Source organism: Acidisoma sp. L85, assembly GCF_009765865.1.
Lineage (GTDB): Bacteria > Pseudomonadota > Alphaproteobacteria > Acetobacterales > Acetobacteraceae > Acidisoma.
In genome coordinates, this window is sequence record NZ_LMUQ01000024.1 from 31,175 (window position 1) to 88,845 (window position 57,671).

A 57,671-nucleotide genomic window follows, 5' to 3' on the forward strand; every position below is an offset into this window, starting at 1 on the left:
GTAGACGCCGACACCCACGACAATCGCGCCGCCCTGGAACAGATACTGCACACCGACGCTCAGACCCGTCGTCAGCACAAGCTGCTGAAGCTGGGTCAGAAAGAGCGCCGCGATCACGGTGGCCGCGAGATTCCCCTTGCCGCCGAAAAGCGATGTCCCACCCAAAACCACGGCCGCGATCGACGGCATGAGGTAGCTGTCGCCCTGGAATGCGCTCGGCAGGGACATCAGCCCCGCAAGAAGAACGCCGCCCATCGCATAGAGAACACTCGCTCCGGCATAGGCCAGGATCTGGTATCGGCCGGAGACCACCCCTGCTGCGCGCGCAGCACGCGGACTGGCGCCAACCGCCTCGAACCTGCGGCCAAAGACCGTCTTCTTGACAATGAAGATCACCAGGCAGGCGACAATGACGGCGACATAGGCCAGCGTCGTCACGCCGAAAATCTTGGAATTCGCGAAATGCGACAGAAGATCCGGCACAGCGACGGGCGTGCCGCCCGAGATTTCCACGTCGAGGCCATAGAGGAGAGCGTTCATGCCGATCGTCGCGACGATCGGCGCGACGCGGGCGCGGCTGACAAGAAGGCCGTTGATCGCCCCGGACACCAAGGCGGCGCCAATCACATAGACGATCGCCAGGCCGAAGGCCGAGCTGTTCGGTCCGCCCTGGCTGTTCGAGTAGTAGGAAATGATGACGCCGCTGAGTGAGACGACACCCGGCACCGAGAGATCGATGCCGCCTTGCTGAATGACGAGAGTCTGGCCGAGTGCCACGAGCGCCAGGATCGCGGCGAAGGGCAGCATGCCGCTCAGCGCGCTCCGGCTGAGGCTTTCCGGTTCGACGATGCCGCTCAGCACAAACAGCAAAATAGTCGCGAGGAGGATACCGCGGCTGGAGCGGAAGAGCTCGCCCCTGCTCCGCGAGCGTGCAACCTTGGTGGTTGCCGGCGCGACGTCCTCGTCGCTCGTCATGTCGACTTACCGGCCGGCGCGTTCCGCAGCCTCACGGGCCCACCCCCTGTAGAGTCGTCCATCCCATGCGCCTCCCCTCCAAGCACATTTGTCTGCCGATGCGACAAACCGACAAGTTTCTCAAGCCCTCGCCTGTGGAACGGAGCCTCATCAGTTCAGCCTGACGCAGCTGCTCCATAGCTACCTCCTATGGATGATCTGCCCGGGCCGCGATCTCCATAATGCAGCCTGCGCCATGGGATCGCTACTATCGTTGGAGATGAAGCCGGACCAGGACGCCACGGCGATGCGCGGATATCCTGACTGACCATGTTTCCAAAGAGCCACCGGCCTCAACGGCCGTTCGAGAATGGTCCGCCATGCCTGCCCGCCTCTTTCCCAAGCCATCCATCCAACATTCCGGAGGACGATCGCTCGCCGAAATGGACCCCGCGGACCAAGGCCAATTATTATCCATCCGGTTTCATTTCCAGTACCGGTTCTTGTTCACAAGATACACGCGCCGGGACTTATGTAAACCTTCCCGTGCGTCATCAGATGCTTTTGCCGCCTGCGCCGCGACTTCGTGATCCCATCAACAACTGCTCGAGCGATAAGTCTGGCAAATCGTCGTAGTGGCATCGAAGCTCCGTCAGAAGGGGTAAGGGTTGCAAGGATGCTACCCGCAATGCCATCTCGCCTGCGCCGCTGCACCGCCTCGCCGCGCGCGAAGCCGATATCGTGCCTCGGTGATTGAGCGGGCTTGGCAGAGTGGTTATGCAGTGGTCTTCCCGACCACAGGTATCGGTTTTCGATTCCGGTGGCCCGCTCCATCGACAACAGGAGATCTTGCAGCCGGCGTAAGCGGCTCGCTCTCCAGTTACAGGCCGTTACTTCCGCGCAGCACATTCGACACGATGTTCAGTTTTATTGCTTCGAGCGGCCAGAGGAAATCCCAACGCCCACCCGATCCTTTGGCCGCGCTACCATACTTGGCCGCGTGCACTGGCCACGCCGTTTGACCAAGACAACTCGTTGTAGCAACAAATTTCACTGGCATGTCGCGGCATGTGGTAGCGCCGCCGCTGCTTACCTTCAGGGTAGCAGGGCATCGATCGTTCGGGATTATTCCGTAATCACTAGAGCCGAGCCGCGCCAAGCGCTGAGCTGGCGTAAGTTGACGGAAGTTTCGATGCTCCGATTTCGGAACGAATTGCGAAACTGCCATGATAGATCTAGGGGACGGGCGTCGTGAAGGAAGCCGAGCGTTTGACTACGATACCTGGGCAAGACAATTTTGTTTTGACACTCTGGCCCCGAGGCCGTGCGGATTCGCCCACGCTGCCCGTCTACCTCGCGATTGATTCTCAGCAGGCCGAGGATCTTTCTTCGCTGCTGCAAGGCTGGCTGCAAAACCAGCGCGCGGCCACTCGGCGATTGGACGATTCCTCGAGTCATGCTCCGCGTTTTGATCCGATCGCGCTGCCTCCCGCGCTGACATTTCTATCGCGCGCCCCGCTCCGCTCCGAGACAAAGACGGCGATCGACGCCTAAAACCATTCGATCGTGGCGAGGAGAGCATGATCCGATGATCATGCTCTCGGGAACCGACGGAAGCGCGGCGGCAGAGGTGCTGCCGCCGTTCCGCGGCATCTACCTTAATGACCAGACGTCGGCCCGAGTCTTCTGCTTAGGCGGTGCTAGGGCTCTCCCTCTTCCAATGCATGATGGACGTTGCGAGCTTGGCCATCTGGATGACCAACCTTTGCGCGCCGCCGCGCTCAGTCGAATTCATGCCTATTTCGAACACAGATCCATGGATAGCTTCAGGTCAGCAAACAGAAAAAGAGTTTGCCCCAATGAAGATCATGCTCGCCTTCGCCGTATTGATGATCGCTTTCGGTCTCTGGTCCGTCACCACCCTCCCGATGAGCAACGTCGTGATATGGCTCCTCGCCATCGCCGGCTTCTTCGGCATGCTCGCCCTCGGGCTCATGTGCGTCGAGTATATCGAATGGCGCGCCGCCCATAACGGGCCCGCCCATCGGCCGTCATCCTACCGATGGCATGTCAGCCTATGAACCACGCGTAAGGCGGGGACGCCTCGCCCGGCCTTATCCTACAGGGGTCCGGCGCAAAGCGTCGCCGGGGCCCGGCGGGGCCCGGACTTACCCGCACCACTCGCGGATCCGTGAGGGCAAAAGCTCGCCGGCGAGGTTGGTTGCCGCCCGTGGCGAACCCAAAGCCGCATAATGTGACCTCCAGCGTGCCGCTACAGTCCGAACCTATTGGACACGCATCTTTGCGGCGTGCTTCAGTCTCCTCAAAAGACTAATGTCACTAGAACAAAAGCTGCGGGGAGTCGTGAGATGGGTTTGCGAGACGTCATTGAGACCGTCCACCAGCGCGCGCGAGCGCATGAGGCAACCCAGGCCAGCCTCTCCGAGCGGCGGGAGACAGAGACCGAGACCTATGATGACCTGTTCCGCCGCCTCGACGATTGGCTGAAGCCTCTGGTGGCAGAAGGCAAGATCCAGACCTCCCGCGAGGCCGTGAGGGTGGTTGACGCAAAACTCGGTGAGCTGAAGGTTTGTACCCTGTCGGTGCATCCGTGCCCGAACGTGGGTGTGGGCGTATCCATCACGCCCACCGGCGCGCCTTCGATTACCATCAGAAACGAGATCAAGATGCGCCGCACGGACAACGCGTCGCGCCCTGACCCCTTCTTCATTTACAAGCTCGCCTCTGATGGCGAAGAGGGACCTTGGCGCATCACTCGGCGCACCCACAATCCGGGCAAACCCAAGCCGCTGGTTCTCGAGACGTTTGAAGAAGCCATCTGCACGCTATTTCTAGGCTAGCAGCCACGACTTTGGTCGGATTTGCGGGATAGGCACCCCGTCCGTTTCTTGAGTCCAGACTCTAGGCGGCAACCGCCGAGAGACCGGCGGAAGCGCATGGTCGCAGCCACGGCCTAGTGTTTTCCATTTCCTCTGCACCCGCGAAAGCATAGAGCACGCAAGGCCGCCGTCTGGCTCGGCGGCGACCGGTCACCAGCCGGAGAGTGCGTCACAAGCGCGGCCGATCGAGCTGCCAGGTCAGGTGCGAGCGCACCGCCGGCCATTCCGACGGGACGATGCTGTAGACACAGGTATCGCGCAACGTGCCATCCTTCGCGCGCTGATGGCAGCGAAGAACACCATCCAGCCGGGCCCCAAGCCGCTCGATAGCCCGCCGGCTTTGTTGATTGAGGAAATGGGTCCGGAACTCAACGGCCAGGCAATCCAGAGTGTCAAAGGCATGGGTCAGCAGCAGGAGCTTCGCCTCGGTGTTGAGGCCGGTCTTCTGAACGCTCTGAGCGGTCCAGGTCGAGCCGATCTCCACGCGCGGCCCCACGGTATCAACGTTCATATATGTGGTCATGCCGGCGACGCGGTTACGCGACCGGTCGATCACCGTGAAGGGCAGCATCGTCCCCAGCGCCTGAAGGGCGAGGCGGCGACGGATTTCGCCAGTCATCTCCTCCGGGCTCGGCGCGCTCGTGTACCAGAGCCGCCACAGCTCACCGTCGCGCACGGCATTCTGCAACCCATCGTGATGATCCTCCGACAGGGGAACCAGCTCGACGTAGCGGCCAGCGAGGCTGACTGGCGCGAGGGGTTCAGGCGGTGTCTTGGTCATCCCGGTCAGGCTCCTGCGCGGCGCGGATAAAGGTGCAGCCGGCGAAGGGACTATCGCAAACTGGTCCGGCTACCTAGTACCGGCCGACCTCCTGGATTGGCAGTCGCCCATGACGAAGATGCGGGACCTCGGTAAAGATTCAGACGCTACCTAGCGGCCAATCCGCCGTAGGATGCAGGGCGCGGAAGGGAGGAGACTGATGTGTCGCTTTGCTGAGCTTTTCGGCCTGGTATCCGGCAACTGCGGTCACCCGAACCTGACCGTGGATATCCTGGTCGCGCTCATAGCCTGCGCCGTATTGGTGGAAATCCCATCGCTCTTGCCCCGTCGCGGCAAGCGGTAGGCCGTGGGCAAGGCCCGTTCCGCTAAGACGCCGCCGCCGTTCCCACGTAGAAATTAGACCTACCGTTGAGATGGGCGGTCGCGGAACCCGGGGCACCCACGTCATCGTTGGATGAGCACGCGGCGAGAGCGGCGAGCAGCAGTCCCAGAAGCATTATCTTCATCGAATCATGCCTAGGGGTGGACCCTCTCGGCCGAGCAACGGAACAGACGCCCGCCAAGTCATTGAAGGAAAATGCCGACACTCGGAATTGAACCGAGGACCTACTGATTACGAATCAGTTGCTCTACCCCTGAGCTATGTCGGCGCCGGAGGCGGGTCGTGTATCGTGATCGGAGGGAGGGCGCAACTGCCGGAGATGGGTTAGGATCGCAGGCCCGCCAGCGGCGCGGGGCGTCAGCGGGAGGTTGTGATGGGCTATGCCGAGGATGGCGTCTGGAACACCGGATGGTACGATACTAAGGCCACGGGCGGCCGCTTCCAGCGCACCACCACGCAATTTCGCAACTGGATCACGCCAGACGGAGCCCCAGGTCCAAGCGGCGATGGTGGCTTCGCGGCGGAAGCCGGGCGCTATCACCTCTATGTCTCGCTCGCCTGCCCCTGGGCACATCGCACCCTGATCTATCGCGTGCTGAAGGGCCTCACGGGGCAGATCTCGGTCAGCGTCACCAACTGGGTCATGGCCGAGGCAGGCTGGACCTTCGTGCCCGCCGCAGGCGTGATCGCCGATCCTCTGGGCGCCGAGACCGTTTTCGAAATCTATCGCCGCGCCGTGCCGCGCTACTCCGGGCGGGTCACCGTGCCGGTTCTGTGGGACAAGCAGCGCGAAACCATCGTCAATAATGAGAGCAGCGAGATCATCCGCATGCTCGGCGCCGCCTTCGATGGCATCGGCGCCCGGCCGGGTGACTACTACCCGTCGGCCTTGCGGGAAGAGATCGACGCCCTCAACGCCCGCATCTACGACACCGTCAACAACGGCGTATACAAAGCCGGCTTCGCGACGACCCAGGCGGCTTATGAGGAGGCGGTGTTCCCGCTGTTCGAGACGCTCGATTGGCTCGAAGCGCGTCTCTCGGCGCGCAGCTACCTCTGCGGCGAGCAGGTGACGGAGGCCGATTGGCGGCTGCTGACCACCCTGCTGCGCTTCGACGCCGTCTATGTCGGGCATTTCAAGTGCAACCTGCGGCGGCTCGTCGATTATCCGCAGCTATGGGACTACACGCGTGCCCTCTACCAGACCCCCGGCGTGGCGGAGACAGTCAACTTCCGCCACATCAAAGGCCACTACTATCAGAGCCACGGGACGATCAATCCAACCGGCATCGTCCCCGCCGGACCGCTGCTCGACTTCACCGGGCCGACCGCGCGGCGCAGTCCTTTGACCTGAGCGGGCGGGCACCGCATCGCTCAGCCGCGTTCCACCAGCTCACGCAGCACAGTCTCCAGGGCCGTCTCGCCCTTTCTGGACTCGGCGGCGCCGCCCTCGAAGGCGATCCAGCCTTCGTTGAAGCCGTCGAGCATCTGAATGCGAGGCATCGGATTCTCGGCACCTTGGGATCGGAACAATGTCTCCCAACCATCACGGGGCACGAGTTCCATCCGTATCGGGCGCCCGAGGATCTTGGTGAAAGCGGCGGCGATATCCTGCGCGGCATAGCGTCGCGAGGCTTCAAGCTCGACCACACGCCGGCCCGTCCAATCCTCTTGCAACAGAGCCGCCGCGACACGCCCGATATCCGCCGTCGCGATCATGGGTACCGCATGGTCGAGCGGCTGCAGGAAACTCGGCACAACCCCCTTGTCACGCGCGGGCGCGACATCCCAGGCGGAATTCTCCATGAACCAGGCGGCGCGCAGGAAGGCGATCGGCAACGGCAGATCACCCAGTGCCTTCTCCATGATCCCGAGTTGGGAGAGCAGGTTCGGCCGCGTCACCTGAGCGCCGACCGTGGAAAGGCAGACCACCCGAGGCGGCCGGGCGGCGAGAAGGCCGGCGTGGAGCGTGGCGCTGATCGCCCGGACCTCGGGGAAGCCTTCCGCAGGGTCGAACAACGACGGGATCATCACGAACACGCCTTCAACCTCCGTGAAGGCGGCAGTCAGCGCGCGGACATCGCTGATCTCGGCAAGCGACACCTTACAGCCTTGCTCACTCCAGGCGCGCCCCTTGTCGGCGTCGCGCACAACGGCGCGCACGCCCTTGCCTTGGGCCAGCAATTCGCGCGCAACCGCACCGCCGACCTGGCCGGTGATTCCCATAACTGCATACATCGTCTTCTCCATTTCCTGAGGCGCGCCCGAGCCGGTTCGATGAGCGGAGGATTGCGACGGCTCTCCGGCAATGCGGGCCATCGCTCAACCTCCGCGCCGAGTTCCGCGGAACCTGCCCGTTCGACCCAAATCCGTCATGGCACGCGAAGGCGTGCCATCCACGCCTTGCCTTCGTCACGCGAGCATAGGCGTTGATGCTCGGCCTTCGCCGAGCATGACGTCGGTGGGTTGAGCACGGTTCAAGCCGGTCTTGCGGCTCAGTGTCGCAGGGTTGTGCCACCAATCCGGTTTTGACCTAAGTGCGCTTCCGTCACATCATTGCTGACGAAACCGCACGGATCGACCATGGCTTTCGATGGCCGGCTTCTCGCTGGGGTGAGCGTCCTGTCCGCCGTCATCGAAGGCGGCAGCTTCGTGCGCGCCGGCCTGGCTTTGGGCCTCTCCCCCTCGGGCGTCAGCCGCGCGATTGCCCGGCTGGAAGGCCGCGTCGGCATACGCTTGCTCGACCGCACGACGCGCTCCGTCACGCTGACGGATGAAGGCCGCCGCTTCTACGAGGAGGTCAGCCCCCTGCTCGCAGGTATCGAGGAGGCGGCGACAGTCGCCTCTGGATCCTCCGTCATCGCCAGAGGCAGGTTACGGGTGGATATCGACCCCTTCTTCGCCCGGCTGATGCTCGCGGGTCATCTCGGTGAGTTTCTCGAGCGCCATCCGGAGCTGTCCCTGGAACTGACCACCCGCGAACACCTAGGCGACCTGGTCGCGGACGGCATCGACCTGACCATGCGCTTCGGGGAGCCTCAGCCTTCCTCCTCCATCGCGCGCAAGCTGATCGAGACGCGGATCCTAACGGTCGCCGCGCCGAGCTACCTCTCACGCCACGGACGGCCGAAGCACCCAAGCGATCTCACCGCCCATGCCTGCATCCAGTTCCGCGACCCCGTGACGCAGCAGCCCTTCGCCTGGGAATTCCATCGGGGCCGCGAAGTTCTGCCCGTGAAAACGACGGGCCGGCTACTGGTCGCCGACGTCGGGACCATGCTCGGCGAATGCCTCGCCGGCGCCGGGGTGGCGCAGGTCATGGCGCTTGGCGTCCAGGATTTGCTGGATGAGGGCCGGCTGGTCGAGCTGTTCCCGGACTGGCCGGGCGAGCTGTTCCCGCTCTACGCGCTCCACCCGTCCCGGCATCACCCGCCGGCGAAGGTGCGGGCCTTCATCGAATTCGTGTTGCAGGCGCTCCGTTAGCCGCTAAGGCGCCCCTCCACAGGGTCCGCAGCCCCGCTCGGCCGGATCTGTAGTGCGTAAGGATGATATTTCTCCGCCGCTTATCCCCTTAAGAGCGGTCATCACGCGCTCGCCCTCAATTGCTATCCTTTGGACATCGACCACCACGTTCCTCCGGAGCTTCGCGGGGGGCCAACATCGATCACGAGATCACGTCCCTCAGCTGGGAGCTGACCAGAATGTCTCTAACCGACAACGATATTCTCGCGCAACTGACCGAAATCTTCCGCGACGTCTTTGACGATCAGACGCTCGTTCCGGAGATGGACATGACGGCGGATGATATTCCCGAATGGGATTCGATGTCCCAGGTGACCTTGGCCGTTGAGGTCGAGCACCACTTCAAGGTGAAGTTCAAATCGGCCGAGATGGAAGAGCTCCGCAGCGTTCGTGACCTGGTCGAATTGATCAAGTCGCGCGCGACCGCGGCAGCCGCTTAACACCCGCGAGCGAGCGGCAGCGCATCATGCTGTTTAATTCCTATACCTTCCTGTTCGCCTTCTTGCCGGTGGCGCTGCTGGGGTTCTACCTCGTCAGTCGCCTGGGCCGGCGAGCGGCGGCCGGATGGCTGATCCTCGCATCCTTCACCTTTTACGGCTGGTGGAACCCGCAGTTCGTTATCCTGCTTGTGCTGTCCATCGTCCTCAACTACGCGGCTTCCGAATTGATCGCCGCCTGCAAGAGCCGGCCAACACTTCAGGCAAGCTGTCTAACCGTCGCTATCGCGGCGAATGTCGGTGCGCTAGTCTATTACAAGTACCTTGCGGTGATGGTTCACGCGCTGACCGGCCTGGGCGTGATACACGCCGCCACGCCGGATATTGTCCTGCCGCTCGGTATATCGTTCTTCACCTTCACGCAGATCGGCTATCTGGTCGATCGCAAGCAGGATCTGGTCAAGGACCGTGGCGTCCTCGACTACGTTTTGTTCGTCACCTTCTTTCCGCATCTAATCGCCGGCCCGATCCTGCATAACCGCGAGATCATGCCGCAATTCTCGGATACCGCGACCTATCGCTTCTCCGGTGAAAACCTGGCTGTCGGGCTCTCGATCTTCGTCATCGGTCTGGCCAAGAAGTGCCTGCTCGCCGATCCAATTTCGACCTCGATCGGGCCGGGATTCAGCAACGTCGCCCATCTGCCGGCGCTCGCCGCTTGGAACGTCGCGCTGTCCTATTCGCTGCAACTCTACTTCGACTTTTCTGGCTATTCCGACATGGCCATCGGCCTAGCGCGGATGTTCAACATTCGCTTTCCGCTCAACTTCAATTCGCCCTACAAGGCGACCTCGATCATCGACCTTTGGCAGCGCTGGCATATCACTCTCTCGCGCTACCTCGCGCTCTATCTGTACAGTCCGATTTCTCTGGCGGTGGCCCGGTGGCGCAGTAAGCGCGGAATGGGGATCAACCGCGAGGCCCAGTCGAAGCTCGGCGGGTTCGCCGCGATGGTGATGTTCCCGACCATGGTCACCATGGGCCTTGCAGGCATGTGGCATGGCGCCGGCGTTACCTTCCTGATCTTCGGCCTGCTGCATGGATCCTATCTGACCATCAACCACGCCTATCGCATCTTCTGGCCCCACACGAAGAAAGCGGCTGACGAGCGCAGGCTGGTTCGCGGCTTCAATATCCTGCTCACCTACGGTGCGGTGGTGCTTTCACTGATCTTCTTCCGTGCGCCTTCGGTACAAGCCGCAGGACAATTGATCAGCGGCATGATCGGGCTGCACGGCGTCGAGAGCCTGACCTTCCCGGCGCCTTTCCTCGGGCTGCTCGGCCATGTCGGCGCGATCCTGCAAAACCATGGCGTGATCGTGGGTGTTTCCCGGATCGACTTCATGGGGCAGGCGCTGCACTTCGCCTGGCTGATCCTGCTCTTCGTCATCATCTGGGGCATGCCGAATACGCAGCAGATCATGCGTCGCTTCACGCCGGCACTCGGCCGCATCCAGCCGGGGCCATTCGACGCCTATTCCTGGCGGCCGAGCCGCGGCTGGGCCGTGGCGATCGGGGTTGTCGCCTCGATCGGCGTGCTCGCCATCGGCGGCACCGGCGAATTTCTCTACTTCCAGTTCTAGCAACAAATCAGTCGAATGACGGTTAGTAAGGACGGCGGCCGATGATGGATGGGACGCGCGGCGCATCGATGAGCGGAAAGGGCCGCTTAGCGTCGGCAACTATGGCTTCCGGCTATGCCGGTGGCGGCTCGGCTCAGAGTGGCGCCGAGTCACCGGCGGAAAGCCGTTCGGCTACCCGCGCCGCGAAGCGCGTGAGCGCGGTTTCTGCCCGCAGCTTCCTCGTATGGTCCGCGCTGAGCTTCGTCGCATCCTTTGGCCTCATCTGGCTCTATGTCGCGACGATGCCGATGGCCTTCCTCACCGAGGACTATGCGGTTTGGGTCGCCAAGCGAGCGATGCTGAACGAATGCCGGCTCGGCGATGTCTCGGTGTTTGGCGACAGCCGCGCCATGGCCGGCATGGACCCGAGCAAAATGCCGATGCCGGTGGCAAATCTCGCGCTATCCGGAACAAGTCCGATTGAGACCTATTTCGCCGTTTCACGCGCGCTGCGCTGCCCTACGCCGCCCAAGCTAGTGGTGATTTCCCATAGCTCGCCGAAATTCATGGACGACTCGAGCTATTGGGATTTCAGCGCCCGCACCGGCTTTCTGAATTATACCCAGATGCGCGCCGTCGACGCCGACGCGGCGCGGCTGCACGATAATCAAATCGCCCGCCAGCGCCGCAGCGACGGCCTCGCTTTGGCCCTGCGCGACCGGCTTTTCGCGCTGCGCTTCCCGCCCTTCTATTTCGACAGCCTGGTGAACGGCTATTTCGCCTCGCGCTGGGGCCACAATCGCGGCATCGCGCGTGACATCCAGCAAAACGACGGCCACGGGCTTTTCGGCAAGGATCCCGGCACCTCGGCGATCGCCATCGAAGGCGAACCGGGCTTCGCGCGGAATTATGCGATTTCGCCGCTCATCGACTCGTACTTCTCACGGACCCTCGCACTTCTCGCCGCGCACCACATTCCTGTGGTGGTTCTGACGATGCCGATCAACCAGGCGACCTTCGACAAGACATCGCCGAAGCTGAAGGACCAGCTGACCGCCTATTTCCAGGCCAAAGCCAAGGAATTTCCCGCCGTCCACGTGGTCGGACCCGCCATTCCCTGCTGGCCTGATCAATATTACGGCGATGCATGGCACCTCAACGCCAGCGGAGCCGCCGCCTATAGCGCGGAATTGGGCCCATGGTTGCAGGACATCGCAGCCGGGGGATCGCCTAAGGCACTGCCGAATCACTGCAAACTACCGGGATAGTTGGGGCGAGCCGGCGGTTTGCACTCGGCCAAAGGCAGGAACCGCCGCCTCGCTATCACCCGAACGGCGAGCGTTACAAGCTCCCATCTGATCCCTAGGCTACGTCTATTCCGACTTGGTTCGCTGCAAGACGATCGCAGACCCGTAACACTTATGGATGATGGCAGGACCCCTTGGATTTTCTTCCCGACAACCATCCTGACGCAACCTTGCCCATGCGAGGATCCAAAATGCAGGCGATCACTTTCGGCGATTGCTTCGGCTGGCTCCATGACGGTTCCGCGTCATCCGGCAGCGATATCGGTGTGGTACTCTGCACCGGGTTGGGGCGAGATTCCGCCACCGCTCATCGGTCCTTCCGGCTCCTGGCCGATCGCCTCTGTGCCGACGGCTATCCGACGGTCCGTTTCGACTATCCAGGCACCGGCGACTCCTGCGAAATCGCAACAGCCGATTCCTGGGCCGCTTGGGAGAACGGCGTAAACCTCGCCGCCGACACGCTGCGCGCAACCACGAATGTCCAGCGGATCGTGCTGGTTGGCTTGCGGGCCGGGGCAATGCTCGCGACGCTGACCGCGGCCGCGAGAGAGGATGTCGCGGGGCTGGTGTTGCTCGAGCCCGTGCTGCGCGGCAAATCCTATGTGGCGCAACTCACAGTCGAGGCGCGGCTCCGTAGCAAAGGTGTTGCTGACACCAGCGACAGCCTCGATTTGGACGGGTTGCCGCTCACGCGGGAAACCCTCGATCGCATCACGCAGGTTGATCTGCGACAGGTGGCACTACCGTCTGTTCGTGCAATTTCAGTATTCAGCCGTGCGCCGAGCGCACTCCTCACGGCCTGCGTGGAGACTTGGCAAAATCAGGGCGCCTTAGTCGCCTGCTCAGACTTCGAAGGTCTGGACGCTTTGCTCCGTCCGACCCATTTCGCGGACGAACCTCTCGCTGATTTCACGCCGCTCCTGTCGTGGCTGACGGCCACTTTGCCTGCCCAAAAGGCACTTCCGTTCACCTCTAAGTCACCCGAGGCGACGCCGCTGCGTCCCGATGGATGTGTCGAGACCGTGCTGCGGTTCGGCGGCAATGCCACTCTGGTCGGGATTCTTTGCGAACCCGACGGAGCGAAAACTCATTTCGCGGTTGTCATCGGCAATACCGGCGGCGACCCCCATCACGGCTTCGCCCGCTTCTCAGTTGAACTGGCCCGCAGCCTCGCCGCAGAAGGAATCGCGTCGTTGCGGTTCGACTTCCCCGGCCTCGGCGATAGCAGCAACGCTCAAGACGACGGCGCCGAGGATGTGACTCATGCCTTTGAGGCCGATCGCAGCGCGGATTTCGCGGCGGCCATCACAAAACTGCAACAGCTCGGCTTTCAGCGCTTCGCCGTCAAAGGGCTTTGCTCCGGCGCCTATCACGCATTTCACGCCGCCGTGACGGACGAGCGAATCGATACGCTGCTGACCATCAATCTGCCCTGGTTCAGCCTGCGTCTCGATCGACCGCGGCCAGCAAGCTTCACGCGGCGCGCCATGACCACGCTTTCCGAGCGTCAGGCGAAAACCCTCATGCTCTATTCCGAGGGCGATGCCGGTCTGAAACCGCTCGAAGCGCATTTCGGCACGGACGCTGCTGGCCTGACGGAATTTCCGGGCGCCGAGACATCGACTGTCGCGGGCATCGACCACGACCTGACCGGAAGCGCGATGCGGCAATTGGTCGCGCGCCGCCTGATCGATTTTCTGCAAGATCGGCGCCGGCCGCACCAATCTATCCATTCTGAGTCCGCCGCCTCTCTGGCGCCGGCACATGCATTGACCTCGTGAGGAGGATTTCAAACAATGACCGTGCGTTCAGTCATTTTGGAGCAAATCACCCGGGTCGGGGAGCAGCAGAGACGCCAGCTCGCGCCGCTGACAGACAGCCTGCCGCTGCTGGATTCGGGCCTCGATTCGCTATGCCTCGCCATCATCGTCGCCGGACTGGATGACGAGCTTGGCCTCGACCCTCTTTCGGCGAGTGACGATGTCGAATTCCCCGTCACACTCGGCGAATTCATCAAGCTCTACGAAAATGCTGCAGCCTAGCCGCCGGTCCCTCTGGGATCTGGTAGCGCCCGAGGCGGCATCGCCGACGCGCTTCCTCGCCGATCCGCAAACGCGGATCTTGGTTCGGGACCTCGCTGACAGCACGACTCTCAGCGCGAAGCCTGAAACGCTGCGTGGTCTCTCGGTCATGATTTCGACCGACCGCCAGTTGTTGACGGCGCTTGCGCTGATCGAGCTCGACGGCATCGCACGGCGTATCGTTCTCTGCACGCCCGATCTGTCGCCCGCCTTTGTGCAATCGGCGATGATCGACGGGGAAGTCGATGTCGTCGTCACGGATGGCGGCGGCCCGACCCGGGAGGTTGACCACACCCTCAAGACGATCCGTATCGGCACAAGACTTCGTGAAACCCATGTGACGGCCGATCGCAGCGTCGATACGGAGTGGATACTTTTCACCTCCGGCACCACCGGCCGCCCGAAGCTCGCCATGCATACGCTCACCAGCCTTGTGGGTCCGCTGGTCGATAATCCTGCAGCCGGCCGCATTCCGGTCTGGAGCACTTTCTACGACATTCGTCGCTATGGCGGCCTGCAAATCATGCTGCGCGCCTTGGCCGGTGGTGGTTCGCAGGTTTTCTCCAGCGCCGCCGAGCCCGTCGCCGATTTCCTCAAACGCGCTGGCGAATGCGGCGTCACTCATATTTCCGGCACGCCATCGCACTGGCGGCGGGCTTTGATGAGCGGCGCGACCGCGAGCATGGCACCGGATTACGTGCGACTTTCAGGCGAGGCCTGCGACCAGGCGATTCTCGACAGCCTGCAGCGCGCCTATCCACACGCCAATGTCGCCCACGCCTTTGCGTCAACCGAGGCCGGCGTCGCTTTCGATGTGCGTGATGGCAAGGCCGGCTTCCCGGCAGCGCTCATCGATGCTAAGGGCTCCGGCGTCGAGATGCGGGTCGAGGATGGTTCACTCCGCATCCGATCCTCCCGCACGGCAGCCCGCTATCTCGGCGATGTCGCGCCTGCCCTCTCGAACGAGGTCGGCTTCATCGACACCGGGGATCTGCTCGAACTGCGCGGCGATCGCTATTATTTCATCGGGCGCCGCGAGGGAATCATCAATGTCGGCGGACAGAAGGTGCATCCTGAGGCTGTTGAAGCAGTCATCAACGAGCACCCTGCCGTCAGCGTATCCCGCGTCTCGGCACGGAAAAACCCGATAACGGGCGCGGTCGTCGTTGCCGAAATCGTGCTGAAACCCACAGCTACTCCGGCAAACGCGGAGTTCCAAGCGATCGTCGAGGAGATCCGCAAGCTGTGCCACGACCGGCTGGACCCGCATCAGGTTCCGGTGACATTCCGCGAGGTTCCGTCAATCGAGGTCGCCGCCTCTGGCAAATTGGTCCGACCTCGTGCGTAGCGTCCTGGTCACGGGCGGGAGTCGCGGGCTCGGGCTCGGAATAGCCCGCACCCTCGCCGCTTCCGGCTTTCAGGTCATCGCCATCGCGCGAACCGAAACCGAGCAGTTGACGACCGCAATGGCGGAAGTCGCGGGCGCGGGCCGGGGCACATTGTATTTCCACGCCTGCGATCTCACGGACCTCGCCGGCTTGCCGGCGATGGTGAAAGCCGTGCGAGCCGCCCATGGCCCCATCTATGGCCTGGTCAATAACGCCGGCATCGGTACGCCTGGCGTTCTGGCGAATATGAAAGACGCCGATATCGAGCGGCTGGTGACGCTGAATACCACCGCGCCGATGATGCTGACCAAATACGTCATTCGCACAATGCTCGCCGCGGGCGATGGCCGTATTGTGAATATTTCCTCTGTTGTCGGACTCACTGGATATTCTGGCCTTTCCGTCTATAGCGCGACGAAGGCCGCTCTGCTCGGCTTCACACGGTCACTCGCCAGGGAAGCCGGAAAACTCGGCATAACCGTCAATGCCGTCGCGCCGGGATTCGTCGATACCGAGATGACTCACGGGGTTGGGGAGCCCGAGCGAGAGAAGATCATGCGCCGCAGCGCCCTCCAGCGGATGCCCGAAGTCTCGGACATCGCGAACATGGTCGACTACCTGCTCAGTGACAAAGCCAGAAATATCACTGGAACTGTCATGACTGTGGACGCCGGCAATACCGCTTAATCGGCATTTATGACGCGGCTCCACCCTTTCGGATGAATTGCTTTCAATTCAAGTAACGTGGTCTTTTGTGTCTGTCGCCGTTGGTAGTCAAGCTTGACAAAACGGGCGCCCGAAGACCACTGCAAGCAGGATCCCATTTCCAATGCGGAACGAGACTCTCGCCCTTCACGCAGGCTTCGATATGGACCCGGCGACGAACGCGATCGCCGTGCCGATCTACCAGACCGTCGCCTATGGCTTCGATGACGCCGACCACGCCGCTGCGCTCTTCAACCTCGAAGTGCCCGGCTATCGCTACAGCCGAATCGGCAACCCGACCAATTCCGTGCTCGAACAGCGTGTCGCCGCGCTGGAGGGCGGCCTGGAGGCGCTCGTTGTGAGCACTGGCCAAGCCGCACTCCATTACGCCGTTGCGAATCTGGCGACGCCGGGCACCAACCTGGTTTCCGTGCCGCAGCTCTATGGCACGACCCATTCGATGTTCGCGCATTACCTGCCGGATATCGGCATCACCGTCCGCTTCGCCGAGAGCGACCGCCCCGAGGACATCGAGAAGCTCATCGATGGCCAGACCCGCGCGGTTTATTGCGAGAGTGTCGGCAATCCGGCCGGCAATATCTCGGACATTGGCGCTCTCGCCGAAGTCGCCCACCGCCACGGCGTCCCGCTGATGGTCGACAACACCGTCGCGACGCCGATCCTGCTGCGGCCCATCGAGCATGGCGCCGATATCGTGATCCATTCGCTCACCAAGTTCATGGGTGGGCATGGCACCACGCTCGGTGGCGCGATCGTCGATAGCGGCAAGTTTCCCTGGGCTGACCATCCAGAGCGCTTTCCGATGTTCAGCAAGGCGGACGCCTCCTACCACGGCCTGGTCTACACAAAGCATTTCGGCGCCGCCGCCTATATCGCGCGCTGCCGCAGCGTTCATCTCCGCACCACGGGCGCGGCACTTTCCCCGTTCAACGCCTTCCTGCTTCTCCAGGGCATCGAGACCGTCGCCGTCCGCGTCGATCGACACGTCGAGAACACCAAGCGCGTTGCCCAATTCCTGCGTGACGATCCGCGGGTTGGCTGGGTCAATTACGCCGGCTTCTCCGACAGCCGCTATCACAGCCTGGTCGAGAAGTATCTCGGCGGCCGCGCCTGCTCGCTGCTGACCTTCGGAGTCAAAGGCGGGTTCAGCGCCGGCGTGCGGTTCTATGATGGCCTGCAGATGATTAAGCGGGTCGTCAATCTCGGCGACTCGAAGTCCCTGGCTTGCCATCCTGCTTCCACGACGCATCGCCAGATGTCGGCGGAAGAGCAGCGCAAGGCGGGCGTAACACCCGAAACGATCCGTCTCAGTATCGGCATTGAGCATGTCGATGACATCATCGCCGATCTCGATCAGGCGCTCGCGACAGCCGTTGGCGAAATCTACCTTCCTGACGCCCCGCAGGGCCGGGTGCGCATCCCCGAGGTGGTACGATGAATTGGCTCGGTGAACAGAATCTCGCGACCGATCGCCGATCGAGCGACCGGCCAATCGTAATCGGACTCGTCAACAACACGTCCGACCGCGCGCTGAAGGTGACGGAAACGCAGTTTCTCCGGCTGCTGCTTGCCGCCGCGCCGGATGTTCCCCTGCACCTGAAGCTTTTCACCTTTCCGGAGATCCCGCGAGCCACTCCCCCGCGTGGCTGCATGGATGACGCCTATGCCGATCTGGCGGCGCTGTACGACACCAATGTCGATGCGTTGATCGTGACCGGGATGGAGCCGCAAACGTCGCGGCTCGATCACGAGCCGATGTGGGCGAGCTTCAAGAAGCTCGTGGACTGGGCCGAGGACCGGTCGCTCCCGGTGATGTGGTCCTGCCTCGCCGCTCATGCGGCCGTGCTCCATCTCGATGGTGTGGAGAGAGTGCAAGCCGGCACAAAGGTCTCCGGCGTTTTCGACTGCGAGGTCGCCTCGACCGAGCATCCGCTGATGGCGGGGATCAGCCCGCGCTGGGCGATCCCGCATTCACGCCAGTTTGGTGTTCCCGAGGAATCCCTGGTCGTGAGCGGCTACCGCGTTCTTTCGCGCTGCCCCGAAGTTGGGGTCGATGCATTCGTGAAGGACGGTCTGCCCTTCCTGTTCCTTCAGGGCCATCCGGAATATGACGCGGACACTCTCCTCCGTGAATATACCCGCGATGCGCGCCGCTACCTCATCGGTGAGCGGGACCTGTATCCTTCCGTGCCCTCGCATTACTTTGGTGCGGAAATCGACAGCGAACTCGCGCGTATCCGGCAGCGCGCGCTCGATGGTCAGCGCGATCTTGCTCTGCTGCAAGAAATCACGAATTTGGCGAAGGCCGCTCCTCATTCGGGCTCATGGCAGGCTCCGGCCACCCGCCTCTATGAGAATTGGCTGAACACGGCTGTCCGCCGGGATCACGCCTGCCACCTGAAGCAACTTCTCGGCGATGTCGCCGGCGGGAAGATCCTCGTGCCCGACAACGAAACCGCGACCGTGCGCTGAGCCAATGAGCACTGACTCCATGCAAATCGCCGCGCCCGCGCCGTTGTTCGCCGACCCCGGCGATCGCAAGGTGTGGGAAGATTTCCTGACGAAGGCACTGGCCGAGTCCCTTCAGCGGATCCCCGCGGGAAACGTCAGCCCGGATCTGGACTTCGGCAGGTTTCGCGACAGCCTCAAGTCATTCGACTTCGAGACCCCGCGTTCATTGTCCGAGCTGCTGCCCTGGGTCATCGAGCAGCTTGAGCATGGCATCGTCCATCTCAACCACCCGCGCTATTTCGGCCTCTTCAATCCGCAGCCTTCCTTCGCAGCGGAATGCGCGGAGCGAATCGTCTCCGCCTTCAACCCGCAGCTTGCCAGCGCCACCACATCGCCGGTTCCGGTCGAGATTGAAGCCCACGTCATCCGCGCAATCGCGGCGCGTGTTGGCTTGGCGCCTGGTGCCGGCGGCCACTTCACTTCGGGCGGTTCGGAGGCGAATTTCACGTCGCTGATCTGCGCGCTCACGGAAGCCAATCCTCTTTTCGCCACCGAAGGCGTCCGCGCTTATGCCGGGCCGCCGATGCTGTATGTTTCCGAAGACGCGCATCTCGCCTGGGTAAAAATCGCGCATCTGGCGGGTATCGGCCGCTCCTCGCTCCGTCTCGTGGCGACAGATCGCGATGGCCGCATGGACATGCAGGCACTCGCCGACACCATCCGCGCCGATAAGGCTGAGGGCCGGATTCCCGTGATGATCGTCGCCACCGCTGGCACGACGGGCGCGGGGATGATCGATCCGATCACCGCTTCCGCCGAGATTGCCCGGGCCAATGGCGCCTGGTTCCACGTCGATGCCGCCTGGGGCGGCGCGCTGATCGCTTCCGAAAAGCTGCGCCATCTGCTCGCCGGCATCGAAAGTGCCGACTCGGTCACGATCGATGCGCATAAGTGGTTCGCGACGACCATGGCCTGCGGCATGTTCATTACCAGCCGACCCGAGGTTATGTCGGACGCCTTCCACGTCGCAGTCACCTTCATGCCATCGACGACGCGAACGCTGGATCCTTACCTCAACACGGTCCAATGGTCGCGCCGCTTCCTTGGCCTTCGCCTCTTCCTCTCTCTGGCCTCGGTTGGCTGGGACGGTTACGGCGAACATGTCGAGCGTTCGGTCGCTTTGACCAACCTCCTCAAGCGGGAACTCGTAGCGCAGGGATGGACCTCCGCGAACGACTCACCGCTCGGGGTGCTATGCGTCGATCCGCCGCCGGGCTTCCCGTCCGCGCGTGCGATCACGCGAGAAATCGTCGCGTCACAATCCGCCTGGGTGTCCAGCACTTCGTTCCGCGGGCGTGATGTCGTGCGTATGTGTGTCACGAATGGTCAGACGATGCCTGAAGACGTCCTGGCCTTGGCTCGCTTACTCCAAAAGTTCAAGCAGCCGGCGACCGCAGATTCCTAGTATATTTCATCATCGTTTGGAGCATCTCACCATGACCGTTCTTGAAACCTACAAATTCCGCAAAGTCATCGATGACATCGGAAATCTGCGCTGGACCTCGCTGACGTCCGAGGACATGACGGCCGTCGCCTGGGCCTATTACTACTTCTCGATCCAGTTCCGCGAGAACCTGCAGATCGCTCGCAGCCTCTATCCGAATGACGAGAAGCTGATCCAGCTCGAGCAGGAAGAGTGCGACACTGACAACCTGTCGCCCTGGCCCGGCGTCGTCATGCACGGCGAAAAGGTCAACCACGACGAGTATATGCGCCGCACCCTCGATCTTCTCCCGATCGAGCGCAGCAAGGCCGTTTACTTCGCCAATGTCGGCGCGGCCTATCTGGAAGAAGTCCAGAAGCTCGACAACACCTCGCGCGCGGCTTCCATCGCGAGCTATGAGGACGGCGGTCTCGAGACCGTTTTCCGCGCGATCCTGCAGTACAGCAACTGGGACAACGCTCTCCTGCGGTCCTTCGAGCACTTCCTGGCCGAGCATGTCCGTTTCGACAGCGACCCGGAGCAGGGCCATGGCGCGCTGAGCCGGCACATCAAGCTCGACGACCGCGTGCTGCCGCTTTGGGAAGCCTTCAAGATGCTGCTCGTGACCTGCGTTCCGAGACTGTCGTCCTGAGGCCAGGCTCGCCTCGAGCACCGGTCGCGGCTCATTGTTCGGTTCAGAAAGCTATCTGAGCCGGAGAATGGGCCGCCGGGGCTCCCATAAGGGGATATACCCGCGTGACTGAGGATGCCAAGGCTTCCCGTTCTGCGCTCGAGGATTGGAGCCGCGCGCTTCAATACAGGAAGCAGATCGAGATCAGCGGCCATACAACGCTATTGTCGGCGCTCGGTGATCTGGTCGCCACGAAAGGCGAGAACCTTGCGCTGATCGGGGAAGATGGCGCGCTGACCTATCGCGCGCTGGTTGATTTGTCCCATCGCTATGCGCGCTGGGGATTGGAGCAAGGGCTGGAGCCAGGCGCCACCGTCTGCCTCCTCATGCCGAATTGCCCCGACTATGTGGCGATCTGGCTCGGTCTGTCGCAGATCGGCTGTGCCGTCGCGCTCATCAACACGAACCTCACGGGCGATGCGCTCGCGCATTGCATCCGCCTGGCAAATGCCCAGCAGATTATTGTTGCGAGCTTAATGCTGCCCCGCGTCACCGCGCTTTCCGCGAAACTGCCTGAGGGCATGGACATCTGGCTCCACGGCGAAAGTGACGAGATCCGTTATCCTCGGATTGACCTTGATGTCGCGACCGGCAGCTGCGATCCCTCCGAGACGCCGCGTGCGCGTTTGCCCAAGGCTCATGACCGTGCGTTGCTGATAAATACTTCCGGCACCACGGGCCTGCCCAAGGCGGCGTTTGTCAGCCACGCCAGAATACTCGAATGGAGCTACTGGTTCGCCGGTCTGATGGACGCACGGCCCGAAGACCGGCTGTATAATTGCCTGCCGATGTATCACAGCGTTGGCGGTGTCGTCGCGATCGGCTCGATGCTGACGCAGGGCGCTTCGATCGTGATCCGCACCCGCTTTTCCGCCAGCCGATTCTGGGACGATGTGGTCGATCATGGCTGCACGGTATTCCAGTATATCGGCGAGCTTTGCCGTTACCTGGTTCAGACCCCCGAGCATCCCCGCGAGCGCGCTCACAAACTGCGACTGTGCTGCGGCAATGGTCTTCAGGGCGAGGTCTGGGAGCGTTTCCAGGCGCGCTTCGCCGTGCCCCGCATCCTCGAATTCTACGCGGCGACCGAAGGCAATGTTTCGCTGTACAATTGCGAGGGCAAGCCCGGCGCGATCGGCCGCATCCCGAGTTTCCTGCGGCACAGCTTTCCTGTGGCGCTCGTCAAGATCGATGTCGAGACGGGCGAGCCTTTGCGTGACGAGGCCGGATTCTGCATCCGCTGCGCGGCCGACGAACCCGGCGAGGCTCTCGGGAAACTTCTGTCCGACAGTTCCTCGCCCGCCCGCCGTTTCGATGGCTACACAGACGAGTCGGCTTCAGCTCGCAAGATTTTACGCGATGTCTTCGCGCCGGGGGATCGCTGGTTTCGCACCGGCGATATGATGCGCAAAGACGAGGCCGGCTTTTTCTACTTCGTCGACCGGCTGGGGGACACGTTCCGCTGGAAAGGCGAAAACGTCTCGACCACGGAAGTCGCCGCCGTCATCGGCTCGTGCCATGGCGTGACCGACGCGGTCGTCTACGGCGTGGCGATACCGGGTGTAGAGGGCCGCGTCGGCATGGCCGCCATTGCCGCCGACAAGCGCTTCAACCTCGAAACTCTCAGAACCCATATGCATGCGAGCTTGCCGGACTACGCCCGGCCGCTTTTCGTGCGCCTCACGGACGGCATCGAGATCACCGGCACCTTCAAGACGACGAAGGGTTCGCTTTCCCGCGAGGGTCTGTCGAATGCTGCTCCGGAGTCGGCGGTGTGGTTCGATGACCGGACGCGACAGGCGTTCGTAAAATGCGACCAACCGCTGCTGCGCAAAATCTGCGACGGTGAATTGCGGCTGTAGTAGCTGCTTACTCACGACTAATTCCGAGAGCACTCGTCATGCTCGGCGAGGCCGGGCATCTACGCCTGCCGTCACCGCCAGAAGCAAGGCGTGAATCCCCGGGCTTCGCCGAGGATGACGTCGGGGAATTGTTACGAAGTGCGGCGGGTTAGATCGAGCTAAGCGACAATCCGGTCCACTAGCGCGCAGACTTCCCGCCTGAACCGAGACCGCGAGAAACGCAGAGAATTGGCGCGGCAAGCGTCACTTGTGATCGCCGAACCGATCGCCTCGAACTCCTCAATCGCCGCCGTAACAGACGCCGCATCCTGACGGTCGAACAAAACACCCGTGGGCGGTCCCTCTCCTTCACTCACGACGATGTCGGTCACACCGCCGCGCCGGAAAGCAATTACCGGCGTGCCACAGGCCTGCGCCTCGACCATCGTGATGCCGAAATCCTCCTCGGCCGCGAAAACCGCGGCTTTCGCGGCCTGCATCAGAGCGACAAGATCCTTCTTGGGGATCGCCCCCCGGAACTCGATATTTTTCGCCCCGCGCGCCGCCGCGCGCACGCTCGCCGCCTCTGGTCCGTCACCAACGACGATCAGGCGACGACCAGGCTGCTGCCTGAAGCTTTCCACCACCACTTCCGCACGCTTGTAAGGCACGAAGCGGCAGGCGAGGAGATAGAAATCCTCCTTACCGGCACCCGGCCTGAAACCGTCAACATTGACTGGCGGAAAAATCACGGTGGCCTCGCGCCGGTAGTTCTTCTCGATGCGGCGAGAAATATAAGCAGAATTGGCGATGAAATGATCGACGTGCTGGGCGCTCGCCATATCCCACTGCCGCAGCCGCGCGAAAAGCCAGCGCGCGTAGAGCGCCTTGAGCCCCCAGCGCAGCCGCGCTTGCCTCAGATACTGGTGCTGCAAATCCCAGATATAGCGCATCGGGGAATGGACATAGCTGATATGGATCTGATCCGGCCCAGTGATCACGCCTTTAGCGACGGCATGGCTGCTGGAGATGATGAGATCAAAGCCCGTGAGATCGAACTGCTCGATCGCAAGCGGCATCAGCCCGAGATATTTGCGGAACTGCTTCCGCGCCTGCGGAAGGCGCTGGATGAAGGTCGTATGGACCTTGCGGCCCTGTAGAAAGGCGCGGTCTTCCGTCTTCATGAAGTCGACAACCGCGAACACCTCGGCGGTGGGGAAACAGAGCAGGAGCTGCTCCAACACGCTCTCGGAGCCCGCAAAGGTTTCCAGCCACTCATGGACGATTGCCACGCGCATCCCGATGGTCGCTTGGGACGTCGCGCGCGGTGTCATCACCGGCGACCAGGCCGGGCCGAAATCACCGAAATCCAGATCAAGGCCAGCGTCGAGCTCCCAGTCCTCAGGGGCGTGATGGCCCTCGACTGTGCGGCATTTGGGAGCGTTAGTGAAGCCGGCAGGCGCCTGCTCTCCGACGTACGACATTCATATTCCCCGCGGCAGTCGCGATGATCTCGCGGCGCCGGATGTTAGATTTAGTTCCTGTTAGTTGCGCTGTGACGCCGCCTTTTCGAGGTATGTGACCCCAGCGCCACGCTTCGATTTGGCTAATGGGCAGATTTTCCCCGTCTTCAAGGTCACGGACCCACGGTTGCAGGGCAGGTAACCCCGGGGATCGGCCTCCATCAGGCGCCTTCACTGGGCTTGTCGGTCCAAGGGATAGCAATGTCCTCCTTTGGGCGAACTTTCCTTTTGGGGCCTGAGGCATGCAAAGTGTTGATCGAACAGCGGCAGCTTCGGTTTTGACACTGGTGTGTCTTCTACATCCGCCGCCGGACGAGCTTTCAATAACGTGATGGGACCGCCAATGACCGCCTGGACGCAAGCGTGATGCAGTTGATCATCGAGACCGCCGCTTTCCGGCAAGTCGAACGCGCCCACACGTCTATACAGATCTGCAAGCTATTTGCCGCTTCTGGCTCTACGTCATTGGAACAGCCCGCGCATCTACGCCTCATGGCTAGCTTGCCGCGTACACATCTTCGTGTGACTTCGGCAAATCGACACAGTAACGACAGGAGAACGTCATGGGGTCAGTAGTGGAGGCACTCGCAAATAGCGCCCGCCCTCTGAGCGCCTCGAACAAAGGGCTGAACACCATGAGAGTCGCACTCGTACACGAGTGGCTCACGACCTATGCTGGCTCCGAGAAAGTGCTCGAGGTCATGCTGTCGGAGTTTCCGAACGCCGACCTCTATACGCTGATCGACCGCCTGCCGGAGCAGCATCGCGCTGGCTTCAGCGGCAGGAAGATCAACACGACCTTCCTGCAGAAGGTGCCCTTCGTTCAGCACTTCTACCGGTGGCTCCTGCCGTTCATGCCGATGGCCATCGAGCAGCTCGATATGTCCGGTTATGACGTCGTGATCAGCAACAGCCATGCGGTTGCCAAAGGCATCATCACGGGCCCGGACCAGCTGCATATCTGCTATTGCTACACGCCGATGCGCTATGCCTGGGACCTTCAGGCGCAGTACCTCAAAGAATCGAACATGGAGCGCGGCGTACGCAGCATCCTGTCGCGATATCTCCTGCACAAGATCCGGATGTGGGATTATCGCTCGGCGCAGAGCGTCGACCACTTCATCGCCTGCTCCAACTATATCGGGCGGCGCATCAAGAAGGCGTATAATCGCGATTCCGTCACGATCTATCCGAACGTCGACACCGAGAAATTCGTTCCCGGCCAGGCGAAGGAAGATTTCTACCTAACCTCCTCGCGCATGGTCCCCTACAAAAAGATCCACCTGATCGTGGAAGCCTTCTCGAAGATGCCGGACCGCAAGCTGGTGGTGATCGGCACCGGGCCGCAGTTCAAGCGGATCAAGGCGCTGGCCGGTCCGAACGTGACCATCATGGGCTACCAGCCCTTCTCCGTCCTGCTCGACCATATGCAGCGGGCACGGGCCTTTATCTTCGCGGCCGAGGAGGATTTCGGCATCACGCCGATCGAGGCCCAGGCCTGCGGCACGCCCGTCATCGCCTACGGCCGTGGCGGTGCCGTCGAGACAGTGGCGAACGGCGTCAGCGGCCTGCTGTTCCACGAGCAGAGCGCCGAAGCCATCGCGGCGGCGGTTGTTCAGTTCGAGAAGGCCGAAGGCCAGTTCGATCCCGAGCGGGTCCGCGCGCATGCCCTGCGCTTCTCCACCGAACGCTTCCGTTCGGAATTCACCCGCTTCGTGCGCTCCCGCTGGGAGACCCACGCGAGCAAGCTCCACCGCGGTGGTGTGAGACCCCACATGGTAAATGAGGATGCAGCCTGATGCCCCCTGACACGATGGCCGAACTGACCTCGGAAACCCAGATCGCGTCGCAGCGAACGAAATCCGCCCTGATCACCGGAATTTCCGGCCAGGATGGCGCCTACCTGGCGAAGTTCCTGCTGGGCAAGGGCTATACCGTTCACGGCACCTATCGGCGGACGAGCTCGGTGAATTTCTGGCGCCTGGAAGAGCTCGGGATCCTCAACCACCCCAGGCTCATCCTGTCGGTCAACGATGTGACCGATCCGGTGTCCTGCATCCGCATGCTGGAAGCCGCCCGCCCCAGCGAGGTCTATAACCTCGCCGCGCAGAGCTTCGTCGGCGCGTCCTTCGACCAGCCGGAGACCACGGCGCAGATCACCGGCCTCGGCGCGCTCCACCTTCTCGAAGCGATCCGCACCGTTGATCCGACCATCCGCTACTACCAGGCGTCGACCGCCGAGATGTTCGGCCTGGTGCAGTCTATTCCGCAGTCGGAGGCGACGCCCTTCTATCCGCGCAGCCCCTATGCGGTCGCCAAGCTCTATGCCCATTGGATCACGGTGAACTATCGCGAATCCTATAATATCTTCGGTAGCTGCGGCATCCTCTTCAATCACGAGTCGCCGCTGCGTGGCCTCGAATTCGTGACCCGCAAGATCACCGATGGCGTGGCGGCACTGGCGGTTGGCGGCGAAACACCGATCCGACTCGGCAACATCAATGCCGAACGCGATTGGGGCTATGCGGAGGAATATGTCGAAGGGATGTGGCGGATGCTGCAAGCCGAGGAAGCCGACACCTTCGTCTTCGCCACCAACAAGACGAACACTGTGCGTGACTTCGCTACATGGGCGTTCCAGGCGGCCGATATCGAGGTCGTTTGGCAGGGCAGCGGTGTCAATGAGCGTGGCACCTGCCGCCGCACCAACCGCCTGCTGGTCGAGATCACGCCGGAGTTCTATCGCCCGGCCGAAGTCGAGTTCCTCATCGGCGATCCGTCCAAAGCCCTTGCCAAGATCGGCTGGGCGCCGGTCATGCCCGTGCGGGAGCTGTGCCAGAAGATGGTGGACGCCGATCTCCTGCGGCATCGCCGGAAGCACGCCACCGCCCGCGCTTTATCCGAGGCGCTGACGCTCGCGTAGGCGGCCTGGCCAAAGGGGGCAGCGGCGGTCCTCCGCCCCTGCCCTCGGCGCGGCCCGGACCGGCTCAGATCATCGCATCTGAGCCGGTTTTCTTTTGCCTGACGGGCGCGGGGGCGGCTTCAGCCACCGCCGGTTGCGGTCAGGCCTTCGCCCATGGCATCAGCCCGCCAGGAATTGAGCGGCGACCGCCACCCAGATGTATGAGCTTTTGACCGTGATCACCGGTGTCGGGGATTCCGCCGCGATGCTGCCGGCCGGGGCTGGCTTGATGCTGTGGCTCGTGATCAACGGCATGAGACGCGACGCGGTCTTACTGTTTGCCGTGCTGGGCGCTGGCGCCGCCGTGGTCCTGGCGACCAAGCTTGCCTTCCTGGGCTGGGGCCTCGGCATCCCCGCCTTGCGGTTCGCCGGCATCAGCGGCCACGCGATGCTCGCCTGCTCCATCATGCCGATTGCCGCCTATTTCATCAGCCGGCGTGCTGGTGTCCGCACGCGGATCGCCGCCGCGCTGCTGGGCTTCGCGGTCGGTGTGGCGATCGGTATTTCGCGGGTCGCGCTCTCGGCGCATTCATGGTCGGAGATCGTCGCCGGCTGCGCTCTAGGCGGCCTTGTGGCGCTGGTTTATTTGCGCTTCGCGTGGCTACCGCTCCGTGCGGCCTTCAACTGGTGGCCGATCATTGGCGCTGGAGCGACTGTGCTGATCGCGGCGCTAGCCGGGGTGCGCGCGCCCTCGGAACATCTGATCGTCCAGATGGCGCTGCATCTGTCGCGCCATGACGAGCCTTACGCTCGGCCAGGCCCGGTGGGCGCGGCGGCCTCGGGGAGTTGATCCCGGGTCGCACCGCGGCCCAGTCGGCCGGTAGCTAGTCTCCCTCGTCATGCTCGGCGAAGGCGGGCCGCCCGCGGCCGAACATCCCCGCCTTCTTCGTATCGCTAGCAAAGCGTGGATCCTCGGCCTTCGGCGAGGATGACGATCGTTAACGTCAGTGGTTCAGACAAGCTTTAGGGAAGTCGCCACCGCCCTCAATTACGCCCGTAGGTATCCTCGATGCGGATGATATCATCCTCGCCAAGATACGCCCCCGACTGCACCTCGATCAGCGCCAGGGGGATGCGGCCGCGATTTTCCAACCGATGCACGCAGCCGAGCGGCAGGTAGATGCTCTCGTTTTCGCGGATCAGGACCTCCTCGTGGTCCCGCGTCACCACGGCGGTGCCATTCACCACCACCCAGTGCTCGGCACGATGAAAGTGCTTCTGCAGGGATAGCTTGTGGCCGGGCTCCACCACGATCCGCTTGACCTGGAAGCGGTCGCCCTGGATCAGGCTCTCGTAGAATCCCCAGGGGCGGTAGCAGCGGTTATGCGACACCGCCTCCGGACGGCCCGCCTTCTTCAGTCGGTCGACGATCTTCTTCACGTCCTGGGCGCGGTTCTTGTGCATCGCGAGCACCGCGTCCTTCGTGACGACCACGACGGCGTCTTCAAGACCGACAACCGCCGTCACGATACCGTCACTCCGCACGTAGCAGTTATCCGCGGTTTCGAGCATGACATCACCGACCGTGACGTTGCCGCGCTCATCCTTCTCGCCCAGCTCCCAAAGCGCGCGCCAGCCGCCGACATCGGACCAGCCGAAATCCGCCGGCACCACCGCCGCGACGCTGGTGTGCTCGGCCACCGCATGATCGACGCTGATATTCGGGCATTCCGCGAAAGTCGCGGGATCGAGCCGCGTGAAGTTGAGATCCTCGCTGCCGGCGTCCATCGCGCGGCGAACCGTCTCCAGCACGCCCGGCGCATGCTCCGTCATTTCGGCCAGCATCGTCTTCGCCATGAAGACGAACATGCCGGCGTTCCACAGGTGCTTGCCCGAAGCGATGAGCTTCGCGGCGACCGCCGCATCCGGCTTCTCGAGGAACGCGCTCACGCCATAAGCGCCCGGCGCCTCTTCGATCTCCTCGCCGCGCTCGATATAGCCGTAGCCCGTCTCGGGCGCGGAGGGCTGCATGCCGAACAACACGATGCGCCCGGCGCGAGCGGCCGCTTCCGCGACATCGATCGCCGCGGCCAGGGTCTCGGTGCGCTGCATGGCGGAATCGGCGGACATCACCCACAGCACGGCCGAAGGATCATCCTTGGCGACCAACAGTGCCGCGGTCGCGATAGCGGGCGCCGTGTTACGGCCGGTCGGCTCCAGAACGATACGTGCATCCTCGATCCCAGCGGCACGCAGCTGCTCGGCGACCACGAAGCGATGCTCGTGATTGCAGATGACGATCGGCGGCGCGAAGCGGACATCCGTGGCGCGCAAAGCGCTCGACTGCAGCAGGGTCCGATCGGAAACGAGCGGCCAGAACTGCTTCGGAAAACTCTCACGCGAGACCGGCCAAAGCCGGGTGCCCGAACCGCCTGAAAGGATGACGGGGACGATCAGCGCGGCGCCGCTTTCGAGGCGTTCAGTCGACCGCACGATGGGGGAAAGAGATGTCATGAATGCTCCACGCGAAATGCGTTGAAAATTAGGAAAGTTAGTGAGCGCCGCTGCGCCCAAGAACGGCTGGAAGAGTCTTCAGCAGCACCGCGATATCGAGCCAAACGGTCCAGTTATTCACGTACCAGACGTCGAGCTGCACGCGCCGGGCATAGGAAGTGTTGCTGCGGCCGCTCACCTGCCAAAGGCCGGTGAGGCCAGGGCGAGTGCCGTAATAATGGGCGATGTCGTCGCCATAGAACCGCGCCTCGCTCTCCACGATGGGGCGCGGCCCCACGAGGCTCATCTGGCGCAGAAGAACGTTGATGAGCTGGGGCAGCTCATCCAGGCTGGTCTTGCGCAGGAACTTGCCGATGCGCGTAACGCGCGGATCGTTCCGCAGCTTGCGCGTGGCTTCCCACTCGGCCGCCAAGGCGGGGTCGGCGGCAACGGCTTCGGCAAGCACCCGCTCGCCATCCACCACCATCGTGCGGAATTTCAGGCAGGGAAAAGACCTGCCACCCGCCCCAAGTCGACGATGAGCGAAGAAGACCGGCCCGCCATCCAGCTTGTTCAGCAAGATGACCACGAGGAAGACCGGGCTCGCGAGAAGCAGCATGACGGCGGCAGCCGATACGTCGATCGTGGCCTTGACCGCTTGGGATAGGCGCCGGGATAGCCCGTGGCGAACCGAAAGCATGACGGCGTCGTGGCTGAAGAAGCGCGTCGCCTCCCAGGCGAAGGCCGGAAAAGCATGGGGCTCCGGCGCAATCGCGAAAGGCACCCGCTCGCGAAGCGCGCAGCCGATGACCTGGCGTTGCAGTTCCTTGTCGCCGTCGAGCGCCAGAAGGAGGCGATCGGCGCGATACCGCTCGACCAGCGGCCAGAGCTTGGGGCCGTTCGTGACCGCCATGACGGAGGCGGGGTCGACCCGGCCGACAACCTCGTAGCCGAGTCCTGGGTCAGAGGCCAAAGCCGCCTCGGCGGCCAGCGCGCTTGCTCCGTCGCCGATCAGAACGATCGACAAGGTCCAGGCGCCGGTCTGCGTCAAAGCGCTCTTGGCGAGCGAATTGGCAACGATCGCGAAGACCGGGAAAAGCCCGAAGATCACGATGGTGGGCGCCCGGCTGATGATATCCCGGTCGAGCGCGCCCAGGACCACTTCGGCCGAAATGGCCCAAAAGGTCGTCGAGAGGATCAGCTTCATCTCGGTCCAGAACGGGATCCGCTCGCTGTAGCGGCCCTTGAAAGCAAGGTAGCCGGTCGTTACGACGTAGAGGATCAGGACGTCGCGTAGCGCCCAAACCCCATTCGGCTGCGCCTGCATGGCCAGCGCGCTGGACAGAAAAGCGCCGCAGCAGGCCACCACGATGACCGAGAGGATGATCGCGATACTATCCGCTGCGAACAGCGAAACGGTGCAGGAGATGGGCGAGGAGCGCGGCCGGTCCGAAGCAAGAACACCGCTTTGCGTCAACGCCAATTCTTCAAGCACTTGTTGACTCTTCAATACTGTCAACGACCTCTCCTCAAGACCACATTTGCGGCGGAGTGCAATCTATGACGCCCGCCTGTCGCTGCCTTGCCGGTACTTCAGGTGCACCCGCATGAGGGATTGGTGCAATTTGCTTAGACGAAACCGGCCAATCATCCGAAGGGAGGTACCCGGATGATAGGCGGGATAGCCGCAAGGACAGGTCGACAAGGACGAACCGAGGCTGCGGAATCGGCAATTGCCGAGGTGGAGCCCGGCCCCCTCTCCGGCCAGGGCCGGCCGGTGACACGGTCGGAGTAAATTTTTCAATTAGCTCCGAGTGTTCTTGCCATCCGACAACATTCACCGTTAGCTTCGTGAAGCTGGGGGTTCCGCCTTCAGCCTTGGACGGTCCGGCGTCCCCACAGCGACGCGCCGCGTCGGTCGGATCGTGTTTGGACAAAGGGCTCGGACGGATTCTCGCGTGATGCAGCTAGTGCCGTTTCGAACCAGCAGCCCTTCAGCCGGGTCATCCCCGCGGAATAGGGTGCTGCTTGGCCTGCTCACCACCACTCTGCTGACGTGGTCCCATCCGCTATGGGCGCAGACGGCGGAGGCGTTTTTTCCCTCTGCCACCTCGGGCTACGACCAGGAACTCGGGGTGACGGTGCTTTCCCGCTTGCGCCCGGAATATGAGGCCCCAGGCATCCAGCTCGGCAGCTTCACCGTTCGCCCCAATTTGGATGAGTCGATCTTCGACAATACGAACGTCAACGGCGGCACCAGCTCGGGCAATAACACCGGGAGCTGGGGCTCGCGGACCTCGGCCAACATTTCCGCCCAGTCGGATTGGAGTCGCGATAGCCTCGCGGCGACGATCGGGATGGACCACTTCCAGTTCTTCGACCTTCCGAGCGAGAACTATACCGATTGGAACGTCGGGCTCGCGGGCGGCTATACGATTGGCGATAGCCAGCTCACGGCGGCCTATTCGCATCAATCCTATCATCTGCTCGGCACGGCGCTCGGCGCGGTGCAGACCGAGACGCCTTCGCTCAATCAAACCGATTCGGCTGAGCTCTCCTACACCTTCAATTTCGGCCGCTTCTCGTTATCGCCCACCCTCGATGTCAGCGCCTATCGCTATGGCGACGTGACCTTGAATGGGATTGAGCAGAACCAGGATTATCTAAACCGGGACGTGGTGGCTGGCGGATTCAACGGCCGCTACGCTCTGACGGATAAAAGCGGCATCATCTTCGTCGCGCGTGCGGTCGATTCGCACTACATCAGCCCGGCCGCAGGACAGCCCAGCAACAACTCGAACAGCTTCCTCGCTCTCGGCGGCCTCGACTATCAGGCGGCGAGCGTCTGGCGGTACAGTCTTCTGGCCGGTGTCGAAACGCGGGTGTTCCAGGCGTCGCAATACGCAAGCCACACGGCGCCGATCGTCGCCGCGACCGCGATCTGGACGCCGACGGGGGTTTTAACCCTTACGGGTGTGCTCTCCCGCGAGATCGAGGACCCCCAATCGGCGGACACGAATGGCTACGTGCTTAGCCAGGCCCGGCTGATCGTCGATTACGAATTGCTGCGCTACGTCTTGCTGCAAGGCCGCGGTGCTTTCGAAAACGCGAATTATCTCCTCGGCGGCAGCCAAAATGCGATAACGGTCGGCGGCGGAGTCACCTGGTTGCTGAACCGGAATCTGCAGCTATCGCTCAGCGACGATTATACCCACCAGACCTCGGCGGGAAATATCGCGCAATCATCCGCCCCCAATGCGCAGCAGACCGGCGCCTTCGACCAGAATCTCCTGGCCCTCACCCTGCACGTGGGACTCTGAGGCGGCGGCTTAGGGTTTTCTCCCGAAGATCGGCGCCCGACTAGGCCCAGGGACAACCGAACAATCCTGGGATATTCGCCCGACACTACGGCGAAGATGACTTTGGTCTGAACCGCGTAGATTCCGCTACGTCATGCTCGGCGAAGGCCGAGCATCCACGCCTTCCTTCCCGACGAAGGCAAGGCGTGGATGGCACGCCTTCGCGTGCCATGATGGGTCTTTGGATCGGCCTTCGCCGATGATGACGTTAGAGGTGCAGGCGGATTTCGCTCGCCCCCGTCTCAAAGCCCTCACCACGCGCTAAGGGCCGGAAGCTTTCCGGCCCTCAGTTCCGCCTAGGTGAGAGCCGCCATCCCTCGGCGCATTGCCGAGGGATGGCATAGCCTTCGATCAGAAATAGCGCTCGAAGACCGTTACGACGTCGCCCGGCTCAAGCGGCGTCCCGCGCATGGCGCGTCCCTCGAAGGAATGACCGTTGATCGTCCGGAGGATCGAGACGTATCCCGTCTGCGCCCGATAGGTGAAGCCACCCGCGATCGCGACCGTGGTCAGGGCCGTCATGCCCGGCTCGTAGGGATACTGGCCTGGCTTGACCACTTCGCCCAAGATGAACACCGGCCGGAAGGTCACGACCTCCACCGAGACGCTGGGACTGACAAGGATCTTCTTGTCTCTCAGCTCTTCCGCGATGTTTGCCTCAAGCTGTGAGGTGGTCAGCCCGCTGGCCGGTATCGGCCCCAGCAGTGGCACCGAGATATTGCCGCGATCATTGACGGTGAACCGCCCGGTCAGCTGCTCCTGGCCAAAGATCACGATTCGCACCTGCTCGCCGGTGCCGAGCCGGTAAGGACCAGCTTGCGTGGCGGGCAACGGTGGCAAATCGGAGCCGGGAGCGCAGGCGGCTAACAATAGACAGGCCGCCGCCGTGGTTGCGGCCGCTTTGCGGAAGGCTAGGAAGACAGAGGTAATACGGTGCCTCTGAAGGGCGTAAAACAATTTCATCACCAACACCTGGAGAGGGTTGCGAGAGCATAACTACAGGAATGACAGCGTGCTAGACGAATTTTGCTGTTAGCGAGCTTCGGTAAGCATAATAGCCCTCCGGTGGCGCCGCCATGGCCGGGCCACGGGCTGGGGTTTGGGTTGCTGCAGGATTGTCCAGGCGCTCGCTGACACTCCTGCCGCGGAGGCGGTTTCGCTCGTATCGAGCGTCGCGCCCCAGGCATCATGCAACAAGGCGAGGACCGTGGGAGGCGGCGGACCAAGCGGCAAGCCGACCCATCCTTTGCCGGTCAAAGCGCGCTCGACCCGGTCGCTATAGGGGTTCGCCAAAGCGAGAGTCTGCGAGTGATAGAAGCCCGCGGCCTGCTTCCAGTCCCCCACCGACGCATGAAGCGAGATGAGGAACCGGGCGGCGTAGTCAGCATTCTGCGCGGGGTCGAAAGCGTCATCGACGGTCTGGAAGGCGTGCGGGTGATAGAACAGATTGACCTGCATGCAGCCGGTATCGATCGAGGCGATGCCTTTGGCCTGAGCCTGCTCCACCCACTTAACGGCTTGCGGCTTGGTGTCGAAATAGAAGCTCTGGCCCTGCGACTGTACCGTCCAGGGCCACGGCTCCAGCCGATGGGTCGCGGGGTCCGGGCGTCCAGACTCCACCTCACCGATGGCAAACAGCAGGCCATGCGGCAGGTGATAGCGCAATTCGGCGGCACTTATCGCGCTGGCGCAAGCACCGGCCGAATCGACCGCCGGCTCAAGCCCATCAGCACGCGCTGCTGCCAAAGGAACGGCGGTTGCGAGGACGGCGCAGAAGGCGAGGTCCCGCCAATTGCCACGGATCGCTTTGAGGGCGGCCCTCATCACGCGCTCCGCACAACATCACCCAGGATCCGCGCCGATGCGTCCCAGCTCAGGGAAGCCGCACGCGCCAGCCCCTTCGTTCGGAGTTCGGCCGCGAGCCCTTCCTCGTCCAGCAGCCGTTCGACCGCCGCGATGATTGAGAGCCGGCCGTCACTGGTGAAGTAAAGGGCGCTGTCGCCGCAAATCTCCTCGACGGCGCCGCCGCCCGAGGCAAGCACCGGACAGCCGCAAGCCATTGCCTCGACCGGCGGCAGGCCAAAACCTTCGTAGCGCGACGGGAACAGCAGGCAGGCCGCGTTCTCGTACAGGGCCCGCAATTCGCCATCCGTCGTTCGGCCAAGGCGTTTTTCGCCGAGGTCATTCGCCTCGGCATTCTGGAAAACGTCTTTGTTCGAGCCGCCGGCGACCGCGATGACCATGCCGCGCGTCTTGAGCACAGCGGCCACTTCGCGGAGAGCCGTCAAATTCTTATGCGCGACCCTGCTACCGACGACGAGCGCGTATCCTCCCGGCCGCAGCCCATGGCGATTCAGCGTGTCAGGATCGGCTGGAACCCGCAGAACGTGGTCTGCGCCTTCATACATCACCGCGATCCGGGCGGGATCGATGCCGAGCCGCGATGCGATACGGTCCCGCGAGAAGGCCGAAACCGTCACCACTTTGGCGCCGGTCTTGACCAGCATGTGCTGCAAAGTCTTGTACCAAAGCCGGAAACGCAACGAGTAGGATTCGGGTGTGTCGAAGATACCGGCGTCATGAATCACGACCACCTGGCGATGCCCCGCCAAAACCGGTGCGGTATTGCCGAGGCTGACCAGGGTACCGCCACGGGCAGCTTTCGGCAGCTCGATCTGTTCCCAGGCGTGACCGCTCCGGTGCCCGACTTTTCGTGACTGCAACAGCCCATAAGGAGTGGCACCACCACGATCTGCCGGCTCGTCAAGCTGTGGCGTGAGCAGCGTCGTCTCCGGCCACTCGCCCCGCAGCATGAGGCGATCGATCGCGGACACGACTTCCGCCGAGAAACGCTGCACGCCGGTAACGGACTGGCTGCGGAACCTGCCGTTGAGGAAGACAGTCGCGGTCATCGGGCATAGTTCCCTTGCATGCCGACCTTGTCGGGGGCCATGCGGGCCGCCACCATCCGATAGGCGTGGCAGCCCGTGAGCGGCACCAGAACGATGCCAAGGATCGCTAAGTTCATCCGCCGTTACGCTTGGATGGCGTGGTAGCCGTCGTAGTGGCGGAAGGCGTAGGACATCCGGCCGCCCGAGATCGCCGCCGTGCGAAGATCGACCTGCGTCATGACCACGCCCATGATCTGGGCGCCGCTTCCACGCAGCAACCGCACCGCGTCCGACACCGCGCTGCGCGACGTGCTTTCCCAGCGCACGACTGCCAGCGTCGCATCGGCCTGGCGTGCCAGCACGAGCGCGTCGGCAACCGGCAACACTGGCGGCGTGTCGAGGATCACCAGGTCGTATTGCGAGCGAACGGTCGCGAGCAGCGCGCTCATCCGCTTCGATGCCAGCATTTCCTGCGAATCGGCCTTTACACCGCCGGCGAGAATGACGTGCAGATGGCGCTCCGGCTTGCGGATGAGGCTATCCGTACGTCCCAGGCTGCCACCCGAAAGGATCTCGCTAAGCCCAGGCCCAGGCTGCATGCCGAAGTAATCGCCGAGCGACGGGCAACCGAAATCGCATTCGAGAAGGAGCACACGCCAGCCGGCAGCCGCCGTGTTACGCGCCAGCTCGACCGCAAAGACCGACTTGCCTTCCTTCGGCAGAGCCGAAGTCACCATCACGAGTTTCGGACGATCCTCGCCGAGCACCCGCATCTGGCCGCGCAGCCTGTCGAGCGAAGCGCCCATCGCAGCCGCAGCACGGCCCTTGCGGCGGCGGCGCAGCGTATTCACCCGCACCTTCGGCATCAGCGCGAGGAGCGGCAGGCCGAGGATACCCTCGACTTGCTCCGGCAGGCTGAAGCCTCCGCGTAGCCGCTCAATCACGACAGCGAAGATCACACCGAGGGCAAGCGAGAGAGCCGAGGCAAGAGCAAGCAGGCGTGTAACCTTCGGCGCCGATGGAGCGAGCGGCGGCTCGGCGGCCGAAACCAGCGAGGCGTCGGGCTCCTGAATACCCGCGACGTTCGCAAGCTGCGCGGCGCGGCTGAGGAAGCTCTCATAGATGTTCCGTGTCGCCCGTGCCTTCGTCTCAAGAGTCTGGAGGCCAAGCTCGGCGGAATTTTCCTTGCTCACCGCACTGCGCAGCTGCTCCATCCGTTTCGTCAGCGACGTTTCTTGCGAGCGTGCCGCGTCAACCTGGCTCGCGAGACTGCCGGCCACGTTGGACATCTGTTGCGAGGTTTTTGCCTGCATTCTGGCGAGCTGTGCCCGGATCGCGACGAGCTGAGGATTGTTCGGACCCAGCGTCGCGGAGAGCTGCGACTCGCGGCCAGCAATCGATGCCGTCTCGCTGATCAGCCCCGCAACCACGGGAGAGACCAGAACGGAAGGCAGGGTGCTGGTGGTCAACGCGCCGCCACCGCGCAGAGCGAGCTGCGCCTGAATGAGCTCGCCTTCCTTCTCGGCACGGTCACGTGAAACCTGGATGAGTTCATGGCTGAGTTCGTCGAGCTGCTGGCGATTGACGGTCGCCGTCCATCCGCCGCCACTCGCGGCGTCGTTCGGGGACTCTTCGCCCAGTCCATGTCCCAGGCGATAGCTTTCAACCGCAAGATCATCCGCCCGAACCTGGTCGGCAAGGGATGCGACCTGACCCTGAAGCCAATCATGGGCGCGCTGCATCGCCGCGAACTTTTCCTGCACCTTGAACGCGAGGTATTGTTTCGCGATTTCATTGGCGATCATCGCGCTGAGCTTGGGATCATGGGTCGTTACCGCGACGCTCAGCAGGCTCGACCGTACTTCGTTGCCGAAGCTGATCTTGGTGCCGAGGATCGCGGCCGCTATGTCAATGGCGTCTTCGTTCGACGTCTGCGGCGTGGCCCTTGGCGGCTGGTCGGTAATCTGTTGCAGGTAATCCATCGCGCGGGTCATGAGACCAACGTGATGTGGCGCGAACTCCTCATTCTTGGTGAGCTTCAGCGCCTTGACGACGCCCACCGCCAAGGCCGGCGAGCTGAGAATGTCAATCTGCGTTCTCACCAGGCCGCTCACGTCAGTCGAATCGGAGGATATGGCCTGCAGGTCGCTCACCTGAGTCCGCTGGGGCTCGATGATAATCTGCGCCTCGGCCGTGTAGCGTTTGGTCATCCCCTTGACGACCACTCCGGTCAGTCCGACGCCGACGGCGAAGGTCAGAAGGATCACCCAGAAATGGCGACGCAGGATAAGTCCTGCACGCCCGAGAGGAACCGCGGCGGGCTCTAATCTTGCCGTCGCATCCATCGCCGACGCATAGACGTCCGGCGGAGCGGATTCGAAAGGCCGTTGAATCATCCTGTCATTCATGACTTTGCCATACCTTGCCGACGACCGACCGATAGCCGGCGGTTGATAGCTTTCTCACTACCACTCTTGGCTCGCCCCGTTCGATCATTCCTGTGGTCAAGAGCCATACGACTACTACCGAGTTTGGGTGAGGTAATGAGGCCAGCTATAAAATTTTGAGCACGATTCAGCCCGTGGCGTGAGCTGCGGCCGCTCAGGCGCTCCAATTCGCGCCTGAGAATTGCTGTGGGGCAGATTTTCTGACCCGTATTTTGGCTGTGGATCACGCTTTAGGATGCGGCAGCGTATTGCGCAACCGCGCGTTGAGACTCGAACGGAAAGCGCGGCGCCGCGGTAACAACACTGCGATGCGCCGCCGACGCGAGCGCAGCGTAAAATGCCGGCGCTTCCGCCAAACGCCGCAGGCCCTGGGCGGCGGCTTCCAGATCCGGCTCAGCCCAGGTGCTTCCGCTGTAAATGCCGGCAGGATCGCTCACCGCGACGAGCCGATACGGTACCAGTAGTGTATTCGTGGCATCCGCGAATTCGAGGTTTCCCGACCATCCGGTGGCGACAACCGGAATGCCATGCGCCATCGCCTCCAACATCGGCAACCCGAAGCCTTCCGCGCGGTGCAGCGACAGCAGCACATCGGCGCGCCGATAGAGGGCTGCGAGACCGGCCTCATCCAGATAATCCCGGACGACCTCGATATTGTCACCGCGGAGCTCGTGGCCCAGCGCGCCTTCAAAGGTTTTGAGTTCCTCGTCCCTGCCGGACAACTTTAGAATGAGTCGGGCGGAGGGTGAGGTTCCGAAAGCGCGTCGGAAAGCCCGCACCGCGCCCTCAGGATTCTTGCGCGAAAAGCTCGATCGGCTATCCGCCATGGTCAGGACGGTGAATGGCTCGGCGCTGTCCCGCTTCCGCGCGGGGTGCGGCGGCAGATAGTGTGGCACGACATGAACCGGACGCTGCACGGTCTTGGCAAGACTGGCCTGGGAGAAAGCGCTGGGCGTCCAGATTTCCTCGACATTGCGGTCGCAGCCGCCCCAATCCTGGGGTGGATCGGGCAATTCCCACGCCCAATAGGCAATGCGATAGGCCGAAGCTGCATGCGGCAGCACACTGCCGACCAGGCTCGCGGTCTGCGGTCCGCCGGTATGGAACACATAGGCCGAGCCCGGCTGATGGCGGATACGGTAAAGCGGATTGCGGAGTGCCGGCGTCGCATCGACCAGTTCGGTCTCAACGCCGATTTGCCGGAGCGCTTCCCACTGCAAATAGGCACCCCGCGTGATGCCGTTGTGCCGCGCGAGTGCCGCCACGATCACGACTCGGCTGAAATCGCGACCGCCAGAGCGTCCGCGCAGCATGCGGCGGATCAGCTCGGCATTGCCGGCGAGATAGCTGTCGGTCAGCGAACGTTTGAGGCCACGGCTAATGGCAAGCATCGTCGCCTCCAATTTGGCACGCTCCAGGCGCGGTTAAAATGCGGCACGTTCAATCGGTCGCGGTCACCCTGATCTCTCGACCGGAGGGGTTGGTCCGGGCCTTGAATGCGGCCTGCGTCCGGTTCGTCGCGCCCATCTTGCGCATGATGTTCCGGACATGGACTTTGACCGTACTCTCGCTCATGCCGAGTTCATGCGCGATAATCTTATTCGCCTTGCCCTGTTGCAGATGCGCGAGGACTGCCATCTGGCGCAGCGTCAGGCGGTCGGAGGGCGCGGCCTCCGGCTCGATTACGCGGACCGGCCGTTCCGTCAGCAGCAGGTCGAGCGGCGCGATCGTTCCTCCGGCCTTCACGAAGCGCAGCGCGGCGAAGGCCATCGATATGCCCGTGGTGCGCGTCGAGATGAAGCCATGCGCGCCACTCTTCAAGGTTTCGCGGATCGTTCTGATCTGGTGCGCGTCATCCGAATCCGACAGGAATATCAGAGGGACCGCCGAAAAGGCGTGATGGAGTGCCGCGATGCTCTGGAGCGACGAGGTATCCAGCGCATGGGAGTGGTAGATGATGAGGTCAAGGCTGGGCGCCGCGTCCGCGATACATTCTTCCGCGGTCGCGTAGGGCATCATCGCCAAAGCGGGCTGAACCTCGATGAAAGCCTTCATGATGCATTCCCGAGTCAGCCGATAAATATCGACCCACGCGACACGAAGGCGCTCGGGATCCGAGGGCGCTGCCTTGGTCGGCAACACATGGAAGGGGGTGTCGAATTTCGAAGTTTGCGTTTCCGTAATCTTCGCTCCCGAATGCGTAAGCCGATCGGACTGGATGAACATGGAGCCATGGGTAGTAGGCACGCTCACAATATCCTTCTGGTGCTTCATTGGTAGCCACTCCCAGGCGCATTGAAGTCAATGCATTTACAGATTAGACCCATGTTCGCGTCGCAGGAAGTGAAGTTAACGCGAATACGACTTAGTGGTTACCGTTGCCACCGCGGTTGGAGAAGTTGCGAGTAGTGGTTGTAAAACTTCTGAACACTGCAATCGCGGCACCTTGCTTGAACGGAGTGTCATTGCATGTCTAGGCGGCGATGCCGGTGACATCGGCTTTCTCCGCAGCTATGGCCACGGCATCGCGCCGCAGCGTCACACTGTCATGGGTATGGACCGCGGCCAGGAAGCGCCGCATATCGGTGGCATCCCGGTATTGCCGGGCGACGTTCAAGCGAAACATGATCTCGTAAGCAATGGGAAAGCGCGTTTTCCGAAGGCCGAGCAGTTTCCTGATTCGGTTCAGATGGACGACATCCCTTCTATCGTTGCGGAAAGGCGATACCGGCGTGAACTTTCGCCCACCGCAATAGTGCCTCACCGCGGCCGTCTTCCAGGATCTGGTGAATTTGGTTCCGGCCTGCATGTTGTGTTTGGCCGGAAGCTTCACCCACAAGTTCGCGAAAGTCATATTGATCGCGCATTGATCGACCGATGTGCAGTTGAGTTTGTAGCGGCAGCTCTTTGCGTGCTCCTCGAGCGCCGCAGCATAGGTTTCGAGATACGACGAGCGCCAGTTTCGTGTCGCGAAGACGATCATCCCGGCGTTGAAGTAGTTCCCGATCTCGTCGGCGCCGCTTCGCCCCGTCGCCCAGGTCGAATTGCGGAGCGAGCCGTTGGCACTCAGATCCATATCGACGACGGCGGCGATTGGAGCGAGCCCGAAATTTATGCTCGCGATCTTCAGCTCGTCGAATACCAGGATGTCATTGTCGAGATAGACGATCCGGTCATAGCGATCGACCAGCGTATTGGCGGCCGCCAGTTTCAGGAGGGTCGGAGTCGTCACACGACCACGTGCGGGATGATGCTCCACGGTTGGATCGCTGATGCTGCTGAGCGTCAGTTTCGACCCTAGCTTGTTGAGCGCCGCGCTAAAGAGCGTCGAGGATTTAGGGAGAAACTGGTAGCAAAAGACGTGGATGTCGCAATGCGTGGGCTGCGAAAGCGCGAGCGATACAGCGGAATGCTGTGTCAACTCGTAACCCCGTTTATCAGTGACGAAGATGTAAGCCACTCTCATAGCGAGATGCCGCGCATCGGCATCGAGGCAGCGCGGCACGACTCGTTCCCGAACTGATCAAACCGGCGGCTTCTTGTATCGGTCGTGGTCCAGTCTAGCGTTGCAGGCATATTCCACACTCATTTCGATTGATTCGGTCTCCAGCGTGAACGACAGGACGTCCACCACGCTGATCGCCACAGCCGGAAAGTCGCGCGGTGAACCGAAATGAGCAATATCGCAACTAGTGGAGTGCCGTAGTCTATTTGGCACGAGGGATAGATCACTTTGATAGTGCAGCGTCTTCATTGTCGGGCCGTTTGGCACGGCCCGACTGAATAATACTTAGAAAGCTAAAATACTTTGTAGTGGGGCGGAGACAAGGCCTCTAGTTACCGATGATTGGTGAACTAGAGGTCCTCTCCCTCTCATCTTAGGCGTGGGCCGTCATCGCGCTGTTGGAAAGCTTCAGCGCCTTAAAGGCCGCCTGGGTACGGTTGGTCGCGCCCATCTTCCGCATGATGTTGCGAACATGCACCTTCACGGTGCTCTCGCTCATGCCCAACTCGTGGGCGATGATCTTGTTCGCCTTGCCTTCCTGCAGCTGCGCGAGCACGTCCTTCTGACGCGACGTCAGGCGGCTCGGGGAAGCAGGCTCCGGCGCACTGATCGAGGGCGAGGGCCGATCGGTCAGCAAGCCTTCGAGAGGAGCGAAAGTCCCACCCGACTGGACGAAGCGGATCGCCGCGAGCGCCATCGGCAGGCCCATGGTGCGGGTCGAGATGAACCCGTCCGCACCGCCCTGCAGCGTGTTGCGGATCGCCTTGATCTGATGCGTGTCGTCGGAGTCGGAGAGGATAATCAGGCGAACGGCGCTGAAGGCCTCACGGATCGCCGCGGTGTCCTGCAGGCAACCTTCCGTCGAACGGTGAGAGTAGTAGATGATCAGATCGAGATCGTCGTTCCCGTTGTCGATGCAATCCTGCGCGGAGGCGAAGGAGGTCATGTGGAATTGCGGGTAGAGTTCGGTGAAGGCCTTCGACATGCAGTCGCGTGTGAGGCAATAGCTGTCGATCCAGCCTACGCGGAGCGCCCCGGCCATATCATTGTCCAAATTATGATCGATGGTTTCGAATTTCGGCACATCATCTGAAAAGAGATGCAATGCCTGATCGGCCAATGCCGCATCGGCTAACGCCAGATGCGAAAATTGAGGGGAAGAGAGTTGAAATTCCTGGCTCATATCGGGTCCTTTCGATCAATTGCTCAAATCTTATCCAAACCATAACCCAAATATGCCGAAGTCGAGAAAGAAAGTTTAGACACCTACAACTTTATGTTGAGGTTTACCGCGATAGTGTGCCCGCTTTTTCGCGCTTTTTGGTTCACGTATATCTTAAAAAGGCATTAATGCTTCGTTTATTGGATGGTCGGTTTGGGCAATCGGCATTGTGCATAATTATGGCTATTATCCTAAATTTGGAACATTTTTCGCGACATATTTCGGCTTTTCCCACCTCAGCCCGCTCGATTCTCACGTTTTAGTGAGATCCGGGCATTAATGTCGTTCCGATATCGCTACGGTCTCGTTAGCCCAAGTTCCGTAAACCGTTATTCTTACTCGAAGTTAGCCTTGAAAGCGCGAAACCGGCGCCACGCTACGGAGCAGATCCCGCAGCACGATTTTGCCCGAGAGGATGGCCTCGAATCGCACTTCAGTCGCTGGTACTCGGAGTGCTGCTCGGGCGCGAAAGGTTCTCAAGCGAGCAGGAGGCCGCGGCGATAACGTCAGATGAATTGGTATCCCGTACCGGATTCGAACCGGTGTTATCGCCGTGAGAGGGCGACGTCCTAGGCCTCTAGACGAACGGGACATTCGCGGCCGGCGCCCCGTGGGGCGAACGGCGCCTTCTTACGGGAGCCCAACTCGCGGATCAAGAGGCGGCCCAATGCCCCGGCCCGTACGCCCTTCGGAGAGAAAACTCGGCTTCCGTCAGGAACTTGTTGTCCTGGCTTCGTTGCAGTGCACAATAGCGGCATGCCCGATCATCAGACCTCCGACCCCACCCTCGCTGACCCCGCACTGGGTGCCGACGCCCTTGCCGAGGAACTGCTGAGTCATCTTAGAGAGGCTCTGGAACGCGGCGCCGAGGATCCCTTCAGTAATCCTGTGATGACGATGGCGCTTACGATCTCCCGGCGCATCGACCAGGGGCTGCTGGATGAGCCGACCCTGCATGGCCTTGTATGCTGGCTACGCGATGAGGCGTTCCGCGATCGGGCCAAACGCATTGCCGCCTATGTAGGCCTCACGCCCGGCGCCGACCCCAAGCAGGAGATGGCGCAACTGGCGGCCCGCGTGGTGCGGCCCGATCCCGCCGATAGCGCGATCCCCTTCGCGCAGTTCCGCCGCGCGGTGGAACGCACACGCTTCTCCGCCGTTTTCACGGCCCATCCCACCTTCTCTCTACCAGCCCCGATTTCGGCAACGCTCGCGGAGGCCGCATCCGGCCGCGAAAGCAACGCCTGTTTCACCAGCCATCGCCCTGCGCCCATTACCTTGGAAGAGGAGTTCGCGCAGGCCCACGCCGCCATCGCGCGCGGCCGGGATGCGATCGACACCCTCACGGGCGCGATCCTCGACGTCGCCCAGACCGTGTGGAACGGCCGCTGGCTCGATCTGGCGCCCCGCCCGATCACCCTGGCGACCTGGGTCGGCTACGATACCGACGGCCGCACCGATATCGGCTGGTGGGACACTCTACGTCTGCGCCTGCGGATGAAGCTCTATCAACTCCAGCGCGTGGAGGCAGGGCTTCTCGACCAGCCTGGGGGCCAGGCCATTCTGGAGCGAGCACGCCAGGCAATCACCGCCACCATGGCACAACTCGGCGCTTGTCCAAGCGAGCCGGAGGCGGAGCAGGTCGCCGCCTTCGCGCAATCGCTGGTGGGAGAGCGCGAGGCCGCCCTCACCTCGCCCGAACCGCTTCTCGCGCTGTTTCCCGCTGCCATCGCGGCGGCCGACGAGGCTGGCAAGCGCGCGCTCCTTGTCGTGCGCGCCGGTCTTGTCTCGCATGGCCTCGGCCTCGCCCATACCCATGTCCGGCTGAACTCCGCCCAGTTGCACAATGCGGTCCGCCAGCGCCTCGGCCTCGCCGACCCACCGGCCGACCCCTCGCGTCGCCGCGTGCTGCTCGGCGCCATCAATACGGCACTGGAGACCGTCAAGCCGGAGGCGATCAACTTCGGCACTCTGATGGCCGAGCAGGCCTCCGCGGCGCGCCTGATGATGACCGTCGCCCAGATGGTCAAGCACATCGACGCCGTGAGTCCGGTGCGCTTCCTCATCGCCGAGACCGAGACCGGCTATACCCTCCTCAGCGCCCTCTACTTCGCCCGCCTCTTCGGCATCGAGAAGCATGTCGAGATCAGCCCGCTCTTCGAGACCGCCGAGGCACTCGCGCAGGGCGGCCGGATCATCGAGGAGGCACTGCGCAGCCCGCATTACCGCGCCTATCTGCGCGGTCTCGGCAGGCTCTGCGTCCAGTTCGGCTATTCGGATTCCGGCCGCTATGTCGGCCAGGTCGCGGCGACCTACCTGATCGAGCGGCTGCGCCTCAAGCTCTGCGAGGCGATGGTCAAACACGGCTTGCGCGATGTCGAGATCGTGCTCTTCGACACCCACGGCGAGAGCATCGGCCGCGGCGCCCATCCCGCCTCGATGCATGATCGCCTGTCCTATCTCTCCCCGGCCGTCGGGCGGCGGGCTTTTGAGAGCGCGGGCATCGCCTTCCGCGAGGAATCCGCCTTTCAGGGTGGCGACGGCTATCTGCTGTTCGGCACGCCGGAACTCGCCCATTGCACCATCCTGCGCGTCGCCGAGTTCGCGATGGGCGCCATAGCCGAGGGCGACGATCCGATCTACGCCGACCCCGACTTCGCCGCCGACTTCTTCGCCACCATGCGGTCGAGCATGGAGGAACTGGTCGAGGATCCCGGCTACGCCGCCATGCTCGGTGCCTTCGGCCCGGCGCTGATCGACCGCACGGGTTCCCGCCCGGCTGCCCGGCAAAGCGACGGCGCCTCGGTCGTCAGCGTCATCAGCCACCCGCGCGAATTGCGGGCGATCCCGAACAACGCGATCCTCCAGCAACTTGGCTGGTGCGCGAATACTTTGCAGGGTCTGGGTTTGGCCGTCAGCCGGCATCCCGATGCGGTCGCTGAGCTACGCCGCACCAGCCCGCGCTTCCGCCGCGCGCTCGACCTCGCGACCCATGGCCTTGCCCATTCGCATCTCGACGTGCTGCGCGCGGTGGTCGAGACGCTCGACCCCGGTATCTGGCTCGACCGCGCCGGGCACAGCCGCATTCCAGGGCGGCGGGAGGCATTGATCGCGGTCGCCGGCGGTCTTGAGAGGCTCGGCATCTGGGCCGAGGTCACGGCGATGTTCCGCCGTATCCAAAGCGACCACCTCGCCCTGCGCGCCGCCTGGCCGGAGGCACCCGCGATGGCGGAGCGCGAGTTGCTGCTCCACACCCTCCGCCTCGCCTGCATTCACCGCATCTGGATCCTGACCGCGACGATCCCGGATTTCGCGCCGCGCATGGGGGTGATGCGGGGCGGTCTGCAGCAGCGGCTATTGCGGCTCGACGTCCCGGCCGCCATGGCGACGCTCGAACGCATCTTCCCAAGCGCGCCGGATGACACTTCGGGCACCGATTTCGGCGAACCCGGCACCTCGCCCAATGCCTCCGCCTACGCACGGGAACATGCCGAGATTTTCCGCCCCATCCACCGCTACTTCGCGCTGGTCCGCGAGATCAGCGCGGCGGTGAGCCACGAGGTCGGCGCCTTCGGGTAGGCCGCTCGGCTTTCCTGGATCCGTCATGGCACGCGAAGGCGTGCCATCCACGACTTGCCTTCGTCACGTAAGCAAAGGCGTGGATGCTCGGCCTTCGCCGAGCATGACGTGCCGGTCTACCGCTTCCCTCAATACTCTTCGTCAGCCACGTAAGACCCGATCCGCTGCACCAGGTCCGGCGAACGATGCGCCAGGATGATGCCGTAGAGGATCGAGATCAGCAGCAGCGCCAGCGACAGCCACGGGAAGTAGTTGAACGGCGCCGGCTGACCGGGCTCGATAAGGCCCCACAGCGGGAACAGCATCAGCACCGTGCCAAGCACCGGGATGATCAGATGCGTGAGGACGTTGAAATCCTCGCGGTGGTAGCGAAGCATATAGACCGGCAGCGCAATGTTCGTGATCAGATAGGTGATGACGACCGGGATGGTTCCCAGCGTGCCAGTTTCACCGAACAGCGTGACGGGATCCGTTTGCGTGCCGAAGACCAGAACGATCAGGCAGGCGACCGCGATATAGATCCACATCGCGACATGCGGCGTCTTGTGACGCGGATGGATCTTGCCGAAGAACGCCGGCAGTAATCCCTCACGCCCCGAATTGAACAGAATGCGGGACTGGCCATTGGTCAGGCCGATGAGGCAGGAGAAGATGCTGGTGATACCCGCGAGATAAGCGACGATGAGCAAGGCGCCGTACGAGGCCTTGATCGCGTCGATGAAGGGAATCGTGGACTTGCCGATGGCGTCGGCATTGTTGTGGAAAGCGGTCTCCACCGCATAGGCGATGAACAGGTAGACGAGGCCGCAGGCGATGGTGCCGACGATCAGCGCCCGCGGCACATTGCGGCGCGGATTCTCCGCCTCCTCGGCCAGCGTCGCTGAATTTTCCCAGCCGATAAAGAGATAGATCGCGAGCGGGAAACCAAGGCCGATGCCCTTCAGCCCACCGGCCAGATGCGACCAGCGGAAGGGGTCGAGGGTCATAGCGTCGCGATTGACCCAGAGCATGACGATCGCGCCGATCAGCAACAGCGCGGTCTCGAAGTAGAAGAAAACCGCCGCCCATTTGGTCGAGAGGCTGATCCCGCGTGACACCAAAAGCCCGACGATGACGGTGCATAGGATCGAGATGATCTGCCAGGGAACGCTGATGCCGAGGAACAGCTTCAGCGTGTCATGTACCCAGCCGCCCGAGATCACGACCACCGAGGACGCCGCGATGCAGTAGCCGACCACGACGAAGATCGATGCGGCGGCGCCCGAGACGGGGCCGAAGGCCATGCCGATGAAGGTCACGAAGGACCCGGCACTCGGGCGGTAGCGGGAGAATTGGGCCAGGGTGTTGCAGAGGAACAGAATCACCACCATCGCGACGATGAGGGTGATCGGCGCCGCGACCCCTGCACCGGCCACGATCAGCCCAAAGCCGAAGAAGAAGCCCATGGCAGGAGCGATATTGGCCAGGGTCGAGGCGATGATCGCCGTCAGACTGAGCTGGTTTCGACTGAGCCGGTGTTGCGGCGTGAAGGCCATGGCGGAGGTTCACCTTTCCTGGACGCCTTGCGGCACCGTTGCTCGGACCTGCGAAGGCAAAAACGTTATCGAGATCAAAAGTTCACGATTACGAAATATCTTCGTAAGGTTTTTGTCCATGAAATTCAACGCAGCCGCCCCTTTTCCTCTCACGGCCCCGGAGTTCAATGCCGGGAACGCTCACGCTCCATGAGGTCTTTCGGGATCGAGGCTTGCCGCTTTTTGTGGTGACGGGCCCCGCGGCGCGGCGCTTTTTTTGCGACGGCTAAATCGCGGCCGTGGCGGCGGCGAGCCCACTGGGCGCCAGGGAGGGGACAAGAAGGAAACAGCCACGCCGCCGCGCTAAGGGCGCAGCCGAAACGACCTCTCGGCGGAAATCGCCGGTAAAGTGTCCGGCGTCCTAACTCTGTGCGTTGCGTGTCCCGGCGGGCAGCCGCACCACCAGGCCGTCGAGTTCCTCGGTCATCACGATCTGGCAGCCGAGCCGGGAGGTCTCTTCCAGCCCGAAGGCGAGGTCGAGCATGTCTTCCTCGTCCTCGGTCGGCGGGGTCAGCCGCTCGAACCAGGCGGGATCGATGACGACATGGCAGGTCGAGCAGGCAAGCGAGCCCTCGCAGGCGCCTTCCAGATCGACGTCGTGCTTATGCGCGACTTCCAGCACCGACAGGCCGAGCGGCGCGTCCACTTCGCGCGCCTTTCCGTTGCGCTCGACGAAGGTCATCTTGGGCATCGGCTCGTCAGTCCTTCAGTCCGGGAGAGGCGGAGGTAGTTCGTCACTCGAGGTTGCGCAAGCAGCCGGCGTTGCTCAGGCCGCCCGGCGAAGGGCGCGGGAGGCCAGAGCCTCATAGGCCCGCGCGAAGGCCGCGACATCCTCGGCCGTGGCGTTCCACGGCAGCGAGACGCGGATCGCCTGCCCGGCCACATCGCCCAGCCCCATGGCCTCCAGCACATGGCTGCGCGCCACCTTGCCGGAACTGCAAGCGGCCCCGGCCGAGACCGAGACGCCCGCAAGGTCCAAAGCGATGACCTGTGCCTCCGAACGGACTCCCGGGAGCGCGAGGCAAGTCGTATTCGGCAGGCGAGGAGCACCGCCACCACAGATCCTGGCACCCGCCGCGACAGCCGCCGCCTCGATCCGGGCACGCAGCGCGACGAGGCGGGCTCTGTCGGCAGGCTCGGCATCCAGCGTGGCCGCCGCAAAGCCCGCGATGGCAGGCAAGGCTGGCGTGCCGCCACGCAACCCGCGCTCCTGGCCACCGCCCGCGATGAGGGGAAGGAGATCGGCCGCCGCCTCCGGAGCCAGTAGCAGGGCGCCCGCGCCCATCGGCCCGCCCATCTTGTGTCCAGAAAGAACGAGACTGTCGGCCCCGAGCGCCGCCATATCGACGGCGGTTCGCCCGGCCGCCTGAACCGCATCGACATGCAGCCGGGCGCCCCGCGCGTGGCAAACGGCAGCGATCTCCGCGATTGGCTGGATGGTGCCTGTCTCGTTATTGGCGAGCATGACGCAGACCAGCGCCGGTCCCGTTGCCGCATCCAGCGCGGCCGCGAGTGCATCGAGGTCGATGACACCCTCCGCATCGACCGGCAGCACGACGGCCGCCTCGCCCGCCGCGGCGATCACCGCCGCATGTTCCGTCGCACCCCGCAGCAGGCGGCGGCCGCGCCCGAGCCCATGGATCGCGAGCGCATTGGCCTCCGTACCGCCGGAGGTGAAGACTAGATGTCGTGGCAACCCGCCGAAGCGGCCGGCGATCGCCTCCCGCGCTTCCTCCAGGGCCGCGCGCGCGGCCCGGCCGTCACGATGGATCGAGGACGGATTGCCCAGCCGATCCAGCGCCGCGAGCGCCGCCTCCCGCGCGGCAGGCCGCAACGGTTCGGTGGCGTTGGCGTCCAGATAGGTCAATCGGCGTCGGCCTTGCCCGCGCTTTCCCGCCGTGCCGAGGTGCGGAGCGGCATGTCATTGCTCGCCATGCGGGCGACGCGAAGTTCGAGGTCCGACAGTTCCGCCCGCAGCCCCTCGATCTCGCGGATCAGCGGATCGACCAGCTCGTCGCAGGGTGTGCCATAGGATTCGAAGGCCGGCGCACGGTGCTGGCGATCGACCGGCCGCGCCGGGATGCCTACCATGGTCAGGCCCGCTGGCACGGATTCGATCACCACCGCATTGGCGCCGATCCGGGCGCCGGAACCCAGCGTGATGGCTCCCAGCACTTTCGCCCCGGCGCCGACGATGACGCCGTTGCCAATCGTCGGATGGCGCTTTCCATGGCCGAGGCTGACGCCACCAAGCGTCACCTGATGATAGAGCGTCACGTCATCCCCGACCTCGGCCGTCTCGCCGATGACGAGGCCCATGCCATGGTCGATGACAAGCCGGCGGCCAAGACGAGCGGCAGGGTGAATCTCGATACCGGTCAGCCACCGGCCGAGATGCGAAACGAAACGAGCGAGGAAAAAAGCGCCGGATGTCCAAAGGCGATGCGCCAGCCTATGCCAAATGACGGCGTGAAGTCCGGGATAACAAAAGAAAACCATGACGTTCGAGCGCGCCGCCGGATCGCGTTCCCGGTAGGCCTGAATGCTTTCCCGCAAAAACATGAAGGCCATGCGACAATTTCCGTATGAAACCGAAGGAGGGGCGACCTATTATCATGTCAGCCCTAGATGTACGAAGCGTTGTCGGGACGGAGGCCGGCATTATCTGCCAGTTCACCGCCCGTCTTAACCCCTCTTCCTCTAAGCCTCGCGAAGCTAGGTGTCGCTCCTTCGGGGGTCAATGCCCGCATAGCGGATGTCTCCTGTCCCTCCATCGAGTGCCATAGCGGCGCCGGTCGGAAGCGGGGCAGCTGCCGGGGCTTTGGCGAAGGCGCGGGTCAAGCCGGCGGATGACAGTGCGGGACGTGATTGGGACGTGAATGACCCTCCGGCGAACCGGGGGGCCGAAATGCTTGAAGGATAGGTTGCAGCGCCATGCCTGAAGTGATGTTCGCCGGGCCGGACGGCCGCTTGGAAGGCCGTTACCACCACAGCAAGGAGACCGGGGCGCCTCTCGCGCTCGTCCTGCACCCGCACCCTATGCACGGTGGCACGATGAACAATCGCATCACCTATTCGATGTTCCAGGCGTTCCAGCGCCTAGGTTTCTCGGTGATGCGCTTCAACTTCCGGGGCGTCGGCCGCAGCCAGGGCCGCTATGATGGCGGCATCGGCGAGATCAGCGATGCGGCGGGCGCGCTCGACTGGATGCAGGCGGTCAATCCGAATTCCGGCGGGTTGTGGATCGCCGGTTATTCATTTGGCGCCTTCGTCGGCATGCAGCTGCTCATGCGCCGGCCGGAGATCTCGGGCTGGATCAGCGTGGCGCCCCCGGCGACGCATTACGACTTCGGCTTCCTCGCCCCCTGTCCAACCGGCGGCCTGCTCATTCATGGCGATGCCGACGAGATGGTGGCCGAGCCCGGCGTCCGGAAGCTGGTCGACAAGCTCAACACCCAGAAGGGCGTCTCGATCGATTATCGCGTCTATGAGGGCGCTGACCACGTCTTCGCCCACCACGCCGACCGCATCGGCCAGGAGACCGAGGAATACGTCCGCCAGACAATGGCCCGCCGCCAGATGGCGCTCGCCGCCGACTGACGAGGCGCGGTTCGCCGCTGCGTGCGATCCTTCAGCATAGTCTCCACGTCATGCTCGGCGCAGGCCGAGCATCCACGCCTTGCCCGCTCTACATAGGCAAGGCGTGGATGGCACGCCTTCGCGTGCCATGACGGACCCCGGGGCGCGATCGAACAGGATTAACGCGCCTCAAACCTAGTGCAGCCGCCCGCGCAGCTCCGCGATCGCGGCACGGGCATGAGCCGCATCCGCGCCCGGCGGCGCCAGATCCACCACCCGTCCCATGCAGCGCAGCGCCGCCGCCATCTGGTCGAGTTGCTGGTTGAGCGCCGCCGCCTCCTGCCACAAGGCAATCCCGTCCGGCGCGATCAGCAGCATATCCTCGACGCAACGCAGCGTGCCGACAGCGTCGCCCGCCTTGTAACGTCGGTGAGCGATATTGCGCTGAAGCCGCAACAGCACATCCCGCTTGCCCATCCGCCGCCGCTGGAAGCTGCTCGCCACAAGCCGCGTCCGGCGCCCTTGCACCCGCGTCAGCAACTCCGTGAGGTCCTGCTGGTCCAGCGTCTGGCCGCCGGCGAAAACGTCGAGGATGGTCTGCCCGTCCTCGCCTTCCAGCCCAAGAATGAAATGGCCCGGGAAATCGAGCCCATAGCAGTCCCAGCCAGCCACCTCGGCGCAATGCAGCCAGATGATGCCGAGGCTGATGGGCAGGCCACGCCGGCGGGCGATCACGTGGATCAGGTTGGCATTCGCGAGATCGTCATAATTCTCGTAGTCGCCGCTATAGTCGTGGCGGCAGGCGAGCACCCCGGCCAGCGCCTCGGCTTGGGCAGCGGCGCTGCCACCGGCCCAACGGGCGACCTCCGCCGCTTCACGCGCGACGACAGAGAGGTGACGCTGGGCGGAACGCCAGTCCGCGTCGGGCGCGTCCAGCCGCGCGAACAACAACGCCGTCCCCGCAAGGTCGATTTCCTTGTCCGGCAGCGTGCCCACGGCGGCCAGCGCCGCGCGCAGGCCAGAGGCAAGGTCTGAGGTCTCGGGAAACTCGGTCAGCCGCTCTCTCCATGCTCGGAAGACTGTTCGAAGCCTGCGCCAATTTAGCATGCGTCGCGGCACCTAAACCACATCATCCGACGTGTATTCATTCAAACTGGCAACGTTCCAGCCTTGATGCGTTCCATAGCAAACCTGCTGGTCACGTTGCGCAAGGCCACCGCACCGATCAACCGGCGGTAAAATGCGTCATAGGCATTGATATCGGACACCACGACATGCAGCAGGTAATCGACATCCCCGCTCATGCGCCAGGCATCGACGATCTCCGGCGTGGCCGCCACCAGCTCGGCGAAGCGTTTCAACCAATCGGCCGAATGATCGGAAGTCTCAACCGAGACAAAGACCGACACCGGCAGCCCGAGGGCCTGCTGGTCCAGCACCGCGACCCGGCCCTTGATAACCCCGTCGCGCTCCAGCCTCCGGATACGCTTCCAACACGGCGTGGGCGTAAGCTTCACCTCGGCCGCGATCTCGGCGAGGGAGAGTGATGCGTCGCGCGCGATGAGGCGTAGGATCGCCCGATCGGTTTCGTCCATCGTCACGGCTGACATGCGCGATGCTAGCCTCGGAAGGCCATCCGAAGGAAGCGAGATCAGACGGCGGAGGTTTCCCCCTCACTCGGAGCGCGCAACACGAGGGCCAGGGCGTGCAGGCCGGAGCCGAGTTCCTCAGCCAAAGCCTCATGTACCGCCCGCGAGCGGGCAACGCGGTTTTTGCCCGCGAAGGCGGCGGAAACCATGGTCACGGTATAATGCGTCTCACCACCGGCACGAGCGCCGGAATGACCGGCGTGGAGCGCGCTGTCATCCTGCACATTCAACTGAGTTGGCGCGAAAGCCTCGTTCAACCGGGCGGTGATTCGTTCGTGGCGGGACATGTCTCGGGCTCGCTGGCTTGTGGATGTTAGCTTGCGGGTTGCGCCGCGAAGCAATCAAGCGGTCGCTCGGAAGCCCTGCCCACACCGTTGCGGGATTGCCAATCATCGCGCCGCGCCACCATATACGGTCCATGAGTCGTCGCGCCTCCCGCACCCGGGCCTACGCGCCCGACCCGGATGCGCCGGGCCGGATTTGTGACATGCCCGATTGCCAGGAACTCGGCTGCTACCGCGCTCCGCGCTCCCGCACCTCGTTGCACGAATATCTCTGGCTCTGCCTGGATCACGTGCGCGCCTACAATGCGGGCTGGGACTACTACAAGGATATGACGCCCGGGCAGATCGAGGCCGAGTTGCGGGCCGATGTCTCCTGGCAGCGCCCGACTTGGCGACTTGGGGTCAACGGAAATTTCCGACCCGTCCATGAATCCATCCTGCGCGACCCGCTGGCCTCGATCGACGGCCGCACCGCGCACTCCGCTGAGCCGCGCGATGAGGCGCCGCCCGAGCTGCGGCATCCGCTCGGCGTGCTCGGGCTGTCCTGGCCCGTTAGTCTCGACATGGTGAAGGCACGCTACAAAGAGCTGGCGAAGAAGCATCATCCCGACGCGAATGGCGGCGCGGCCGAGAAGGAAGACCTCATCAAGGCGATCAACATCGCCTATTCGACGTTGAAAAACTTCTTGCCCGCCGGTCAAAGGCAGATGGCGCGGTCCTGACGCGCAGCTTTGCCGCCCCCATACTAGGATCGCGACGGCTAACGACCGATACTTCTCCCTGGCTCGATGCTCCCGCTTGATGCCCCCCGCTTGATGCATCCTCCTGCTTGATGCATCGACGTATAACGATAGGACGCGCGTTTCGATGACGAATGGCCCCGGCTTGGGAATCGCCGATAGCCTTTCCCCAACCCCCAACGGCATGCCCGACACCACGGTCAACGTCCAAAAGGTTTTCGGTTTCGCGAGTGACCTCGTCGTGCCGGCCTTTACGATGCGGACCGACCACGTGCCTGCGATCGACACCACCTACCAGTTTGACCGCGACACGACGCTCGCCATCCTCGCGGGCTTCGCCTTCAACCGCCGCGTGATGATCCAGGGCTATCACGGCACCGGCAAATCCACGCATATAGAGCAGGTGGCGGCGCGGCTCAACTGGCCGTGTCTGCGCATCAACCTCGATAGCCACATCAGCCGCATCGACCTCATCGGCAAGGATGCGATCGTCCTCAAGGACGGCCAGCAGGTGACAGAGTTCAAGGAAGGCATCCTACCCTGGGCGCTGCAGCACCCCTGCGCGCTGGTTTTCGACGAATACGACGCCGGCCGGCCCGACGTGATGTTCGTGATCCAGCGCGTGCTGGAGGTGGAGGGGCGGCTCACGCTGCTCGACCAGAACAGGGTGATCCACCCTCACCCGGCCTTCCGCCTGTTCTCGACAGCCAATACGGTCGGTCTCGGCGATACCACCGGGCTCTACCACGGCACCCAGCAGATCAATCAGGGCCAGATGGACCGCTGGAACATCGTCGCCACGCTGAACTACCTGCCGCATGCGGACGAGACGGCCATCGTCATGGCCAAGCTCGGCATCGACAAGAAGGACGTCCCGGCCCGCCGCAAGGTCGAGGCCATGGTGGCGCTGGCCGACCTCACCCGCGCCGGCTTCATCGCCGGTGACATCTCGACCGTGATGTCGCCGCGCACCGTGATCACCTGGGCGGAGAACGAGAAGATCTTCGGCGACCTCAACTTCGCCTTCCGCCTCACCTTCCTGAACAAATGCGACGAGGCGGAGCGTGCGACGGTCGCGGAATATTACCAGCGCTGCTTCAACGAAGAGATCAACACCGGCGCCCTGCGCCGCGCGAGCTAAACGGCGGTGGCGGTGAGCCCGGGCGGCCAGATCGGCGGCACTCAGGCGCGCGACGCGGCGGAGCGTAGCGAGGAATTCAAACGCGCGACCGCTGGCGCCATTCGCGCGGTCTCGGGCATCCCGGATGCCGAGGTCGCCTTCCAGCCGGGTCCGGCCAGCGCGGGGGCGGGGCGCGCTCGCATCCCAAGCCCCACGCGCGGCCTGCCACCCGCTGAGATGGCGCGGCTGCGCGGCACGGCTGATGCCATGGCGCTGCGCCTCCGCCACCACAGTGACGCCATCCACGCGGCGCGCTCCCCGGCCAGCCGGGAGGCCCGGGAAGTCTATGACGCGCTGGAACAGGCGCGGGTTGAAGCGCTCGGCTCGCGTCACATGGCCGGCGTCGCCGCGAACCTCGACGCCAAGCTGGCGGAGCAATGCGAGGCCGAGGGCTACGACCGCATGACCCGGCGGGACCAGCTTCCGCTCGGCACCGCGCTGTCGCTGATGGCACGAGAGCGCATGTCCGGCCGTACCGCCCCTGCCGGCGCGGATCGCGTGCTGTCGCTATGGCGCGCCACCGTGGCGCCCGAGGCCGAGGCCGCCTTCGCCGAAATGGCCGACAACCTCGCCGACCAGCAAGCCTTCGCGCGCGCCGCCCGCCGGCTGCTTTCCGCTTACGACCTCGCGGAAGCCGAGGCCGAAGCCGATCCGTCCGAGGATCCGCAGGGCGGTGAGGAAGCGCCGGAAGAAGGTCCGCCGCAGGACGCCAGCAGCGAGGGCGAAAGCCAGTCGGAGGCCGAGGCCGATGAGACGGTCGGCGGCGACCCTCAGGACATGCAGGGCGAAGCCGCCGACGAGGATGACGCGGAAGGCGACGAGGACGCAAATGGCGAGGCTGAGGGTGAGGAACGCCCCGGCGGCCCGCAGCCCCACCGCGAGCGGCAGGGCGTGGAGGCGACCTACAAAGCCTTCGCCCGCGATTTCGACGAGGAGGTCAGCGCCGAGGACCTCTGCGACGCCGAAGAGCTAGGACGGCTGCGCCAACAGCTCGACCATCAGCTCCAGCACCTTCAAGGGATGGTGTCCAAGCTTGCGAACCGCCTGCAGCGCCGCCTCATGGCGCAGCAGACACGGGCCTGGGATTTCGACCTTGAGGAGGGGCTCCTCGACGTGAGCCGCCTCGCCCGCGTCGTCGCCACGCCTACCCAATCGCTCTCCTACAAGCGCGAACGGGAGACAGACTTCCGCGATACCGTCGTGACACTGCTGATCGACAACTCAGGCTCCATGCGCGGCCGCCCGATCACGGTGGCCGCCATGTGCGGAGATATCCTGGCCCGCACGCTGGAACGCTGCGCCGTGAAGGTCGAGGTGCTGGGCTTTACCACCCGCGCCTGGAAGGGCGGCCAGAGCCGCGAGCGCTGGGTGCAGGAGGGCAAGCCACGCCTGCCTGGGCGGCTGAACGACCTGCGCCATATCATCTACAAGGCCGCCGACGCGCCCTGGCGGCGCAGCCGCCGCAACCTCGGCCTCATGTTGCGCGAGGGGCTGCTCAAGGAAAATATCGACGGCGAGGCGCTGCTTTGGGCTTACCGGCGCCTACTCACCCGCACCGAGCACCGGCGCATCCTGATGGTCATCAGCGATGGCGCGCCGGTCGATGATTCCACGCTATCCGTCAATCCGGGGAACTACCTGGAGCGCCACCTGCGCCAGGTCATCGGCGAAATCGAGGGGCGGCGCCAGGTCCAGCTCATCGCCATCGGGATCGGCCACGACGTGACGCGCTACTACCGCCGCGCCGTGACCATCGTCGATGCCGAGGATCTCGGCGGCACCATGGTCCGCCACCTCACCGCGCTCTTCGACGAGAGCGAGCAGGAGTCCTGGGAACGCGGCAACGAGCGGGCGCCGGTGGTCGTCTGAGTCTCATTTCGCATCACGCCATGCGCCGTGGATAGAGTTGCAGCAGGCTCCAGCTCAATGATCACTCTGAACCCCGACCCCCAGATTCGTCATGGCACGCGAAAGCATGCCATCCACGCCTGCCTTCGTGAAGCAAGCGAGGCGTGGATGCCGGCCTTCGCCGAGCATGACGGGGTCGAGTGAGCACGGTTCAGACCAGAGACATCCCGCCGAGCTACCGACTACCGCAGCGGACCCGATCGACCTAAGCGGACCGCCTCAACCCGCCGCTTTGGTCTTCTCGACCGCGGCCTTCAACTCATCCAGCGA

Annotated in this window: 49 protein-coding genes and 3 tRNA genes (1 of these 52 cut by a window edge); 27 read left to right on the forward strand and 25 right to left on the reverse strand. The window is 63.2% G+C overall.

The window, feature by feature from the left end; translation table 11 throughout:
- Positions 1-975, reverse strand: a 975-nt coding sequence (locus GSQ83_RS04440) for an ABC transporter permease (RefSeq protein ID WP_158801678.1), incomplete at its 3' end; no start/stop codon positions are given.
- 736 nt (positions 976-1,711) lie between these two features.
- On the opposite strand from GSQ83_RS04440, the gene GSQ83_RS04445 reads away from it, so the two are divergent.
- From GSQ83_RS04445 to GSQ83_RS04455, 3 genes are all read left to right on the forward strand, one after another.
- Positions 1,712-1,787, forward strand: a tRNA-Gly gene (locus GSQ83_RS04445).
- A gap of 1,026 nt (positions 1,788-2,813) precedes the next feature.
- On the forward strand, positions 2,814-3,035 hold the full coding sequence (locus tag GSQ83_RS04450; RefSeq protein ID WP_158801679.1) for a hypothetical protein: 222 nt from the start codon (positions 2,814-2,816) through the stop codon (positions 3,033-3,035).
- A 288-nt stretch (positions 3,036-3,323) separates the two neighbouring features.
- On the forward strand, positions 3,324-3,815 hold the full coding sequence (locus tag GSQ83_RS04455; RefSeq protein ID WP_158801680.1) for a hypothetical protein: 492 nt from the start codon (positions 3,324-3,326) through the stop codon (positions 3,813-3,815).
- 208 nt (positions 3,816-4,023) lie between these two features.
- Here GSQ83_RS04455 and GSQ83_RS04460 read toward each other — a convergent pair whose 3' ends face one another.
- Positions 4,024-4,635, reverse strand: coding sequence for a GNAT family N-acetyltransferase (locus tag GSQ83_RS04460; RefSeq protein ID WP_158801681.1), 612 nt, complete (start codon positions 4,633-4,635; stop codon positions 4,024-4,026).
- A gap of 199 nt (positions 4,636-4,834) precedes the next feature.
- On the opposite strand from GSQ83_RS04460, the gene GSQ83_RS04465 reads away from it, so the two are divergent.
- Positions 4,835-4,978, forward strand: coding sequence for a hypothetical protein (locus GSQ83_RS04465; RefSeq protein ID WP_158801682.1), 144 nt, complete (start codon positions 4,835-4,837; stop codon positions 4,976-4,978).
- A 22-nt stretch (positions 4,979-5,000) separates the two neighbouring features.
- Here GSQ83_RS04465 and GSQ83_RS04470 read toward each other — a convergent pair whose 3' ends face one another.
- Together GSQ83_RS04470 and GSQ83_RS04475 are read right to left on the reverse strand one after the other, a co-directional pair.
- A complete protein-coding gene (locus tag GSQ83_RS04470) occupies positions 5,001-5,141 on the reverse strand; it encodes a hypothetical protein (protein WP_158801683.1) in 141 nt (46 codons plus the stop codon).
- A gap of 72 nt (positions 5,142-5,213) precedes the next feature.
- Positions 5,214-5,285, reverse strand: a tRNA-Thr gene (locus tag GSQ83_RS04475).
- Between the two features lie 105 nt (positions 5,286-5,390).
- Here GSQ83_RS04475 and GSQ83_RS04480 point away from each other — a divergent pair.
- The gene (locus tag GSQ83_RS04480) at positions 5,391-6,371 is read left to right on the forward strand and encodes a glutathione S-transferase family protein (protein WP_158801684.1); all 981 of its coding nucleotides are present in this window, start codon (positions 5,391-5,393) and stop codon (positions 6,369-6,371) included.
- Between the two features lie 20 nt (positions 6,372-6,391).
- On the opposite strand, the gene GSQ83_RS04485 is transcribed toward GSQ83_RS04480, so the two are convergent.
- Positions 6,392-7,336 (reverse strand): NmrA family NAD(P)-binding protein, encoded by a 945-nt coding sequence (locus GSQ83_RS04485; protein ID WP_254065498.1) that lies wholly within the window; start codon positions 7,334-7,336, stop codon positions 6,392-6,394.
- A 264-nt stretch (positions 7,337-7,600) separates the two neighbouring features.
- On the opposite strand from GSQ83_RS04485, the gene GSQ83_RS04490 reads away from it, so the two are divergent.
- The 13 genes from GSQ83_RS04490 (at position 7,601) to GSQ83_RS04550 (ending at position 22,587) form a co-directional block, all read left to right on the forward strand.
- On the forward strand, positions 7,601-8,500 hold the full coding sequence (locus GSQ83_RS04490; protein WP_158801685.1) for a LysR family transcriptional regulator: 900 nt from the start codon (positions 7,601-7,603) through the stop codon (positions 8,498-8,500).
- Between the two features lie 218 nt (positions 8,501-8,718).
- The gene (locus GSQ83_RS04495; RefSeq protein WP_158801686.1) at positions 8,719-8,979 is read left to right on the forward strand and encodes an acyl carrier protein; all 261 of its coding nucleotides are present in this window, start codon (positions 8,719-8,721) and stop codon (positions 8,977-8,979) included.
- 26 nt (positions 8,980-9,005) lie between these two features.
- On the forward strand, positions 9,006-10,619 hold the full coding sequence (locus GSQ83_RS04500; RefSeq protein ID WP_158801687.1) for an MBOAT family protein: 1,614 nt from the start codon (positions 9,006-9,008) through the stop codon (positions 10,617-10,619).
- A 41-nt stretch (positions 10,620-10,660) separates the two neighbouring features.
- Positions 10,661-11,866, forward strand: coding sequence for a hypothetical protein (locus GSQ83_RS04505; protein WP_158801688.1), 1,206 nt, complete (start codon positions 10,661-10,663; stop codon positions 11,864-11,866).
- Positions 11,867-12,096: 230 nt separating this feature from the next.
- Positions 12,097-13,686, forward strand: coding sequence for an alpha/beta fold hydrolase (locus GSQ83_RS04510; protein WP_158801689.1), 1,590 nt, complete (start codon positions 12,097-12,099; stop codon positions 13,684-13,686).
- A gap of 15 nt (positions 13,687-13,701) precedes the next feature.
- Positions 13,702-13,947 carry an acyl carrier protein gene (locus GSQ83_RS04515; protein WP_158801690.1) on the forward strand — a complete coding sequence of 82 codons (246 nt, stop codon included), beginning with the start codon at positions 13,702-13,704 and terminating at the stop codon, positions 13,945-13,947.
- Positions 13,934-15,334: a class I adenylate-forming enzyme family protein gene (locus GSQ83_RS04520; RefSeq protein WP_158801691.1), complete on the forward strand. Its 1,401-nt coding sequence runs from the start codon at positions 13,934-13,936 to the stop codon at positions 15,332-15,334. The genes GSQ83_RS04515 and GSQ83_RS04520 overlap by 14 nt, the downstream gene beginning before the upstream one ends.
- Entirely contained in the window at positions 15,327-16,061 is a 735-nt protein-coding gene (locus GSQ83_RS04525) for an SDR family NAD(P)-dependent oxidoreductase (RefSeq protein WP_158801692.1), read from the forward strand. Before GSQ83_RS04520 ends, GSQ83_RS04525 begins: the two co-directional genes overlap by 8 nt.
- Before the next feature lie 142 nt (positions 16,062-16,203).
- Positions 16,204-17,538, forward strand: a complete 1,335-nt coding sequence (locus GSQ83_RS04530) for an O-acetylhomoserine aminocarboxypropyltransferase/cysteine synthase family protein (RefSeq protein ID WP_158801693.1) — start codon at positions 16,204-16,206, stop codon at positions 17,536-17,538.
- Entirely contained in the window at positions 17,535-18,572 is a 1,038-nt protein-coding gene (locus tag GSQ83_RS04535) for a homoserine O-succinyltransferase (RefSeq protein ID WP_158801694.1), read from the forward strand. The genes GSQ83_RS04530 and GSQ83_RS04535 overlap by 4 nt, the downstream gene beginning before the upstream one ends.
- A 19-nt stretch (positions 18,573-18,591) precedes the next feature.
- Complete coding sequence (locus GSQ83_RS04540) at positions 18,592-20,016, forward strand: pyridoxal-dependent decarboxylase (RefSeq protein ID WP_158801695.1); 1,425 nt, start codon at positions 18,592-18,594, stop codon at positions 20,014-20,016.
- A gap of 31 nt (positions 20,017-20,047) precedes the next feature.
- A complete protein-coding gene (locus GSQ83_RS04545; protein WP_158801696.1) occupies positions 20,048-20,686 on the forward strand; it encodes a hypothetical protein in 639 nt (212 codons plus the stop codon).
- A gap of 104 nt (positions 20,687-20,790) precedes the next feature.
- Positions 20,791-22,587 carry a long-chain-acyl-CoA synthetase gene (locus GSQ83_RS04550; RefSeq protein ID WP_158801697.1) on the forward strand — a complete coding sequence of 599 codons (1,797 nt, stop codon included), beginning with the start codon at positions 20,791-20,793 and terminating at the stop codon, positions 22,585-22,587.
- Between the two features lie 158 nt (positions 22,588-22,745).
- Here the strand turns inward: GSQ83_RS04550 and GSQ83_RS04555 are convergent, their stop codons facing one another.
- Positions 22,746-24,050 carry a glycosyltransferase gene (locus GSQ83_RS04555; protein WP_254065499.1) on the reverse strand — a complete coding sequence of 435 codons (1,305 nt, stop codon included), beginning with the start codon at positions 24,048-24,050 and terminating at the stop codon, positions 22,746-22,748.
- Positions 24,051-24,778: 728 nt separating this feature from the next.
- Between GSQ83_RS04555 and GSQ83_RS04560 the strand changes: the two genes are divergently transcribed.
- The 3 genes from GSQ83_RS04560 (at position 24,779) to GSQ83_RS04570 (ending at position 27,841) form a co-directional block, all read left to right on the forward strand.
- Complete coding sequence (locus GSQ83_RS04560; protein ID WP_254065500.1) at positions 24,779-25,888, forward strand: glycosyltransferase family 4 protein; 1,110 nt, start codon at positions 24,779-24,781, stop codon at positions 25,886-25,888.
- The gene (gmd, locus tag GSQ83_RS04565) at positions 25,888-27,012 is read left to right on the forward strand and encodes a GDP-mannose 4,6-dehydratase (RefSeq protein WP_254065501.1); all 1,125 of its coding nucleotides are present in this window, start codon (positions 25,888-25,890) and stop codon (positions 27,010-27,012) included. Before GSQ83_RS04560 ends, gmd begins: the two co-directional genes overlap by 1 nt.
- A gap of 196 nt (positions 27,013-27,208) precedes the next feature.
- Positions 27,209-27,841 (forward strand): phosphatase PAP2 family protein, encoded by a 633-nt coding sequence (locus GSQ83_RS04570; protein WP_158801698.1) that lies wholly within the window; start codon positions 27,209-27,211, stop codon positions 27,839-27,841.
- 194 nt (positions 27,842-28,035) lie between these two features.
- Here the strand turns inward: GSQ83_RS04570 and GSQ83_RS04575 are convergent, their stop codons facing one another.
- Together GSQ83_RS04575 and GSQ83_RS04580 are read right to left on the reverse strand one after the other, a co-directional pair.
- On the reverse strand, positions 28,036-29,505 hold the full coding sequence (locus GSQ83_RS04575) for a mannose-1-phosphate guanylyltransferase/mannose-6-phosphate isomerase (RefSeq protein WP_158801699.1): 1,470 nt from the start codon (positions 29,503-29,505) through the stop codon (positions 28,036-28,038).
- A gap of 37 nt (positions 29,506-29,542) precedes the next feature.
- The gene (locus GSQ83_RS04580; RefSeq protein WP_158801700.1) at positions 29,543-30,979 is read right to left on the reverse strand and encodes an exopolysaccharide biosynthesis polyprenyl glycosylphosphotransferase; all 1,437 of its coding nucleotides are present in this window, start codon (positions 30,977-30,979) and stop codon (positions 29,543-29,545) included.
- A 526-nt stretch (positions 30,980-31,505) separates the two neighbouring features.
- On the opposite strand from GSQ83_RS04580, the gene GSQ83_RS04585 reads away from it, so the two are divergent.
- On the forward strand, positions 31,506-32,804 hold the full coding sequence (locus GSQ83_RS04585) for an outer membrane beta-barrel protein (RefSeq protein ID WP_158801701.1): 1,299 nt from the start codon (positions 31,506-31,508) through the stop codon (positions 32,802-32,804).
- Positions 32,805-33,194: 390 nt separating this feature from the next.
- On the opposite strand, the gene GSQ83_RS04590 is transcribed toward GSQ83_RS04585, so the two are convergent.
- The 9 genes from GSQ83_RS04590 to GSQ83_RS04630 form a co-directional block, all read right to left on the reverse strand.
- Positions 33,195-33,806, reverse strand: a complete 612-nt coding sequence (locus GSQ83_RS04590; RefSeq protein WP_158801702.1) for a polysaccharide biosynthesis/export family protein — start codon at positions 33,804-33,806, stop codon at positions 33,195-33,197.
- A gap of 69 nt (positions 33,807-33,875) precedes the next feature.
- A complete protein-coding gene (locus tag GSQ83_RS04595; RefSeq protein ID WP_158801703.1) occupies positions 33,876-34,667 on the reverse strand; it encodes a transglycosylase SLT domain-containing protein in 792 nt (263 codons plus the stop codon).
- Positions 34,667-35,755 (reverse strand): glycosyltransferase family 1 protein, encoded by a 1,089-nt coding sequence (locus GSQ83_RS04600; protein ID WP_158801704.1) that lies wholly within the window; start codon positions 35,753-35,755, stop codon positions 34,667-34,669. The genes GSQ83_RS04595 and GSQ83_RS04600 overlap by 1 nt, the downstream gene beginning before the upstream one ends.
- A gap of 122 nt (positions 35,756-35,877) precedes the next feature.
- Positions 35,878-38,142, reverse strand: coding sequence for a polysaccharide biosynthesis tyrosine autokinase (locus tag GSQ83_RS04605; protein WP_158801705.1), 2,265 nt, complete (start codon positions 38,140-38,142; stop codon positions 35,878-35,880).
- Between the two features lie 269 nt (positions 38,143-38,411).
- Positions 38,412-39,572 carry a glycosyltransferase family 4 protein gene (locus GSQ83_RS04610; RefSeq protein ID WP_158801706.1) on the reverse strand — a complete coding sequence of 387 codons (1,161 nt, stop codon included), beginning with the start codon at positions 39,570-39,572 and terminating at the stop codon, positions 38,412-38,414.
- Positions 39,573-39,621: 49 nt separating this feature from the next.
- Positions 39,622-40,455 carry a response regulator transcription factor gene (locus GSQ83_RS04615; protein ID WP_158801707.1) on the reverse strand — a complete coding sequence of 278 codons (834 nt, stop codon included), beginning with the start codon at positions 40,453-40,455 and terminating at the stop codon, positions 39,622-39,624.
- Positions 40,456-40,654: 199 nt separating this feature from the next.
- Positions 40,655-41,686 carry a glycosyltransferase gene (locus GSQ83_RS04620; protein ID WP_158801708.1) on the reverse strand — a complete coding sequence of 344 codons (1,032 nt, stop codon included), beginning with the start codon at positions 41,684-41,686 and terminating at the stop codon, positions 40,655-40,657.
- A 373-nt stretch (positions 41,687-42,059) separates the two neighbouring features.
- The gene (locus tag GSQ83_RS04625) at positions 42,060-42,869 is read right to left on the reverse strand and encodes a response regulator transcription factor (protein WP_158801709.1); all 810 of its coding nucleotides are present in this window, start codon (positions 42,867-42,869) and stop codon (positions 42,060-42,062) included.
- Between the two features lie 555 nt (positions 42,870-43,424).
- Positions 43,425-43,500: transfer RNA gene (locus tag GSQ83_RS04630), tRNA-Glu, on the reverse strand.
- A gap of 164 nt (positions 43,501-43,664) precedes the next feature.
- Between GSQ83_RS04630 and GSQ83_RS04635 the strand changes: the two genes are divergently transcribed.
- A complete protein-coding gene (locus tag GSQ83_RS04635) occupies positions 43,665-46,487 on the forward strand; it encodes a phosphoenolpyruvate carboxylase (RefSeq protein ID WP_158801710.1) in 2,823 nt (940 codons plus the stop codon).
- Positions 46,488-46,615: 128 nt separating this feature from the next.
- Here GSQ83_RS04635 and GSQ83_RS04640 read toward each other — a convergent pair whose 3' ends face one another.
- The 4 genes from GSQ83_RS04640 to cysE all read right to left on the reverse strand — a co-directional run bounded on the left by GSQ83_RS04640 (position 46,616) and on the right by cysE (position 50,632).
- Positions 46,616-48,022, reverse strand: coding sequence for an APC family permease (locus GSQ83_RS04640; protein ID WP_158801711.1), 1,407 nt, complete (start codon positions 48,020-48,022; stop codon positions 46,616-46,618).
- 400 nt (positions 48,023-48,422) lie between these two features.
- The gene (locus GSQ83_RS04645) at positions 48,423-48,752 is read right to left on the reverse strand and encodes a ferredoxin family 2Fe-2S iron-sulfur cluster binding protein (RefSeq protein WP_158801712.1); all 330 of its coding nucleotides are present in this window, start codon (positions 48,750-48,752) and stop codon (positions 48,423-48,425) included.
- Between the two features lie 75 nt (positions 48,753-48,827).
- The gene (locus tag GSQ83_RS04650; RefSeq protein WP_158801713.1) at positions 48,828-49,928 is read right to left on the reverse strand and encodes a cysteine desulfurase family protein; all 1,101 of its coding nucleotides are present in this window, start codon (positions 49,926-49,928) and stop codon (positions 48,828-48,830) included.
- Positions 49,925-50,632: a serine O-acetyltransferase gene (gene cysE / locus GSQ83_RS04655; protein WP_158801714.1), complete on the reverse strand. Its 708-nt coding sequence runs from the start codon at positions 50,630-50,632 to the stop codon at positions 49,925-49,927. The genes GSQ83_RS04650 and cysE overlap by 4 nt, the downstream gene beginning before the upstream one ends.
- A 363-nt stretch (positions 50,633-50,995) precedes the next feature.
- On the opposite strand from cysE, the gene GSQ83_RS04660 reads away from it, so the two are divergent.
- On the forward strand, positions 50,996-51,661 hold the full coding sequence (locus GSQ83_RS04660; RefSeq protein WP_158801715.1) for an alpha/beta hydrolase: 666 nt from the start codon (positions 50,996-50,998) through the stop codon (positions 51,659-51,661).
- Between the two features lie 174 nt (positions 51,662-51,835).
- Here GSQ83_RS04660 and GSQ83_RS04665 read toward each other — a convergent pair whose 3' ends face one another.
- Genes GSQ83_RS04665 through GSQ83_RS04675 form a run of 3 tightly spaced genes read right to left on the reverse strand, consistent with a single transcriptional unit; the run spans position 51,836 to position 53,576 of the window.
- Positions 51,836-52,747: a SirB1 family protein gene (locus tag GSQ83_RS04665; RefSeq protein WP_158801716.1), complete on the reverse strand. Its 912-nt coding sequence runs from the start codon at positions 52,745-52,747 to the stop codon at positions 51,836-51,838.
- Between the two features lie 41 nt (positions 52,748-52,788).
- Positions 52,789-53,250 carry an Lrp/AsnC family transcriptional regulator gene (locus tag GSQ83_RS04670; protein ID WP_254065502.1) on the reverse strand — a complete coding sequence of 154 codons (462 nt, stop codon included), beginning with the start codon at positions 53,248-53,250 and terminating at the stop codon, positions 52,789-52,791.
- Positions 53,251-53,291: 41 nt separating this feature from the next.
- On the reverse strand, positions 53,292-53,576 hold the full coding sequence (locus GSQ83_RS04675; RefSeq protein ID WP_158801717.1) for a BolA family transcriptional regulator: 285 nt from the start codon (positions 53,574-53,576) through the stop codon (positions 53,292-53,294).
- Between the two features lie 131 nt (positions 53,577-53,707).
- Between GSQ83_RS04675 and GSQ83_RS04680 the strand changes: the two genes are divergently transcribed.
- The 3 genes from GSQ83_RS04680 to cobT all read left to right on the forward strand — a co-directional run bounded on the left by GSQ83_RS04680 (position 53,708) and on the right by cobT (position 57,362).
- A complete protein-coding gene (locus GSQ83_RS04680) occupies positions 53,708-54,295 on the forward strand; it encodes a J domain-containing protein (protein ID WP_158801718.1) in 588 nt (195 codons plus the stop codon).
- Positions 54,296-54,497: 202 nt separating this feature from the next.
- Entirely contained in the window at positions 54,498-55,454 is a 957-nt protein-coding gene (cobS, locus tag GSQ83_RS04685; protein WP_371417968.1) for a cobaltochelatase subunit CobS, read from the forward strand.
- 12 nt (positions 55,455-55,466) lie between these two features.
- Positions 55,467-57,362, forward strand: coding sequence for a cobaltochelatase subunit CobT (gene cobT, locus GSQ83_RS04690; RefSeq protein WP_254065503.1), 1,896 nt, complete (start codon positions 55,467-55,469; stop codon positions 57,360-57,362).
- 258 nt (positions 57,363-57,620) lie between these two features.
- Here the strand turns inward: cobT and GSQ83_RS04695 are convergent, their stop codons facing one another.
- Positions 57,621-57,671 carry the 3' end of a phasin family protein gene (locus GSQ83_RS04695; RefSeq protein WP_158801720.1) on the reverse strand. Its footprint extends 327 nt past the window's final position, so only the last 51 of its 378 coding nucleotides appear in the window; its start codon lies beyond the right edge, outside the window — the gene reads right to left on this strand; the stop codon is at positions 57,621-57,623.

Bases quoted from the DNA above. Each gene is read 5' to 3' on its own strand.
- GSQ83_RS04450 (WP_158801679.1), top strand. From the start codon at position 2,814: ATGAAGATCATGCTCGCCTTCGCCGTATTGATGATCGCTTTCGGTCTC.
- GSQ83_RS04455 (WP_158801680.1), top strand. From the start codon at position 3,324: ATGGGTTTGCGAGACGTCATTGAGACCGTCCACCAGCGCGCGCGAGCG.
- GSQ83_RS04460 (WP_158801681.1), bottom strand. From the start codon at position 4,635: ATGACCAAGACACCGCCTGAACCCCTCGCGCCAGTCAGCCTCGCTGGC.
- GSQ83_RS04465 (WP_158801682.1), top strand. From the start codon at position 4,835: ATGTGTCGCTTTGCTGAGCTTTTCGGCCTGGTATCCGGCAACTGCGGT.
- GSQ83_RS04470 (WP_158801683.1), bottom strand. From the start codon at position 5,141: ATGAAGATAATGCTTCTGGGACTGCTGCTCGCCGCTCTCGCCGCGTGC.
- GSQ83_RS04480 (WP_158801684.1), top strand. From the start codon at position 5,391: ATGGGCTATGCCGAGGATGGCGTCTGGAACACCGGATGGTACGATACT.
- GSQ83_RS04485 (WP_254065498.1), bottom strand. From the start codon at position 7,336: ATGGCCCGCATTGCCGGAGAGCCGTCGCAATCCTCCGCTCATCGAACC.
- GSQ83_RS04490 (WP_158801685.1), top strand. From the start codon at position 7,601: ATGGCTTTCGATGGCCGGCTTCTCGCTGGGGTGAGCGTCCTGTCCGCC.
- GSQ83_RS04495 (WP_158801686.1), top strand. From the start codon at position 8,719: ATGTCTCTAACCGACAACGATATTCTCGCGCAACTGACCGAAATCTTC.
- GSQ83_RS04500 (WP_158801687.1), top strand. From the start codon at position 9,006: ATGCTGTTTAATTCCTATACCTTCCTGTTCGCCTTCTTGCCGGTGGCG.
- GSQ83_RS04505 (WP_158801688.1), top strand. From the start codon at position 10,661: ATGATGGATGGGACGCGCGGCGCATCGATGAGCGGAAAGGGCCGCTTA.
- GSQ83_RS04510 (WP_158801689.1), top strand. From the start codon at position 12,097: ATGCAGGCGATCACTTTCGGCGATTGCTTCGGCTGGCTCCATGACGGT.
- GSQ83_RS04515 (WP_158801690.1), top strand. From the start codon at position 13,702: ATGACCGTGCGTTCAGTCATTTTGGAGCAAATCACCCGGGTCGGGGAG.
- GSQ83_RS04520 (WP_158801691.1), top strand. From the start codon at position 13,934: ATGCTGCAGCCTAGCCGCCGGTCCCTCTGGGATCTGGTAGCGCCCGAG.
- GSQ83_RS04530 (WP_158801693.1), top strand. From the start codon at position 16,204: ATGCGGAACGAGACTCTCGCCCTTCACGCAGGCTTCGATATGGACCCG.
- GSQ83_RS04535 (WP_158801694.1), top strand. From the start codon at position 17,535: ATGAATTGGCTCGGTGAACAGAATCTCGCGACCGATCGCCGATCGAGC.
- GSQ83_RS04540 (WP_158801695.1), top strand. From the start codon at position 18,592: ATGCAAATCGCCGCGCCCGCGCCGTTGTTCGCCGACCCCGGCGATCGC.
- GSQ83_RS04545 (WP_158801696.1), top strand. From the start codon at position 20,048: ATGACCGTTCTTGAAACCTACAAATTCCGCAAAGTCATCGATGACATC.
- GSQ83_RS04555 (WP_254065499.1), bottom strand. From the start codon at position 24,050: ATGTCGTACGTCGGAGAGCAGGCGCCTGCCGGCTTCACTAACGCTCCC.
- gmd (WP_254065501.1), top strand. From the start codon at position 25,888: ATGCCCCCTGACACGATGGCCGAACTGACCTCGGAAACCCAGATCGCG.
- GSQ83_RS04570 (WP_158801698.1), top strand. From the start codon at position 27,209: ATGTATGAGCTTTTGACCGTGATCACCGGTGTCGGGGATTCCGCCGCG.
- GSQ83_RS04575 (WP_158801699.1), bottom strand. From the start codon at position 29,505: ATGACATCTCTTTCCCCCATCGTGCGGTCGACTGAACGCCTCGAAAGC.
- GSQ83_RS04590 (WP_158801702.1), bottom strand. From the start codon at position 33,806: ATGAAATTGTTTTACGCCCTTCAGAGGCACCGTATTACCTCTGTCTTC.
- GSQ83_RS04595 (WP_158801703.1), bottom strand. From the start codon at position 34,667: ATGAGGGCCGCCCTCAAAGCGATCCGTGGCAATTGGCGGGACCTCGCC.
- GSQ83_RS04600 (WP_158801704.1), bottom strand. From the start codon at position 35,755: ATGACCGCGACTGTCTTCCTCAACGGCAGGTTCCGCAGCCAGTCCGTT.
- GSQ83_RS04605 (WP_158801705.1), bottom strand. From the start codon at position 38,142: ATGAATGACAGGATGATTCAACGGCCTTTCGAATCCGCTCCGCCGGAC.
- GSQ83_RS04610 (WP_158801706.1), bottom strand. From the start codon at position 39,572: ATGCTTGCCATTAGCCGTGGCCTCAAACGTTCGCTGACCGACAGCTAT.
- GSQ83_RS04615 (WP_158801707.1), bottom strand. From the start codon at position 40,455: ATGAAGCACCAGAAGGATATTGTGAGCGTGCCTACTACCCATGGCTCC.
- GSQ83_RS04625 (WP_158801709.1), bottom strand. From the start codon at position 42,869: ATGAGCCAGGAATTTCAACTCTCTTCCCCTCAATTTTCGCATCTGGCG.
- GSQ83_RS04635 (WP_158801710.1), top strand. From the start codon at position 43,665: ATGCCCGATCATCAGACCTCCGACCCCACCCTCGCTGACCCCGCACTG.
- GSQ83_RS04640 (WP_158801711.1), bottom strand. From the start codon at position 48,022: ATGGCCTTCACGCCGCAACACCGGCTCAGTCGAAACCAGCTCAGTCTG.
- GSQ83_RS04645 (WP_158801712.1), bottom strand. From the start codon at position 48,752: ATGCCCAAGATGACCTTCGTCGAGCGCAACGGAAAGGCGCGCGAAGTG.
- cysE (WP_158801714.1), bottom strand. From the start codon at position 50,632: ATGGCCTTCATGTTTTTGCGGGAAAGCATTCAGGCCTACCGGGAACGC.
- GSQ83_RS04660 (WP_158801715.1), top strand. From the start codon at position 50,996: ATGCCTGAAGTGATGTTCGCCGGGCCGGACGGCCGCTTGGAAGGCCGT.
- GSQ83_RS04665 (WP_158801716.1), bottom strand. From the start codon at position 52,747: ATGCTAAATTGGCGCAGGCTTCGAACAGTCTTCCGAGCATGGAGAGAG.
- GSQ83_RS04670 (WP_254065502.1), bottom strand. From the start codon at position 53,250: ATGTCAGCCGTGACGATGGACGAAACCGATCGGGCGATCCTACGCCTC.
- GSQ83_RS04675 (WP_158801717.1), bottom strand. From the start codon at position 53,576: ATGTCCCGCCACGAACGAATCACCGCCCGGTTGAACGAGGCTTTCGCG.
- GSQ83_RS04680 (WP_158801718.1), top strand. From the start codon at position 53,708: ATGAGTCGTCGCGCCTCCCGCACCCGGGCCTACGCGCCCGACCCGGAT.
- cobS (WP_371417968.1), top strand. From the start codon at position 54,498: ATGCCCGACACCACGGTCAACGTCCAAAAGGTTTTCGGTTTCGCGAGT.